40 protein-coding genes and 1 tRNA gene are annotated in these 47,431 nt (G+C 70.2%); 22 read left to right on the top strand and 19 right to left on the bottom strand.

What is annotated here, in order from left to right; all coding sequences use genetic code 11:
- Positions 1-279: 279 nt before the first annotated feature.
- Positions 280-1,182 (bottom strand): hypothetical protein, encoded by a 903-nt coding sequence (locus E3O32_RS13235; RefSeq protein ID WP_134510261.1) that lies wholly within the window; start codon positions 1,180-1,182, stop codon positions 280-282.
- Positions 1,183-1,598: 416 nt separating this feature from the next.
- Between E3O32_RS13235 and E3O32_RS13230 the strand changes: the two genes are divergently transcribed.
- Together E3O32_RS13230 and E3O32_RS13225 are read left to right on the top strand one after the other, a co-directional pair.
- A complete protein-coding gene (locus tag E3O32_RS13230; protein ID WP_241974945.1) occupies positions 1,599-5,528 on the top strand; it encodes a Pls/PosA family non-ribosomal peptide synthetase in 3,930 nt (1,309 codons plus the stop codon).
- Between the two features lie 8 nt (positions 5,529-5,536).
- The gene (locus tag E3O32_RS13225; protein ID WP_134510259.1) at positions 5,537-6,868 is read left to right on the top strand and encodes a M1 family metallopeptidase; all 1,332 of its coding nucleotides are present in this window, start codon (positions 5,537-5,539) and stop codon (positions 6,866-6,868) included.
- 31 nt (positions 6,869-6,899) lie between these two features.
- On the opposite strand, the gene E3O32_RS13220 is transcribed toward E3O32_RS13225, so the two are convergent.
- The gene (locus E3O32_RS13220) at positions 6,900-7,628 is read right to left on the bottom strand and encodes a 4'-phosphopantetheinyl transferase family protein (protein ID WP_134510257.1); all 729 of its coding nucleotides are present in this window, start codon (positions 7,626-7,628) and stop codon (positions 6,900-6,902) included.
- Positions 7,629-7,716: 88 nt separating this feature from the next.
- On the opposite strand from E3O32_RS13220, the gene E3O32_RS13215 reads away from it, so the two are divergent.
- Positions 7,717-8,733 (top strand): magnesium and cobalt transport protein CorA, encoded by a 1,017-nt coding sequence (locus tag E3O32_RS13215; RefSeq protein WP_134510255.1) that lies wholly within the window; start codon positions 7,717-7,719, stop codon positions 8,731-8,733.
- A 14-nt stretch (positions 8,734-8,747) separates the two neighbouring features.
- Here E3O32_RS13215 and E3O32_RS13210 read toward each other — a convergent pair whose 3' ends face one another.
- Positions 8,748-9,740: an adenosine deaminase gene (locus E3O32_RS13210; protein WP_134510253.1), complete on the bottom strand. Its 993-nt coding sequence runs from the start codon at positions 9,738-9,740 to the stop codon at positions 8,748-8,750.
- 139 nt (positions 9,741-9,879) lie between these two features.
- On the opposite strand from E3O32_RS13210, the gene E3O32_RS13205 reads away from it, so the two are divergent.
- Both E3O32_RS13205 and E3O32_RS13200 read left to right on the top strand, forming a co-directional pair.
- Positions 9,880-13,608 (top strand): AAA family ATPase, encoded by a 3,729-nt coding sequence (locus E3O32_RS13205; protein ID WP_420898112.1) that lies wholly within the window; start codon positions 9,880-9,882, stop codon positions 13,606-13,608.
- Positions 13,605-13,838 carry a hypothetical protein gene (locus E3O32_RS13200; RefSeq protein WP_134510251.1) on the top strand — a complete coding sequence of 78 codons (234 nt, stop codon included), beginning with the start codon at positions 13,605-13,607 and terminating at the stop codon, positions 13,836-13,838. Before E3O32_RS13205 ends, E3O32_RS13200 begins: the two co-directional genes overlap by 4 nt.
- A gap of 122 nt (positions 13,839-13,960) precedes the next feature.
- Here E3O32_RS13200 and mscL read toward each other — a convergent pair whose 3' ends face one another.
- The 3 genes from mscL to E3O32_RS13185 form a co-directional block, all read right to left on the bottom strand.
- The gene (gene mscL, locus E3O32_RS13195) at positions 13,961-14,380 is read right to left on the bottom strand and encodes a large conductance mechanosensitive channel protein MscL (RefSeq protein ID WP_134510249.1); all 420 of its coding nucleotides are present in this window, start codon (positions 14,378-14,380) and stop codon (positions 13,961-13,963) included.
- Positions 14,381-14,392: 12 nt separating this feature from the next.
- Positions 14,393-14,719 (bottom strand): FmdB family zinc ribbon protein, encoded by a 327-nt coding sequence (locus tag E3O32_RS13190; RefSeq protein WP_134510248.1) that lies wholly within the window; start codon positions 14,717-14,719, stop codon positions 14,393-14,395.
- 70 nt (positions 14,720-14,789) lie between these two features.
- A complete protein-coding gene (locus E3O32_RS13185; RefSeq protein ID WP_134510246.1) occupies positions 14,790-15,368 on the bottom strand; it encodes a 5-formyltetrahydrofolate cyclo-ligase in 579 nt (192 codons plus the stop codon).
- 34 nt (positions 15,369-15,402) lie between these two features.
- Here E3O32_RS13185 and galU point away from each other — a divergent pair, with 34 nt between their 5' ends.
- The 5 genes from galU to E3O32_RS13160 all read left to right on the top strand — a co-directional run bounded on the left by galU (position 15,403) and on the right by E3O32_RS13160 (position 19,251).
- Positions 15,403-16,296: a UTP--glucose-1-phosphate uridylyltransferase GalU gene (galU, locus tag E3O32_RS13180; RefSeq protein WP_134510244.1), complete on the top strand. Its 894-nt coding sequence runs from the start codon at positions 15,403-15,405 to the stop codon at positions 16,294-16,296.
- 82 nt (positions 16,297-16,378) lie between these two features.
- Entirely contained in the window at positions 16,379-17,038 is a 660-nt protein-coding gene (locus E3O32_RS13175) for a GNAT family N-acetyltransferase (RefSeq protein WP_134510242.1), read from the top strand.
- Positions 17,039-17,110: 72 nt separating this feature from the next.
- A complete protein-coding gene (locus tag E3O32_RS13170; RefSeq protein ID WP_134510240.1) occupies positions 17,111-18,127 on the top strand; it encodes a hypothetical protein in 1,017 nt (338 codons plus the stop codon).
- 108 nt (positions 18,128-18,235) lie between these two features.
- A tRNA-Ala gene (locus E3O32_RS13165) sits at positions 18,236-18,308 on the top strand.
- 361 nt (positions 18,309-18,669) lie between these two features.
- Positions 18,670-19,251, top strand: a complete 582-nt coding sequence (locus E3O32_RS13160; RefSeq protein WP_166790854.1) for a TetR/AcrR family transcriptional regulator — start codon at positions 18,670-18,672, stop codon at positions 19,249-19,251.
- 30 nt (positions 19,252-19,281) lie between these two features.
- Here the strand turns inward: E3O32_RS13160 and E3O32_RS13155 are convergent, their stop codons facing one another.
- On the bottom strand, positions 19,282-20,085 hold the full coding sequence (locus tag E3O32_RS13155; protein ID WP_134510236.1) for an IclR family transcriptional regulator: 804 nt from the start codon (positions 20,083-20,085) through the stop codon (positions 19,282-19,284).
- A gap of 177 nt (positions 20,086-20,262) precedes the next feature.
- Here E3O32_RS13155 and E3O32_RS13150 point away from each other — a divergent pair, with 177 nt between their 5' ends.
- From E3O32_RS13150 to E3O32_RS13140, 3 genes are read left to right on the top strand one after another with little or no spacing between them, the layout of a single operon-like run.
- A complete protein-coding gene (locus tag E3O32_RS13150) occupies positions 20,263-20,979 on the top strand; it encodes a CoA transferase subunit A (protein ID WP_134510234.1) in 717 nt (238 codons plus the stop codon).
- A gap of 34 nt (positions 20,980-21,013) precedes the next feature.
- Complete coding sequence (locus tag E3O32_RS13145; protein ID WP_134510232.1) at positions 21,014-21,667, top strand: CoA transferase subunit B; 654 nt, start codon at positions 21,014-21,016, stop codon at positions 21,665-21,667.
- Positions 21,664-22,857: an acetyl-CoA acetyltransferase gene (locus E3O32_RS13140; RefSeq protein ID WP_134510230.1), complete on the top strand. Its 1,194-nt coding sequence runs from the start codon at positions 21,664-21,666 to the stop codon at positions 22,855-22,857. Before E3O32_RS13145 ends, E3O32_RS13140 begins: the two co-directional genes overlap by 4 nt.
- A 195-nt stretch (positions 22,858-23,052) precedes the next feature.
- Here the strand turns inward: E3O32_RS13140 and E3O32_RS13135 are convergent, their stop codons facing one another.
- Positions 23,053-23,922: an alanyl-tRNA editing protein gene (locus E3O32_RS13135; protein WP_134510228.1), complete on the bottom strand. Its 870-nt coding sequence runs from the start codon at positions 23,920-23,922 to the stop codon at positions 23,053-23,055.
- A gap of 111 nt (positions 23,923-24,033) precedes the next feature.
- Positions 24,034-24,156: a hypothetical protein gene (locus E3O32_RS17730; protein WP_255453709.1), complete on the bottom strand. Its 123-nt coding sequence runs from the start codon at positions 24,154-24,156 to the stop codon at positions 24,034-24,036.
- 219 nt (positions 24,157-24,375) lie between these two features.
- On the opposite strand from E3O32_RS17730, the gene E3O32_RS13130 reads away from it, so the two are divergent.
- The gene (locus E3O32_RS13130; protein WP_134510226.1) at positions 24,376-24,618 is read left to right on the top strand and encodes a hypothetical protein; all 243 of its coding nucleotides are present in this window, start codon (positions 24,376-24,378) and stop codon (positions 24,616-24,618) included.
- Here the strand turns inward: E3O32_RS13130 and E3O32_RS13125 are convergent, their stop codons facing one another.
- Genes E3O32_RS13125 through E3O32_RS13115 form a run of 3 tightly spaced genes read right to left on the bottom strand, consistent with a single transcriptional unit; the run spans position 24,619 to position 27,998 of the window.
- On the bottom strand, positions 24,619-25,965 hold the full coding sequence (locus E3O32_RS13125; RefSeq protein WP_134510224.1) for a threonine/serine exporter family protein: 1,347 nt from the start codon (positions 25,963-25,965) through the stop codon (positions 24,619-24,621).
- The gene (locus tag E3O32_RS13120) at positions 25,958-27,124 is read right to left on the bottom strand and encodes an acyl-CoA dehydrogenase family protein (protein ID WP_174776516.1); all 1,167 of its coding nucleotides are present in this window, start codon (positions 27,122-27,124) and stop codon (positions 25,958-25,960) included. Before E3O32_RS13120 ends, E3O32_RS13125 begins: the two co-directional genes overlap by 8 nt.
- A 10-nt stretch (positions 27,125-27,134) precedes the next feature.
- Positions 27,135-27,998, bottom strand: a complete 864-nt coding sequence (locus E3O32_RS13115; protein WP_134510220.1) for a DUF4349 domain-containing protein — start codon at positions 27,996-27,998, stop codon at positions 27,135-27,137.
- Positions 27,999-28,112: 114 nt separating this feature from the next.
- Here E3O32_RS13115 and E3O32_RS13110 point away from each other — a divergent pair, with 114 nt between their 5' ends.
- The 3 genes from E3O32_RS13110 (at position 28,113) to E3O32_RS13100 (ending at position 30,729) form a co-directional block, all read left to right on the top strand.
- On the top strand, positions 28,113-29,006 hold the full coding sequence (locus E3O32_RS13110; RefSeq protein WP_134510218.1) for an alpha/beta fold hydrolase: 894 nt from the start codon (positions 28,113-28,115) through the stop codon (positions 29,004-29,006).
- 35 nt (positions 29,007-29,041) lie between these two features.
- Positions 29,042-30,028: an aldo/keto reductase gene (locus E3O32_RS13105; protein ID WP_134510216.1), complete on the top strand. Its 987-nt coding sequence runs from the start codon at positions 29,042-29,044 to the stop codon at positions 30,026-30,028.
- A gap of 164 nt (positions 30,029-30,192) precedes the next feature.
- Complete coding sequence (locus E3O32_RS13100; RefSeq protein WP_134510215.1) at positions 30,193-30,729, top strand: SRPBCC family protein; 537 nt, start codon at positions 30,193-30,195, stop codon at positions 30,727-30,729.
- A gap of 372 nt (positions 30,730-31,101) precedes the next feature.
- Here the strand turns inward: E3O32_RS13100 and E3O32_RS13095 are convergent, their stop codons facing one another.
- The 4 genes from E3O32_RS13095 to E3O32_RS13080 all read right to left on the bottom strand — a co-directional run bounded on the left by E3O32_RS13095 (position 31,102) and on the right by E3O32_RS13080 (position 38,331).
- The gene (locus tag E3O32_RS13095; RefSeq protein WP_134510213.1) at positions 31,102-33,159 is read right to left on the bottom strand and encodes a DUF222 domain-containing protein; all 2,058 of its coding nucleotides are present in this window, start codon (positions 33,157-33,159) and stop codon (positions 31,102-31,104) included.
- Positions 33,160-33,231: 72 nt separating this feature from the next.
- Positions 33,232-34,872 (bottom strand): GMC family oxidoreductase, encoded by a 1,641-nt coding sequence (locus tag E3O32_RS13090; protein ID WP_134510211.1) that lies wholly within the window; start codon positions 34,870-34,872, stop codon positions 33,232-33,234.
- The gene (locus E3O32_RS13085; RefSeq protein ID WP_134510209.1) at positions 34,869-36,476 is read right to left on the bottom strand and encodes an AMP-binding protein; all 1,608 of its coding nucleotides are present in this window, start codon (positions 36,474-36,476) and stop codon (positions 34,869-34,871) included. Before E3O32_RS13085 ends, E3O32_RS13090 begins: the two co-directional genes overlap by 4 nt.
- Positions 36,477-36,561: 85 nt before the next feature.
- Complete coding sequence (locus tag E3O32_RS13080; protein WP_134510207.1) at positions 36,562-38,331, bottom strand: aldehyde dehydrogenase family protein; 1,770 nt, start codon at positions 38,329-38,331, stop codon at positions 36,562-36,564.
- A 181-nt stretch (positions 38,332-38,512) separates the two neighbouring features.
- Here E3O32_RS13080 and E3O32_RS13075 point away from each other — a divergent pair, with 181 nt between their 5' ends.
- Positions 38,513-39,748 (top strand): PucR family transcriptional regulator, encoded by a 1,236-nt coding sequence (locus E3O32_RS13075; protein ID WP_134510205.1) that lies wholly within the window; start codon positions 38,513-38,515, stop codon positions 39,746-39,748.
- 46 nt (positions 39,749-39,794) lie between these two features.
- On the opposite strand, the gene E3O32_RS13070 is transcribed toward E3O32_RS13075, so the two are convergent.
- A complete protein-coding gene (locus tag E3O32_RS13070; RefSeq protein WP_134510203.1) occupies positions 39,795-40,619 on the bottom strand; it encodes an aldo/keto reductase in 825 nt (274 codons plus the stop codon).
- Between the two features lie 147 nt (positions 40,620-40,766).
- Positions 40,767-41,975: an MFS transporter gene (locus tag E3O32_RS13065; protein WP_134510201.1), complete on the bottom strand. Its 1,209-nt coding sequence runs from the start codon at positions 41,973-41,975 to the stop codon at positions 40,767-40,769.
- Between the two features lie 67 nt (positions 41,976-42,042).
- On the opposite strand from E3O32_RS13065, the gene E3O32_RS13060 reads away from it, so the two are divergent.
- The 4 genes from E3O32_RS13060 to E3O32_RS13045 all read left to right on the top strand — a co-directional run bounded on the left by E3O32_RS13060 (position 42,043) and on the right by E3O32_RS13045 (position 45,929).
- The gene (locus E3O32_RS13060; protein WP_134510199.1) at positions 42,043-42,894 is read left to right on the top strand and encodes a sulfurtransferase; all 852 of its coding nucleotides are present in this window, start codon (positions 42,043-42,045) and stop codon (positions 42,892-42,894) included.
- 330 nt (positions 42,895-43,224) lie between these two features.
- Positions 43,225-44,112, top strand: a complete 888-nt coding sequence (locus E3O32_RS13055) for an ABC transporter substrate-binding protein (RefSeq protein WP_134510198.1) — start codon at positions 43,225-43,227, stop codon at positions 44,110-44,112.
- 3 nt (positions 44,113-44,115) lie between these two features.
- Positions 44,116-45,132: an amino acid ABC transporter permease gene (locus E3O32_RS13050; RefSeq protein ID WP_134510197.1), complete on the top strand. Its 1,017-nt coding sequence runs from the start codon at positions 44,116-44,118 to the stop codon at positions 45,130-45,132.
- Between the two features lie 44 nt (positions 45,133-45,176).
- The gene (locus tag E3O32_RS13045; protein ID WP_134510263.1) at positions 45,177-45,929 is read left to right on the top strand and encodes an amino acid ABC transporter ATP-binding protein; all 753 of its coding nucleotides are present in this window, start codon (positions 45,177-45,179) and stop codon (positions 45,927-45,929) included.
- Between the two features lie 278 nt (positions 45,930-46,207).
- Here E3O32_RS13045 and E3O32_RS13040 read toward each other — a convergent pair whose 3' ends face one another.
- Positions 46,208-47,218: an aldo/keto reductase family protein gene (locus tag E3O32_RS13040; RefSeq protein WP_134510196.1), complete on the bottom strand. Its 1,011-nt coding sequence runs from the start codon at positions 47,216-47,218 to the stop codon at positions 46,208-46,210.
- Between the last annotated feature and the right edge of the window lie 213 nt (positions 47,219-47,431).

Raw genomic sequence — 47,431 nt, 5'->3', positions numbered from 1 at the left:
CCGTATGGTCCGCGGCTCACCCCAGATCAAAGCCCCACCCTGGTACGACCCGAAACAGAACTGGCACCCCGCCAACCAGAACCGCGCCCGCACCGCCACGGCAACCCGGCACTGACCCCGGGTCCCGGGTCCCAGGTCCCGGGTGGGTCTCGGGTGGGTCTCGGGTCTGGGGTCTCGGGTCTGGGGTCTGGGGTCTGGGGTCTGGGGTCTCGGGTCCAGGTCTCGATGCTCGTCCACCGGGACGCACGACCTCGAGCTGAACGCACCGAGGAGTCGGCGTCACGCCGCCGAGACCTGCTCGAGGCGACGACGCCGGACTCCCCGGCCCACGATCAGCCCGAGAACCATGACACCGACCGCGGGGATCAGCAGGCTCGCCGATCCGCCCTGCACGCCGAGAGCGTTCACGAACACCTGAGCGCCATAGTCGACCATCTCGGCCGGGCGGGCCGCGAGCACACGGGATCCTGCTGCGGCGCTGACCGCAGTGAACACGGCCGGACCGATCCAGAGGGCCAGAAAACCGACGACGGCGGCGGCCACACGGCCGATGGTCGTGAGGCCGCACCGGGCCACAGCTAGCCCCACGATGACGGCCGGAACCCACCGGGCCGCGCTCAGTAATGCCATGGCGGTCTCGGTCGCCGTGAAGGTGAACGGGCGCGCAATCAATCCGGCCAGCCACGGGCCCATCGCCACCGCGGCCAGGCTGACGGCGATCACCGCACCGGGAGCAGGCGCCCGGGCAACGAGCAGCAACACCAGCAGGCCGACCAGATTCGCGGCTATCGTTCCGGCAGTCAGACCGTAGAGATAGACGTTTGCCGCCGTATTGTCCACCAGTCCGGTGGCGACCGTGACGGCGGTTTGCACGGTTGCGCCGACCTGCACTATCTGCACGCCGACCACGAGGGCAACGAGCTCGAATCGAGGCTGCCGCGACCGCGTCGCCCGCGCGACGCCGCCCGCGATCGCCGAACCCGTGACCATCACCGCGACCAGCAGAGTGATTGTGTACTGGCTGAACGGCAACAGGGTGAGCGGCATCTCCGCCGCCGATACGTCGACCGCCCAGAGATTCTGCACGGGCAGGCGCATCCCGGTGACCAGCCAGGGCAGTAGTCCGACGATCGCTGAGACAGCCCCCACGAACAGGTACGAAACCGGACTGATTGCATTCATCCGCGTGATCATGTTCACCAGACCCCCCTCTTCTGAAGTCGCAAGGATAGCAGCGGGGCCCGACCGCGCGACGGGTGCCTCGGGGCTCGCACCGGTTCGAGCGTTGCGTCGAGGTTGACGGTGTTGATCGTAGGACGACGTGATGTGGTCGCGCTGGCAGAGGTCAGGCGGCGACCGCCGGGGGAGCCTGTCCGATCCTGCTCTGTTCTCTGTCTGCCGGGAGGGCGCGGGTCGGCCGGGTCGCCGCCTTCGCCACGCAGGCGGGCATTCGCCGGCGGGGCAGGGAGGCGGTGCCATACCGGCCAGGGCAGCGGCCTGGACACCTGCCGACACAGTTTCCCTGCCGGTTACCTGCGGGCTCTAAACTGGGACATCGCGTCGCGGGACTGCCACTCCGCCGCGGACGAGGAGCCTGCGTGACCCAGATCCAGCCCGACCAGAACGTGCTCGCGGCCGGAACGAAAGCCGCGCCGGTGCGCACGCTCGTCGATATCCTCGCCGAGACGGCGTCCGCCCACCCGAGCGCGCTCGCGCTCGAGGACCAGGACGGCGCCATCAGCTACCGCGAGCTCATGCGCCTCGTCTCAGGGCAGGCCGGGCAACTGAGCGCGTCCGGGGTGCGCCGGGGCGACAAGGTCGGCATCCGGATTCCGTCCGGAACCCGCGAACTCTACGTCTCCATCCTCGCCACCCTCGTCGTCGGAGCCGCGTATGTGCCGGTCGACGCCGACGACCCGGAGGAACGTGCCCGGCTCGTCTTCGGCGAGGCCCGGGTCATCGGGGTCGTCGGACGGGGCGGCCGGTTCGCACTGGCCGGCACCGTCGACGAGGCGGCGCTGGCCGAACGACCGCTGCCGCCGGGGGACGACCTGGCGCTGGCCCACACGCCCGGGGTCATCCCCACCCCGGACGACGACGCCTGGGTCATCTTCACCTCCGGGTCGACCGGGGTGCCCAAGGGTGTCGCCGTGACCCACCGGTCGGCGGCGGCCTTCGTCGACGCCGAGGCCGGGCTCTTCCTCCGCTCCGAACCGATCGGCGCCACCGACCGGGTGCTGGCCGGCCTGTCGGTGGCCTTCGACGCCTCCTGCGAGGAGATGTGGCTGGCCTGGCGCCACGGCGCCTGCCTCGTCACCGCCCCCCGCTCACTCGTGCGATCCGGTGCCGACCTCGGGCCGTGGCTGATCGCCCACGGCGTGACGGTGGTGTCGACGGTGCCCACCCTCGCCGCGCTCTGGCCGGACGAAGCCCTCGAACAGGTGCGGCTGCTCATCTTCGGCGGCGAGGCCTGCCCGCCGGAACTCTCCGCCCGTCTCGTCGCCCCCGGACGCGAGGTCTGGAACACCTACGGTCCCACCGAGGCCACCGTCGTGGCCTGCGCCGCGCTGATGGACGGCACCGACCCCGTGCGGATCGGGCTGCCGTTGCACGGCTGGGACCTCGCCGTCGTGGATGCCGCCGGCGACCGGGTGGTGCACGGCGGCACCGGCGAACTCATCATCGGCGGCGTCGGGCTTGCCCGCTACCTCGACCCGGCCAAGGACGCCGAGAAGTACGCCCCGCATGCGGGGCTCGGCTGGGAACGTGCCTACCGGAGCGGCGACCTGGTGCGGTTCGAGCGGGAGGGCCTGGTCTTCGTCGGCCGCGCCGACGACCAGGTGAAGCTCGGCGGCCGGCGGATCGAACTCGGCGAGATCGAGGCGGCCCTGCGTTCCCTGCCCGGCGTGGCCGGCGCGGCCGCGGTCGTGCAGAAGACCCCCGCCGGCAACCAGATCCTCGTCGGCTACCTCGCCCTCGCCGACGGGGCTGCGGCGTTCGACCGGGCGGCAGCCACCGACCGGCTCCGTGGGGCACTCCCGGCCGCGCTCGTTCCGCTGATCGCCCTCGTCGACGAGCTCCCCACCCGCACCTCCGGCAAGGTCGACAGGGCCGCGCTGCCCTGGCCCCTCCCGGCCACCGGCGACGGGGAGACGGCTGCGCTGACCCCCACGGCGGCCTGGCTGGCCGGGCACTGGGCCGCGATCCTCGGCGTTCCCGTCGACGGACCCGACGCCGACTTCTTCGGCCACGGCGGCGGCTCGCTCTCCGCCGCCCAGTTCGTCTCCGCCATCCGGGAGCGCTACCCCGACACGCGCGTCTCCGACGTCTACGACCATCCCCGGATCGGAGCCCTCGCCGAGGAGCTCGACGCCAGGCTGCCCCCGGCGCCGACGATCGTGCGCGAGGTCCTCCCGGTGCCCGCGCGCAGCCGGATCGCCCAGACGCTGCTCGGCATCCCGCTGCACGTGCTCGTCGGCGCGCGCTGGCTCGTCTTCCTCGCCGCGGCGAACAACCTGCTCGCGGCCTGGGGCGGGGCGACGTTCGCGCCGACGATCTCCTGGTGGTGGGTCGCCCTCGGCTTCCTGCTCTTCGTCACCCCGCCCGGGAAGATGGCCATCTCCGTCGTCGCCGCGAGACTGCTGCTGCGCGGGGTCACTCCGGGGGACCACCCGCGGGGCGGATCCGTTCACCTGCGCCTCTGGCTGGCCGAACAGGTCGCCTTGCTCGTCGACGCGGCCAGCCTGGCCGGGGCGCCGTGGATCAGCTACTACGCCCGGGCCCTCGGCGCGGAGGTCGGCGAGGACGTCGACCTCCATGCGCTCCCGCCGGTGACGGGGATGCTGACCATCGGCCCGCGCGCAGCCATCGAACCGGAGACCGACCTGGCCGGCTACTGGCTCGACGGGGACGTGCTCCGGCTGGGACGGGTGGAGATCGGCGCCGAGGCGACCATCGGGGCGCGCAGCACCCTGCTCGGCGGTGCCCGGATCGGCGCCGGCGCCGTCATCGAACCGGGTGCCGCCGTCTCGGGCGAGGTGCCCGACGGCGAACGGTGGGCCGGATCACCCGCCGTCCGGGTCGGTGCGGCCCACGGGTCGTGGCCCGCCGAGCGCCCGCCGCGGGCCCGCCGCTGGCTGATCGCGTTCGCGGCAGGGGCGGTCGGCATGACCGCCATCCCGGCCGTGGCCGCCGGGCTCGGCGTGATCGTGGTGGGCGCCGCCATCGGCGACGCGGCGACCCTGGCCGACGCGCTCTGGCGGGCCGCCTGGGCCACCCCGCTCGCCGTCGTCGTCGCCGGCCTGGTCTACGCGACGCTGGTCGTCGCCGCGGTCCGGCTGGTCGGAGTCGGCCTCCGGGAAGGGTACTACCCGGTGCGCAGCCGGATCGGCTGGCAGGTCTGGATGACCGAACGCATCCTCGACGGCGCACGCACCCTGCTGTTCCCCATCTACGCGAGCCTGCTCACCCCGGTCTGGCTGCGCCTGCTCGGCGCCAGGGTCGGCGCCGGGGTCGAGGCCTCGACCGTGCTGCTGATCCCGTCGCTGACCACCATCGCCCCGGCCGCCTTCCTCGCCGACGACACCATGGTGGCCTGTTACGAGCTCGGCGGCGGCTGGCTGCGCATCGGCCGGGCCAAGGTCGGGCGGCGCGCGTTCCTCGGCAACAGCGGCATCGCCGGCCCGGGCCGCACGGTTCCGCGCAACGGGCTCGTCGCCGTGCTCTCCTCCACGCCCCGCAAGGCCAAGCGCGGCTCGTCCTGGCTGGGCAACCCGCCCGAGCGGCTGCGGCGGACGGTGACGGATGTCGACGAGGCCCGCACGTTCCTGCCGCCGGTCCGCCTGCGCACCGCCCGTGCCCTCTGGGAGGTGTTGCGGATCGTGCCCGTCATCGTCACGGCCCTGATCGGGCTCGGTGTGCTGGCCGCCCTCGACGGGCTGTGGCTCGGCCTCGGCCTCGGTTGGACGGTAGCGCTGTCGGGGATCGTCATGCTCGGCGCCGGCGCCGTCGCCGCCGGGGTCACGACGGCGGCCAAGTGGAGCCTGGTCGGCCGGATCGACGCGACCGAGCATCCGCTCTGGTCGTCCTTCATCTGGCGCAACGAGGTCTCGGACTGCTTCGTCGAGATGGTGGCCCGGCCCTGGTTCGCCGCCAAGGCCGCCGGCACCCCGGTGCTCTCGGTCTGGCTGCGCAGCCTCGGCGCCCGGATCGGTCACGGGGTGTGGTGCGAAACCTACTGGCTGCCCGAGGCCGACCTCGTCACCATCGACGACGGGGTGAGCGTCAACCGGGGCTGCGTGGTGCAGACGCACCTGTTCCACGACCGGATCATGCAACTCGACCGGGTGTATCTCGGCGAAGGGTCGACCCTCGGCCCGCACAGCGTCATCCTCCCGGCCGCGGCCGTGGATGAGGGCGCCACCGTCGGGCCTGCCTCGCTGGTGATGCGCGGCGAACGCGTGCCGGCCGGGTCGCTCTGGGCCGGGAACCCCATTTCGCCGTGGCACCAGCCGCCGTGGCAGACTTGATCCCCACCATGCCTCAAACCCCGCTCCAGACCACCATCGGTTCGGCGTCCGCCGGCGACGCCTACCTCCCCGCGAACGGGAACGGCGGCTACCGTGCCGTGCACTACGACGTCGACCTCGACTACCGGGTGGCCACCAACCAGCTTCGGGCGACCGCGACCGTCACCGCCGTGGCGTCGATGCGGCTCGACCGGTTCAGCCTCGATTTCGACGGGCTCAGCGTCGACCGGGTCACCGTCGACGGGGTCAGGCCGCGGAAGGTCTCCCAGTCGGCGCGGAAGCTCACGATCACCGCGGCGACCACGATCGAGGCCGGCCAGCGGTTCGAGGTGACCGTGCGGTACCGGGGGGCGCCGCATCCGCTGCGCACCATCTGGGGTGAGGTCGGCTGGGAGGAGCTGGACGACGGCGTGCTCGTGGCCGGCCAGCCCACCGGCGCGGCCTCCTGGTTCCCCTGCAACGACCACCCGGGCAACAAGGCCTCCTTCCGGATCCGGGTGACCTGCGAGGACCCGTACACGGTCGTCGCCAACGGGAAGCTGGTCTCCCGGTCGTCCCGCTCGGGGCGCACCTCGTGGACCTTCGTGGTGGCCGAGCCGATGGCCACCTACCTGGCCACCGTGCTGATCGGCCGGTACCGCCGCACCGACGTGGCCGCGGCCCCGGTCGCTCAACGGATCTTCTTCCCGGCCAACCTCGCCCACGAGACCGGCATCGACTTCGGCCGGCTGGGCGAGATGATCTCCCTGTTCAGCGGTCTGTTCGGGCCGTACCCGTTCGACGCGTACTCGGTCGTCGTCACCGACGACGAACTCGAGATCCCGCTCGAAGCCCACGGGCTGGCCGTCTTCGGCCGCAACCACGTGGACGGGCTGCACGGCAGCGACCGGCTGATCGCGCACGAACTCGCCCACCAGTGGTTCGGCAACAGCCTCACCGTCGGGCTGTGGAAGGACATCTGGCTGCACGAGGGGTTCGCCTGCTACGCCGAATGGCTGTGGGCGGAGGCCAGCGGCGGCCGCACGGCCGACGAGAGCGCCGCCTGGCACCGGGCCAAGGTCGACACGTTGCCGCGAGACATCATCGCCGGCGACCCGGGCCCGCACGACATGTTCGACGACCGGGTCTACAAGCGCGGCGCCCTGGCACTGCACGCCTTGCGGCGTTCGCTCGGCAACGACGCCTTCTTCGGGGCGGTGCGGGCGTACACCAGGGAACGGCGGCACGGCACGGTGTCGACCGGCGACTTCGTCGAGTTCTTCACCGTGCACACGGGCAGCGGTGAGGTCCACCACATCGTCGACCGCTGGCTGTTCCGCACAGCACTGCCCAAGCTCTGACCGGGTCAGGGCCGCCGGTCAGTGCGGCAGGTCAGTGTCCCCAGCCCGGGGCAGTGGCAGGCCACGGATGCGCCCCGCCGGGAGCACCCGCACGGCTGGGGAGCACCCGCACGGCCGGCTGCGCCGCGGTGAACACGGCGACTGTGCCCGCCAGGCCGGGCCCGGCGTCGAAGGCGGCGAGACGGGGGAGGACGCGGGGGAGCCCGTCGCCGGGCTCGGCGCTGAGATGAGGGTGTGCCTCCTCGCCCGGCCGAGGGAGGCGCACGGTCAGCGTTCGGGGGTCGACTCTCAGGCCGACCCCGACTGCCTTGAGGGCGGCCTCCTTGGCGGTCCAGGTCTCCGCGCGGGTCCGGTCGGCGTGACCGGCCGGCAGCTCGGACAGCGCGGCGAGCTCGACCGGGCTGAAGGCCACGTCGTCGAAACCGGCACGGCCGACCGCGGCGACGCTCTCGATGTCGATCCCCACGGGGCCGGCGAACGAGAGAGCGACCGCGACGGTGGCTCCCGCCCGGCTGAGGCTGACGTCGAGCCGGCGTCCGGCGCCCGTCTCGGGGCCGACCGCGCCATCGGCGCCGCGAACGGCCGGCCGACCGTGGTCGGCGCCGCCGCAGACCGGGCAGCGCCGGTCGAGCGACAGCGCGCCGGGGGCGGAACCGAGGACCCAGCCGGCGGCGGCCAGCAGGAAGGCGCGGTCGGCGGCATCCGTCTCGCCGCGCGGCCCCAAGAGGACGAAGACATCGGGCGTTCGCTCGTCAGTCACGCCCCCACGCTAGCGCCCGGACGGGCCGTGTCCTGCACTTCCCCGTTCGCCCCGGTGCGACACTGGAACCTGCACACGAGGAGAACCGATGGCACTGATCGACAACGCGATCTACGTGAACGGCCGCCGGGCCGCGACCCCGAAGACGCTGGACGAGACCTACGAGGTCATGAAGGCGAACAACGGCTTCGCCTGGATCGGCATGTACCGGCCCTCGGAGCGGGAAGTACGCTCCGTCGCCGCAGAGTTCAGCCTGCACCACCTGGCCGTCGAAGACGCCCTCAAGGGGCACCAGCGCGCCAAGCTCGAGCGCTTCGACGACATCCTGTTCGTGGTGCTGCGCCCGGCCCGCTACATCGACGACGAGGAACGGGTCGAATTCGGCGAACTGCACGTGTTCGTCGGACCGGACTTCGTCGTCACGATCCGTCACGCCGAATCCCCGAACCTGGCCAGGGTGCGCGAACGGATGGAGTCGACCCCCGAACTGCTGGCGTTCGGCCCTGAGGCGGTGCTCTACGCCATCCTCGACCAGATCGTCGACGAGTACGGTCCCGTCGTCGCGGGCCTCGAAAACGACATCGACGAGATCGAGGACCAGCTCTTCGACGGGGACCAGGAGGTCTCCCGGCGCATCTACGCGCTCTCCCGCGAGGTGATCGAGTTCCAGCGGGCCACCCAGCCGCTGGTTGGCATGCTCGAGGCACTCCAGCGCGGCTTCGACAAGTACAGCGTCGACGTCGAACTGCACCATCATCTCCGGGACGTGCTCGACCACACCCTGCGCGTCGCCGAGCGCGGCGACGCGTTCCGGCAGCTCCTCGACAACGCCCTGATCGTGCACAGCACCCTCGTCACCCAGCGTCAGAACGACGAGACCCGGCGACTGTCCGAGACCAGCCTGGCCCAGAGCGAGGAGGTCAAGAAGATCTCCAGCTGGGCGGCCATCCTCTTTGCGCCCACCCTCGTCGGCACGATCTACGGCATGAACTTCACCCATATGCCCGAGCTGAAATGGGTCTTCGGTTACCCGTTCGCGCTCGGGCTGATGGTGGCGATGGGGTTCGGCCTCTACGGGGTTTTCAAGAAGAACGGCTGGCTCTAGGCCTAGGTCCAGGTCTAGGCCTGCGCTGCTCGCCAGGCGTCGACCTCGGCGCCCAGCGCCGCCTTCCCGGCGGCGTCCAGGAACGACGCCTCGATCCCGTTCCGGGCGAGCAGGGCCAGCCGGTCGGGGCCGAGTCCGAACTCGCGGTCGAGCGCGGCCAAGTTGTCGTCGATGTAGCCGCCGAAGTAGGCAGGGTCGTCTGAGTTGATGCAGGCGAGCAGCCCGCGGTCGAGCATCCGCACGATCGGGTGGTCGGCGAGGGTGTCGATCACCCGCAGGCGCACGTTGGAGAACGGGCAGACGGTCAGCGGAATCCGCTCCCGCACCAGCCGTTCCAGGAGCGTCTCGTCCTCCAGGCTGCGGATGCCGTGGTCGACCCGTTCCACGCCGAGCAGGTCGAGGGCCTGCCAGACGTACGCGGGCGGGCCCTCCTCGCCGGCGTGCGCCACGAGGTGCAGCCCGTTCGCCCGGGCGAGTTCGAACACCTCGGTGAAAAGCTCGGGCGGGTAGCCGACCTCGGCGGAGTCGAGTCCGATCCCGTCGATCCGGAAGTCGCCGGCCAGGATCTCCCCGAGCATGGCCAGCGCTTCGGCGGCCGGCCGGTCCCGCAGGAAGGTCACGATCAGCTTCGTGCTGATGCCCCAGTCCGCCTCCGATGTGTCGAGGGCCTCGCGCACCCCGCCGAGGGCGGTGAGCAGCGGGATGCCCCGGCTGGTGTGGGCCTGCGGGTCGAAGAAGATCTCCGCATGGCGCACCCCGGCCGTGCGCGCCCGCTCGAGGTAGGCGCGGGTCAGGTCACCGAAGTCGACCCGCTCACGCAGCACGTCGAGGTTGCGGTAGTACAGGTTCAGGAAGGACTGCAGATCGTCGAACTCGTACTGCGCTCGCAGTTCGGGCAGGGACGCCCAGGGCAGGGTGACGCCGTTGCGTGCGGCCAGGTCGAAAATAAGCTCGGGTTCGAGGGTGCCCTCGATGTGCAGGTGGAGTTCGACCAGGGGGATTTTCATTGCCCCATTCTCGCAAGCGGATGAGCCGGCTGCCGCCCACCCGCCGCCAGGGGCATTCCCGGGCCGATTTTTGCGCGGAATCCGGCGAAACCCGGGCCGCCTCACCGGGAAACGGGCGAGTCTGACTTAGGGTGTCGATGTGTGGCGACCCGATAGAAAAGTAGATGATGACGGCATCCTGTCGGAAATTCAGGATGCTTCCCCCGCCGACCCGCACAATCTTGCCTCGGCGCATGCGGTCAGCCTCGGCGACCCGGCCCTCTCGGTGGGCAACGTGGCGGACCCGGCCTGGCAGCGCTGGCGTGACGAACTCGCCGACGTCGGCGGCCGTTCGCCGCTGCTGCACTTCAGCGACGGGCCCCGCACCCGGATCGAGCTCAGCGCCACCCACCCGGGTGGTCTCCCGCAGTTCATCACCGGCAAGACCACCCTGCTCTCCAACCTGATCCGCGACGAACTCGCGCTGCGCAACGCGCGACTCGCGGCCGGGGAGATCACCCAGAAGGGGATCGAGCTGCGCTCGATGCGCGGCATCGAGTCGGTCCACCTCGCGATCGGCCTGGCCGAATGGCGCCACGGCGATGTCGACTACACCGCCCCCGTCCTGCTGCGTCCGCTCGCAATCCGCCGCTACGGCCGCGACTTCGAGCTCAAGCTCAAGGGGGCGCCGTTCCTCAACCCCGAGCTGGCCCGCGCCCTGGCCGACCAGTTCCAGATCACCCTCGATGCTGACGCGTTCGTCGCGCTCGCGGTCACCAACGGCGCCTTCAAACCGCAACCCGTGATCGACCGACTGCGCGGACTCACCTCCCACCTGCCCTGGTTCAACGTGGTCCCGCGCCTCGTTGCCTCGTCGTTCGCCGACGTCGGGCGCGCGCTGGCCGCCGACGCGGCCCGGCTGGAGCATCCGCTGCTCGACGCCGTCGCCGGCAACCAGAACGCGCGGCGCGCCATCGAGACCGCCTACAACCCGGTTGTGCCGATCGGCCAGGATGCCCGCCCGCCGGCCACCGACACGCTCCTCCTCGACGCGGACTCCGAGCAGGAGAACGTCGTCGCCCAGATCGCGGCCGGCAACTCCCTGGTCGTGAAGACCCTGCCGGGCACCGGCGGCACGCAGACCATCGTCAACGCGATCGGCTCGCTCATCTCCCAGCACAAGCGCGTGCTCGTGGTCAGCGCCAGGCGGTCCAGCCTCGACGGCATCGCCCACCGCCTGGTGCAGGTGGGGCTGCCCGGCGTCGCCGTCACCCCGCGCACCCTGCGCCGTGACCTGATCCAGTCGATCACCCGCAACGAGAAGGCCACCCAGCCGATGGTCGGCGACGTGGACGACGCCCTGGTGCGCCTGCGCAAGGTGCTGCTCGACTACCGCTCGGCCCTCACCCGCCGGGACAGCGCCCTCGGCGTCTCGGTGCTCGACACCCTCGGCGAGCTCGCGCGTCTCGCCCAGCTTCCCTCGCCCCCCTCGACGACCGCCCGGCTTGACCGGTGCGCCCTCGAACGCCTGGCCCAGGGTCGCGCGGCCGCCGCCGCGACGTTGATCAAGGCCGCCGCACTCGGAGAGTTCCGGTACGGGCCCGGCGATTCGCCCTGGTACGGCGCCTCGTTCACCTCGACCGCGGACGCGTCCGCGGCGCATCAGCTGGCCAAACGGGTCAATCAGGTCGAGCTGCCGCGCCTGCTCGAGCGCGCGGCCGGACTCGTCGGCCAGACCCGGCTGCGTCCGTTCGAGACGATCGCCGAACTCGGGATCTACCTGCGGCTGCTCCTGGACATCCGGGAGACCCTCGACAAGTTCCAGCCTGCCGTTTTCGACCGGCCGCTGACCGAGCTGATCGCCGCGACCGGGTCACGTCGGGAGTCCGCGGAGATGCCCTCGGCGAGCCGCCGCCGGCTGCGCCGGCTCGCCGAGGAGTACCTGCGCCCCGGCGTGCACGTCAGCGATATGAACGAGAGCCTGCGGCGCATCCAGCAGCAGCGCACCCTGTGGCAGCGCTACGTCGTCGCCGGGGTCACACCCGAGGTGCCGGTCGGGATCTCGGATGTCCACGTCGCCTTCCAGCGCGTGTCCGAGGATCTGGCGAGCCTCGACATCCCGCTCGGCACCGCCGGCACCACCCGCCAGCTGTCCGCCCGGCCGATCAAGGAACTCATCTACACGATCTCCGGGCTCGCCGCCGAGAGCGAGGTGCTCGCCAACCTGCACGAACGCACCGCGCTGCTCGCGACCCTGCGCGAACACAACCTCGACCCCCTGATGACCGACCTGGCCCAGCGCCACGTCTCCGAGAAGGACGTCGCCGGCGAACTCGAGCTCGCCTGGTGGCAGTCCGTGCTCGAGACCATGCTCAGCGGCGACAAGGCCCTCCTGAACGCGAACACCCAGGTGCTCGACCGTCTCGAGGCCGACTTCAAGCTCGTCGACGAGGCGCACGCCTCCAGCACCGGCCAGTTGCTGGCCTGGCTGCTCGCCGAGACCTGGAAGATCGGCGTCGTCGACTGGCCCGAGGAAGCCGACAACCTCCGCCGTCTGCTCCGCGCCGACCGGGCGACGCCCAACCGGCTGCACAAGGCGGCGCCGCATCTGGGCCGCGTCCTCGCGCCGGTCTGGCTCGCCTCGCCGTACGAGGTGGCCGGCCTTGACGATGTGATGGGCTTCGACACCGTGCTGCTCGTGGACGCGGGGGCGACCGCCTTCGCCGAGAACGTCGGCGCCATCCGCCGCGGCAAGCAGATCGTGGCCTTCGGTGACCCGGTGACCCAGACCCCGTCCGCGTTCGAGACCGGGATCAGCGAGTCAGGCGACGACAGGTCCGGCCAGGACACCAACGTCGACGCCCTCCACGCCGACTCCGCCCTCGCCCGCCTCGGCGAACTGCTCCCCACCCTCACGCTCACCCGCAGTTACCGGGCCGGCGGCGAGGACCTCGCCGAGCTCGTCAACCACCGCTTCTACGGCGGCCGGATCGACTCCCTGCCCTGGGCCGGCAGTTTCCTCGGCCACGGCAGCCTCACCCTCAACTACGTCGCGGGCGGGCACGGCATGCCGGACGCCGACAGTGGGGCCGTCGAGAGCGTCGACGCCGAGGTGGCCAAGGTCGTCGAACTCGTCATGGAGCACGCCGTCAAGCGCCCGCGGGAATCGCTCATGGTGATCACGGCCAGCGCCCGCCACTCGGTGCGGGTGCACCAGGCGGTGCTCTCCGCATTCTCCAAGCGCACCGACCTGTCCGACTTCATCCTGAAGGACCGGGCCGAGCCGTTCACCGTGCTCACCCTCGAACAGGCCGTGGCGCAGAGCCGCGACCGGGTCATCTTCTCCATCGGCTACGGCCGCACCCCGCACGGGCGCCTGCTCACCAACTTCGGTTCGCTCGGTGAACCGGGCGGCGAGCGGCTGCTCGCGATCGGGATGACCAGGGCGAGGCGGGCGATGGACATCGTCTCCTGCTTCCGTCCGGCCGACATCGACGAGGACCGCCAACGCCACGGCATCCTCGCCCTCTCCCAGGTGCTCAGCGAAACGGAGGCGCGCCGCAACGAGGCGCAGGTGCCCGACGCGAGCGAGGCCATGCTCGTCGACCTCGCCCGCCGGCTCGAACGCCTCGGCCTGACCGTCTCGCTCGGCCATCGCGGCAAGCTGGCCCTGGCCGGCTCCCACGCCGGCCGCGCCGTCGTCGTCGAGACGGATGCCGTGGTCGGCCGGTCGAGCCTCCGCGAGTCGCTGAGGCTCCGGCCCGAGGTGCTGCGGCGCCTGGGCTGGCACTACCTGCGCGTGCACAGCTTCGAACTGTTCAGCAACCCCGATGCGGTCGCCGCTCGGGTGGCCGCCCTGGCCGGGGTCAAGCGATCCCCGACCGAATGAGCGGGGATGCCCCGGCCGGTTCGGACTCAGGCAAGCCGAGGCAGGCGGTCGTCAAAGAGCCGGGGCGGTCACGCCGCGCGAAGCTGATGCCCGCGCCGGACACCGACCCCGACCCGCATCCGCCGGTGCTCCGCGAAGAGGGCGGTGTCGCACCGGCGAGCGTGGACGCCAGGGCGGCCCGCAGCGAGAACGATGCCCGGCTCCGTCAGGACCGTCCGCCGCACTGGTAGAGCCCCGGAGCATCCGCGCCCGCGTCGGCAGGACGCGACGGCCGGGGCGGTAGCGGGGTGCGGAACCGGGCGCGGCGACAGGATCGGCGTCGACGCGGTTCTGCCGCGCCGACGCCGTTCGGCTACGGCGCCTTGGGTGCTTCGGTGGCGAGCAGATCGCGGATCTCCGCGAGCAGGTCGAGCTCGGTGAGCGGAGCCGCCGTCGCGGCGCCGGCGGGGGCCAGGGCGGCGCGACGGCGCTCCTGGGCTTCCTTCATGCGGTTGATCGGCAGCACGAAGACGAAGTACACCACGGCGGCGATCAACAGGAAGTTGATGATGGCCGAGAGCACGAGGCCGAAGGCCAGGTTTCCGCCACCCGGCAGGCCGACCAGGAGCGCGGTCTTCAGACTGTCCGCGTTGAAGATGGCGCCGATCAGCGGGGTGAAGAGTCCCTCCACGATGGCGGTCACGACCGCGGTGAACGCCGCGCCGATGACGACGGCGACTGCCAGGTCGATGACGTTGCCGCGCATGACGAATTCTTTGAAACCGTTGATCATGGTCGAAGCTCCTCAGTTGGCGGCCGGAGTCGGCGCGCTCTTGATGGTGGTGGGTGAGGCAGCGGCCGGGGACTTCGTCTCCGCTTTCGCGGGCGCGGTGTGGCTTTTCTCGGTTGGGGTGGAGGACGGTTTCGACTTGGCCTGCTGAGCCGACTTCGCGTCGGACCGGGCGTCGTTCTGGTAGAAGCCGGACCCCGTGAAGCTCACGCCGATCGATGAGAACACCTTGCGGAGCTTACCGCCGCAGTTGGGGCACTCGGTCAACGTGTCATCGGTGAAGGCCTGCTGGATATCGAAGGCGGTGTCGCACTCGGTGCAACGGTAGGAATAGGTAGGCACTGGAACTCCGGCTGTGGGACCCGTGCCGCATGCGGAACGTGGGTCTCCGATTGTGAGAATGGTTCGGGGGTTAGAAAGCGATGATTCGGGTGGGGGTGACCAGGCCGTCGACGGGCTGGTCGTGTACTTCGCGGGGCACCTCGTCGAGGTACTCGCCGTCGAAGACGACGGCGTAGACCGGGGGGCACTTCTCCATCGACCCGAGGGTCTTGTCGTAGTAGCCGCGGCCCCAGCCCATCCGCAGGCCGCTGCGGTCGACAGCCGCCGCCGGCACGATGATCAGGTCGACGTCGTTGATTGCGATCGGACCCAGCAACTCGCCGGCCGGCTCCGGAACGCCGGCGAGACCCTCGACCTCGGTTTGGTCCTCCCCGACGGTCCAGTCGAGCAGACCGTCGTCACGGGAGACGGGGAACAGCACCTTGATGCCCTGGGCCTCGGCCCAGTTCACGAACGGGCGGGTGTTCGGCTCGTTGCGGGCGGACAAGTAGCAGGAAATGGACCGGGCGGAGAGGTCCAGGACGGTGTTCTGGAGGTTCTCGGTGAACCCGGCGGTGGCGGCATCCCGTTCCGCAGACGTCATGTTCTGGCGGCGCTCCCGCAACTCGGCGCGGAGCGCCCGCTTTCGGTGAGCGATGTCGGAGTCCATACAAGTCATCCTAGATGCCGATAGCGTTAGGGGCATGGGTACTCGAATCACTAAAGCTGTCATTCCCGCCGCGGGCCTGGGCACCCGGTTCCTGCCTGCCACCAAGGCGATGCCCAAGGAGATGCTCCCCGTGGTCGACAAGCCGGCGATCCAGTACGTCGTCGAGGAATCGGTGGCCGCCGGCCTCCACGATGTGCTGATGATCACCGGGCGCAACAAGAACGCCCTCGAAAACCACTTCGACCGGATGACCGAACTCGAGGCGATCCTGGAGAAGAAGGGCGACCAGAGCCGCCTTGAGAAGGTCAACCACGCCACCAAGCTCGCCGACATCCACTACGTGCGCCAGGGTGACCCGCTGGGCCTGGGCCATGCGGTGCTCCGGGCGAAGATGCACGTCGGCGACCAGCCGTTCGCGGTGCTGCTCGGTGACGACATCATCGACGCCCGCGACCCGCTGCTGGCGAAGATGCTCACCGAACAGGGCAACCGCAATGCGAGCATCGTCGCGCTGATGGAGGTGGACCCGTCGCAGATCCACCTCTACGGTGCGGCCGCGGTCGAGCCGACCGACGACCCCGACGTGGTGCGAGTGACCGGCCTGGTCGAGAAGCCCAGCGCGGCGGATGCCCCGTCGAACCTGGCCATCATCGGCCGGTACGTGCTCCGCCCCGAGGTGTTCGACGTGCTCGAGCACACCCAGCCGGGCAAGGGCAACGAGATCCAGCTCACCGACGCCCTGCAGGAGATGGCCGCCACCCCCGAGACCACGGGCGGCGTCTACGGCGTCATCTTCCGGGGCCGCCGGTACGACACCGGCGACCGCCTCGACTACATCAAGGCCATCGTGCAGCTCGCCGTGGACCGCGACGACCTCGGTCCCGACCTCCGCCCCTGGTTGCACGACTTCGTCGCCACCCTCGACTGAGCCGCGAGAACGGAGGCGCGGCGGCCGCGGCGGGTCGGCTACATTTGTGACACACCATCGGGCATGAGGAGACGGACAGGCAGTGGCGATCGCGATTCCGACGCTTCACGAGGGTGAAGTGACGTTGCGCCCCGTGCGGCTGCGCGACGACAAGACGCTCGAGCAGGCGTTGATGGAGAACCGCGGCTGGCTGCGAAAGTGGGAGGCGACCAGCCCGTACGCGCCGATGTCCTTCGACACGAGGTCCAGCATCCGAAGCCTGCTCTCGCACTCGCGCAGCGGGCACGGCCTGCCGTTCCTGATCGAGTACGAGGGCGAGCTCGCCGGCCAGCTGAACGTGTCTTCGATCACCTGGGGTTCGCTGTCGTCGGCGACCATCGGTTATTGGGTCGGAGAACGGTTTGCCGGCAAGGCGATCACGCCGATCGCCGTCGCCCTGGCCACGGACTACTGTTTCGGGCAGCTCGGCCTGCACCGGATGGAGATCTGTATTCGCCCGGAGAACGCCCCGTCGCTGCGGGTGGTCGAGAAGCTCGGTTTCCGCTACGAGGGCCTGCGCCGCCGGTACATCCACATCAACGGCGACTGGCGCGACCACTATTGCTTCGCCCTCGTGGCCGAAGAGGTTCGGCAGGGCGTGCTGCGCCGCTGGCGTGAGGGCGCGGTCTCCCCGGAGGCCGCAATGGTGAGCGTGCTGGACCGGGCCGCGGCGGCGCATCCGCTGCCGATCAGCGACCGATGAATTCGGCCGATCTCGGTGACACACCCTCGGTAATCAGCTCCGGAGGGGCGCTGCGCTCCTAGCGTAGACAGCATGAGTAGCGAGGTCCTGGGTGGGGGAGTGATGGTGGCGGTCGCCGCTGCCCTCTGGGTGGCCTATCTCATGCCGACCTGGGCGCGCCGGCATCAATATGTGACCACCGAGCGGAACGCCGTTCGGCTGCAGCAGACGCTGCGCATCCTCGCGGAGACCTCGGAAGTGCCCCAACAGGTCCGCCTCGAAGCGAACGCTCGCACCGTGGTCTCCCAGCGCAAGCTGCTGGCCCAGGCCGAAGACGACGCCAGGGCAGAGGCGCGCGCCGTGGCAGGCGCCGCGACGGCCGAGCGACGTGCGGTGGCGGATGCCGCGGCCGCCGAGCGTCGCGACACGGCGGCGCGGGCCGCAGTCAATCGTTCGGAAAGGCGAGGACCTCCCATTTCAGCTCACCTCCTGCGCTCCCGGCGGCTTCGTCGCGGTCGGGCGCTCTCCACCCTTGTCCTGCTCGTCGGTGTCGTGCTCCTGGTCAGTGGCGTGCCGTCCGCCGTGGCAGGCGGCCCCTGGACGCTGGCTGCCGTCGGCGCGGCTGCGGCTGCCCTCGCCTTCGGGGCCCTGTCGCGACTGGCTCGCACAACCCGGCGCGCGTCCCGGCTCCGCGTCAGCGGCTCCGGTGGCGAATACGAGGAAGTGCCGGCCAGGGCCGGCCAGCGGTTCGAACCGGTGCAGTTCGACGAGGTCCCGGTGGCCACGCCGACCTGGACGCCCCAGCCGCTCCCGCTTCCCCTCCACCTCGCCCCTGGCACGATCGCCCAGACGGCCATGGCGTCGGCGGATGCCGCGGCCGGACTCCGGAAGGCGGCCGCGGAGGCCGAGGTGGCCAGACGCGCCGCCCAGCTCGCGGTAGCCGTCACGCCGCTCAAGCGCGGGGTGGCCGCGCCCACAACCGCTCCCGCCGCCTCGTCCGCCGTCACTGCCGCATCGAACCGATTCGCGTCGATGGGCGTGGTCGGCGAGACCGCACCGGGAATGACCGACCTCGACGCCGTGCTGCGCCGCCGCCGCGCCGTCGGCTGACGCTCCGCGCTGCCGGACTTTTCGGCCCAGGGACTGCTCCGATTCGCGACGCGACGGCAGGTCTGCTCCAACGCGGTCCCCACGCGTGATATTCTGCATAAGCGGTAAGGGGCTATGGCGCAGTTGGTAGCGCGTCTCGTTCGCAATGAGAAGGTCAGGAGTTCGAATCTCCTTAGCTCCACCGAGCACGATGAGAAAGCCCCCGGGAGACCGGGGGCTTTCTTCGTGCCGCGAATGCGGGCCCGGCGGCATCCGTGGTCGCCGTTCCCTCGCCCGCAGCCCGAGGTTGAACCGGAGATTTGTGCGACACGCCGGAATGCGCGCCCGCCCAGCCGGCGCGTCGAGAGATTCTCCGCCGTGGCCGACCGCCGCGCTCGGCGAGGGGGAGCGCTGCCCCAGCCAGGCCTTGAGCCTGGCCGGGGCGGCTTCGTCCCGGGCCCCTGAATCCCCCACGGTCATTCGAGTATCGAATCTCACCACGGAACTAGTACGATCGTACAACATGTGGGGAGGTTCTGGTGGTTCGCAGTGATGCTCGCTCCGTGGAGACTCGCGAGCGCATACTCGCCGCCGCCGCGATCGAGCTCGCCGACCGCGGGTACGCCGGCACGTCGATTGCCCTCATCGCCGAGAAGTCGGCCACCGGGAAGGGCCTGGTTCAGTACCATTTCAAGGCGAAATCGGACATTGCCCTGGTGATTGTGCGCTCCGCGTTCTCCCAGGCGCCATTCGCCAATGTGCTCGGAGTCGACACCGTTCACGGGCTCGAAGCCGTGGTCGCGTCGATCCGCAGCGTCGCAGGAGCGTTCCGCGACGACGTGCAGGTTCGGGCCGCGGTTCGGCTGATGCGGGAGTACCACCTGATTCCCGTCACGCTGCCGACGCCCTACGTGGGGTGGATCGCGCGCATCGGGGCGCTGCTGCGGGAGGCCGAGGCTGCCGGCGATGTTCGCCAGGGGCTCGATGCCGACCGGGAGGCCTGGCACCTCGTCGGCTACTTCTACGGCGTCCAGGAGATCTCCAATCGCCTTTCCGCGCGTGAAGACCTCCCCGAGCGGATCGAGGAGATGCTTGCCCGTGCGCTCGTGACCTTGGGGACCGTCGCCCCGGAACGATATCTCTGACGACTCGACCGCGGGCGCGGTGCGTTCGTCTCAGCCGGGATCGCCGGGGAGGCCCGGTTTCTGCAGGAGCCGGGTGATCCGGTTGGCCTCCTCGAGCAAAAGCTGCCCGAGCACCTGCTGCCGCTCGGGCCGGAATCTCGGCTCGATCCCGGTGAGGGAGAGCGCCCAGGTCGGCCGGTTGGCGCGGTCGAAGATCGCGGCGCCCATGCCCCAGCTGCCCTCGAAGATGAGCCCGGGGTTCACCGAATACCCGGTCACCCTGGTGCGGCTGAGGTTGGCGCGGATGGCGTCGGGCGAATGCTGCTCTCCCCACCGGGCGACGAAGGCCTCATCCTGCACGAGCAGCTGCTCGGCCTCCGCCTCGGGGAGGAACGCCAGGATGGCGATCCCGGCCGAAGCGACACCGAGCGGGAAGCGCACGCCCTCGTGCAGCACGAAGGAGCGGATCGGGAAGCTGCCCTCCTCCCGCAGGAGGCAGACGGTCTCAGTGCCGCGCCGGATGGACAGGAACGCGCTCTCCCCGGTCTCCTCGGCCAGGCGCTGCAGGCTGGGCCGGGCCAGCTCCTCGATCGGATAGCGCTGGGCCGCGACAGCTCCCATCACGAAGATCTCCGGCCCGTAATGCCAGGTGTGGCTGATCGGGTCGTGGTCCAGGATGCCTTCGGCCGCCAGCGAGCTGAGCAGGCGGTGCACGGTGGGTCTGGTCAGGCCCGAATCGCGCACGATCTCGGCCAGGGGGGTGCCGGCCGGGTTGCGCCCCACCAGTCGGAGCAGCAGGGCGATGCGCCCGACGACCTGCGCGCCCTGCACGGGGCTGCCCTGGTTGACGCTCATAATTTCTCCCATACGTCCATAATGTGGATATCAATGAGCCTACTGTTCACGGAGTGGATGATCGCAATTCTCGCGAATCTGAGGCGATTGACAGCGGTCCAATTCGCCGCCTAGCATTGCCGACAGACGTCATGTCCACAAAGTGGATACGCAGAATTGCTCGATGAGGAGAATTCCATGTCCAAGGTTTCAGGCAGCGCCGCCGACGCGCTCAGTGATGTGTTGCGCGACGGGATGGTGCTGGCCGTCGGCGGATTCGGGCTCAGCGGGATCCCGGCCGACCTGATCGACGCGGTGCGGGCATCCGGGGTGACCGGACTGACCATCGTCTCCAACAACATGGGCGTCGACGGACTGGGACTGGGCCGCCTGCTCGACGCGGGACAGGTGCGGAAGGTGATCGCCTCCTACGTGGGCGAGAACAAGCTCTTTGCCGAGCAGCTGCTCGCCGGGCGGCTCGAGGTGGAGTTCAGCCCCCAGGGAACGCTCGCTGAGCGCCTGCGGGCCGGCGGCGCCGGCATCCCCGCGTTCTACACGAAAACCGGGGTCGGCACCCTGATCGCCGAGGGCAAGCCACTCGCCGAGTTCGACGGCGTCACCTATCTGCAGGAACGCGCGATCATCGCGGACGTCGCGCTCGTGCACGCGCATCTCGCCGACACAGAGGGCAACCTCGTCTACCGCTACACGGCCCGCAACTTCAACCCGATCGTGGCGACGGCCGGCCGCATCACCGTCGCCGAGGCCGAGCACATCGTTGCGCCGGGGGACATCGACCCGAACCACGTCGTGACCCCCGGGGTCTACGTGCAGCGGCTGGTGCAGGCGACCCGGCGCACCAAGAACATCGAGCAGCGCACCGTGCGGTCCCGGCCCGCCGCAGTGTCCGCCTGACCCGGCCTGAGATTTTCGACCAAGGAGCATGAGAATGACCTGGACCAGAGACGAAATGGCCGCGATCGCGGCCGAAGAACTGAGCGACGGCGACTACGTCAACCTGGGCATCGGCATCCCGACCCTTGTCGCCAACAACCTGCCGGCCGGCATCCGCGTCACGCTGCAGAGCGAGAACGGCCTGCTCGGCATGGGGCCGTTCCCGTGGGAAGGGGAGGAGGACGCCGACCTGATCAATGCGGGCAAGCAGACCGTGACGCTGCTGCCCGGGGCGTCGATCTTCGACTCCGCAACCTCGTTCGGGATGATCCGCGGCGGGCACGTGAAAGTCGCCATCCTCGGGGCCATGCAGGTCTCCGGCACCGGCGACCTCGCCAACTGGACCATTCCCGGGAAGATGGTCAAGGGAATGGGCGGCGCGATGGACCTGGTTGCCGGGACACCTCGGGTCGTCGTGCTGACCGAGCATGTGGCCAGGGACGGCTCCCCGAAGATCGTCGAGACCTGCACCCTGCCGCTGACCGGCGTCGCGGTGGTCGACCGGATCATCTCCGACCTGGCCGTGTTCGACGTCACCGACGCCGGCCTCGTGCTCCGCCGGCTGGCGCCCGGCGTGAGCGTCGAAGAGATCCGCAACAAGACCGAGTCGGCGTTCAGCGTCGCGATACTGGGAGTGGTGGGCGAATGAGTCTCAAGGAACAATTCGGCACGGACGTGCTCCTGACCGGCTGGGGCCACAGCCGGTTCGGCAAGCTCACCGAGGACACCCTCGAGTCGCTGATCGTGCGAGTGGCCGCCGAGGCGATCGAGAACTCCGGCGTCGACGCCGCCCAGATCGACGAGATCTACCTGGGCCAGTTCAATTCCGGCCTGGTCCCGCTGGGTTTCCCATCGTCGCTGGCGCTGCAGACCGACCCGGCGCTCGCCAATGTGCCGGCCACCCGGGTCGAGAACGCCTGCGCGTCCGGCTCGGCCGCGTTCCAGCAGGGCGTCAAGGCGATCCTCGCCGGAACCGCCCGCACCGTGCTCGTGATCGGCGCGGAGAAAATGACGGATGCGTCGCCGGAACTGGTCGGTTCGGCCCTCCTCGGCGCGGACTACGACCTGGCCGGGCAAGAGTCCACGTCGGGCTTCGCGGGGCTCTTCGCCGTCGTGGCCGGCGCCTACGAGGACCGGTACGGCGCCATCGGCGACGTGCTCGGCTCGATCGCCGCGAAGAACCACCGGAACGGGGTCGACAACCCGTTCGCCCAGTTGCGGCGTGACCTCGGTGAGGACTTTTGCCGGACCGTCTCGGACAAGAACCCGATCGTGGCCGGAACCCTTCGCCGCACCGACTGTTCCCCGGTCTCCGACGGGGCCGCGGCCCTCGTGCTCACGACCAGCACGGCCCGCTCCGCCGGCGCCGCCACCGACCCGGTGCGTCTGGCCGGCTTCGGCCACGCCAACGACTTCCTGCCGGCGGCGCGCCGTGACCCGACGGAGTTCGCGGCCACCCGGGTCTCCTTCGAACGTGCCCTGCGGATGGCGGGGGTCGGGCTCGACGACCTCGACTTCGCCGAGGTGCACGACTGTTTCACCATCGCCGAGTTGATCATGTACGAGGTGATGGGGCTGACCGCCCCCGGAGAGGGGCGCCGGGCGGTCGAGGAGGGCTGGGTCTACCGCGACGGGAGGATGCCGGTCAACATCTCCGGCGGGCTCAAGGCCAAGGGCCACCCGGTGGGCGCGACCGGGGTCTCCCAGCACGTCGTCTCCGCCATGCAGCTCACCGGCACGGCCGGCGCCATGCAACTTCCGGCGCCGCGCCGCGCCGTCGTGCAGAACATGGGCGGCGTCGGCGTCGCCAACTACGTCAGCGTGCTCGAGGCCGTCTGACCCTCGAGCTCCGGAGCCGGCCGAGCCACCGTTCACGGTGTCCCGGCCGGTGTGCTCGCTGGAGGGCGCGGCCTCGAAAACGGTGCTGCCGAGGGCGTCGCCCAAGAGGCCTCGCCGGTGTCACAGTGCCAGGTCTCATGCTCGTGGCAGTTCCGATCCGTCAGCCATGACGTGCGCGACCCGCCGGCACGCCGGTCAGCCGACGAACGTGGCCATGGTCAGCACGGTGGTTCCGTCGACGTCGGCGGTCGACAGCTCGACCCGTGCCGAACCCAGTTCTGACAGCGACGACGGATGCGTGCCGCCACACGGAATCCGCACGGTGTGCCCGGGAAGTTCGAGCCCCCAGTACCGGCGGTCGGTGAGGCGGTCACCGTCGCGGTCGATCCGCACGCTCGCCCCCGTGGCCATCCATTCGGCCAGGCTCGCGTTGACCTGGGCCTCCACCGCGGCGAGACCGTCGACGAAGCCGTCGGTGACGAAGCCCTTGCGGCGCAGGGACTTGCCGAGCCGGTAGGTGTCGGTGGACCCGTTCTCGCCGATCAGGGACACGTCGATGGCCACGCCGTCGAAATCGGGGTGGCCGAGGCCGTCCGGCCGGGTGTCCTTCTTCCACCGGTCGGCGAGAGCGCGGTTGAGCGCGAGCGAGGCCAGGTGGCATCCGGTGTGCCCCGAGGATATCCGGCGACGGTGACCGGGATCGACGACGGCCTCGGCCTGGTCGCCCTCGGCGATGACGGCGTCGCCGGCCAGGAGGTGCACGACGACGAACGCCCAGCCTTCGGTGCCTTTGCCGACCGGGATCTCCCGGCCGAGGTGCAGCGTGGCCCCGTCCGTCGCTCCGACGACGCAGTCCAGCACGGGCAGTTCGGCTCCGGCGACGCGGAGCACGGCACGGTCGGCGCCCTGGTCGGGCCAGCCGGCGTCGACCGGGTGCACGCAGCTGCGCTCCAGCAGCACCGCGAGGCGACCGTCGGGGAGGCGTTCGCAGTGCAGGACGGTGGTGGAGTTCTCGGTCTCGCCGGAGGGGTACCCGACCAGGGTGTCCTCGAAGGGCAGCGTCACGATCGGATCCTTTCGAAGGCGGCGCCCACCGCGCGGACGTGCGGGGCGGACACAGGAAAGGTGCCGCCGCGTACACACGTGGCGGCACCCTCGGTAATGATGGAGGAGGCGCTAGGCCTTGCGGGCCTTCTCAGCCGTTTCGTTGGACTTGGCGTGCTTGTCGGCGCGCTTTTCCTTCAAGGACTTTCCGGCAACCTTCTTGGTCGCGTCTTTTTTGGGCGATTTGTCAGCCATGTGTACTCCTTCGATCCGAGCCCCAGCGGCACCGTGCCTTCGACCATACGCGGATTCGCCGGATTCGGCATCTTCCGGCTCCGCCCTGTGCAATAGTGCGTCTCCGTCGTAGTCTGTCTGCAGCGAGCCGCCGACCCGCGGCCGGCGATCCTGAAGCGGCACACCCTGACCCACACACCCCGACCGGCACACACCCTGACCGACACAGATTGGGAGATCATGAACGAGAAGACCACCTACCGAGCAATCTTCTACGGCGCCAACCCGATCGCGGCCGGCACGGAGCGGGAGTTGGAATACGTCGACGGCGGCTACCAGCAGACCGTCACTCTCGAGGTCACCGAGGACGGCGCCACTATTCGCCGCGTATTCAAGCTCGGGCATGTGACCGAGGAACCGATCTCCTACCGCTACGTCGAAGATCTGCACGATACCGCGGGCGAAGCGGACGTGCCCAACTAGCTAGATCCGCTTGCCCGGACTGCGGCTGAGCCGCACGGGCAGGGCCATCAGCGGGCCGACGAACCGACGCTGCAGGCGCCTGGCCGGACCCCAGACGAACTGAACGACGTATTGGGAGAGGATGGCACCCGCGGCCAGGGCGACCGCGACCGCGCCGGCCGTCAGCAGGCTCAGCAGCCCGTTGATGTCGCCGTCGGAGAGCTGCAGCAGGCCGCGGAACAGGATCAGGCCGGGCACGAGCGGCACGAGCGAGGTGACGACGATGACCAGCGGGGGTGTGCGCACGATCCGGGCGGCGACCGCCGCGGCCAGGCCGACGCCGATGGCGCTGGCACCGGACGACCAGACCAGCCCGAAACCGGCGGAGGCGGCCGCCAGGTAGAGGAACTCGGCGACGGCGCCGAGCACGCAGACCACCCAGAACGCGCGCCAGGGAACCTGCACGGCCAGGCCGAAACCGATCACGATGACCATGGATGCCACGAGCAGCACCGGCAGGTCGGCCAGGGTCGGCGTCAGGTTGGCGTCCACCCTCAGCTGGAGGCCGAACCGCGCGAGCAGCAGTGACGCGCCGGCGACGCCGGTGACCAGCCCTCCGGTGATCAGGAGCGCCTCCATCAGCCGCGCCGTGCCGGTCAGGTAGAACCCGGAGAGGGTGTCGTGCACCGCGCCGAAGGTGGTCACCCCGGCGAGGAGCATGATGATGGTCGCGATGACGACGAGGGACGGGTTCGCCGTCGGGTCGATCAACGCCACGATCGCGGCCACGATCGGGCCGATCGCGCCGCCGACGACGTTCTGGTAGAACAGCGGAGCCTGGCGCCGGTCGAGGGCGGTCGTGATCATGTCGATGAAGAAGGTGGCGACGAACGCCGCCGCGAGCACGATCGGCCCGCCGCCGATGAGCACGGCGGCCCCGGCGCCGACGAGGCTCCAGCCCAGGCGCCGGTAGAGCGCCGGGACCTGCGGCCTGGAGCTGACAATGGTGGCCAGGGCCTTGCGGGCGTCCGAGACCTCCATCGGCTGGTCGAGCAGGTCCACGATCAGCTCGGAGGTGGCGGTGAGCTTGCCGTAGTTGAGCGAACGGTACTTCACGTTGCGGCTGCGGGTGATCGACTCGTGGGTGCCCGGGTCTTCGTGGGTGAGCGTGATGATGGTGTGGGTGATGTTGGCCTCGGTGCCCTTCAGCCCGTAGGCGCGGGTGATGGCCTCCATCGCGGCCGTCGCGTCCTCGGCGCCGGCGCCGGCGGCGAAGATGACCTCGGCCAGGCGCATCGTGAGGTCCAGAACCGAACGGGTGTAGGCGGCGTTGTCGAAGACGCCGATGCTGGTCGTCGGATCAGACATCGATCGGTCCCAGCCAGGCCGCCGCGACCGTGGAGTGCGCGGATTCGGCGTCGGAGGGGTGGAACAGGCCGGCGAGCACGTCCCGGTAGAGCCGACCGAGCTCGTTGCCCGCGTAGTAGCTGCTGCCGCCGGTCACGCGGATGGCCTGGTCGACGGTCAGCCTCGCAGTCTCGGTGGCACGGTGCTTGAGCCCGGAGAGCAGGGCGAACCACTGGGAGCCGTGGTCGACGAGGGTGTCCACATCGGCGGCGAGCGCGTCGATCTGCGGGTAGATGCCGTCCATCAGGATGGCGGCCTCCGCGACGCGCCAGCGGATGTCCGGATCCTGGGCCAGGCTGCGCCCGTCGTGCCGCAGGGAGGTGCGTCGCTCGGCCGCTTCGACGGCGAGTTCGACCGCGCGCCGGCCGATGCCGGTGTACACGGCGGCGAGGAGGATCTCGAAGTTGGCGAAGATCGCGAAGATGAGCGGGTCGCGGCTGGGCCCGGGATCGAGCCGGCGGAACACCCGGTCGGGCCGGGCGAGGGCGCCGTCGAGCACGGTGGTCTGGCTCTGGCTGGCGCGCATGCCGAGCGTGTCCCAGTCGTCCTTGCGGGTGATGCCGGGGTCGCTGCGGTCGAGGAACGTCCAGACGATCTTCGGTGCGTCCGGGGAGGTCGTGTCCAGCCCCATGGTGCCGAGCCGGGTCCAGGCGGGGGAGAGGGTGGTGAAGATCTTGGTGCCGGTGAACCGGTAGCCGCCGCCGTGCTGCGGGCGGGCGTCCGTGATCGAACCGGTCAGGACCAGGTCGTTGCCTGGCTCGCTCACGCCGAAACCGAAGATCTCCCCGGTGCCGGCCTCGTGCAGGAGGAACGAGAGCGAGGTGTCGCCGCGGTCGTGCAGGGTGCGGGCGACGCCGGTCCAGACCAGGTGCATGTTGACGGCGAGGGCCGTCGCCGGGGCGTGGGCGGCGAGGCGCACCTGGTCGCGGGCGACGTCGCGGAGGCTCCGGCCAAGGCCGCCGAACTCGATCGGAACGAGGGCGCGGAGGTAGCCGCAGGCGGCGAGCTCGGCGAGGTCCTCCGTGGGGAAGGTGTTGGCCTGGTCGTGGCCGGGGGCCCGGGAACGGATCCGTTCGAGGAGGTCGTCGCCGAGCGGGGAGAGGCTGTCGGACGTCGTCACAGACTCCAGCCTAGGCAGCCTTGCGCTTCCTCGTCGACAGCCAGACGATCAGCAGCACGATTGCGGCGACCGCGCCGAGCGCGAGCAGCCAGGGCAGGACGAAGCCGATTCCGATCAGGGCGCCGCCCAGAGCCGCGACGAGGGCGTTCCAGCCGGCGACGATTCCGGTCCAGAAGCTGTCGGGGGAGCCGGGAGCGACCGTGCCCGTGGAGTAGAGGTCGAGGCTGATGGTTGAAAAATCAACCTGATCGGAGAGGTAATCACGCTGGGACTGGAGCCCTTCGAGCTCGCTCTGTCGGGCGGACAGGGCGCTTTCGATGGCGATCAGGTCGGTGGTGCTGGTTGCCTGCTGCATCAGGGTGAGCAGCCGGTCGACCGAGGTCTTCAGCGACGTGATCCGGGCGTCGAGATCGGTGGTCTGCTGGGTGATATCCGATGCGTTGAGTGAGACGAAATTGACGGTGCCGAGCTTCTTCAGCTCGGCGAGCGTGCGGTCGAGCTCGTCAGAGGGGATGCGCAGGGTCAGAGTGGCGCTCGCCGGCTGGTTCGGGGTGGCCGGGTTCTCGGTGCGGCTGTCGATGCGTCCGCCCGCCTGTTCGGTGATCATCACGGCATCCTGGGCGGACTTGATCGGATCGTCGACGGTGATCGACACCGAACCCGTCGTGATCACGTCGCGGTTGGAGGACTTGATCTCACCCGTTGTGCCGTCCTTGACGGCTGAGTCGGGCGAGACGGGCTGGGGGGCTCCGACGACGCCGCCGGATGAGTCGGAACTGGACGGGCCCGACCCCGAGGTCGACGCACCCTGCGCGGAACAACCGGCCAGCAGCAGGACGGCGATAGCCAATGCGACAACGGAGATGCGCTTCATGGCCCCACTGTAGGGTCAGGGTGGATGCCACTGTCTGAATGCTCTCTGGGAGTCGAATCACAATCGGATCTCGGCCGCCTGAACGGAACCGGCACGGGCGAGGATACTGGAACCATGACGTGGTGGAAGGCTCTGATCGAACGGCTTCGCCGGCGACGCCCACCGCTCCTGCACATCGCCACTGACGAGGGCTCCGGGCCGGTCGTGATCCTGGTCCACGGCATCGCGTCGTCGTCGGTGACCTTCCGGGAGGTCGTGCCCTTGCTCGTACCCGGGCACCGGGTGATCGCCGTCGACATCCTCGGTTTCGGCGAGTCACCGGCCCCCGAGGGCTGCGAATACCGGCTCGAAGACCACGTCGAAGCGCTCGACGCCACGGTCCGGTCCCTGAATCTGCGGGAGCCGATCATCCTCGTCGGCCACTCGCTCGGCAGCCTGATCGTGGCCCGGTACGCGTCGTTGGCGCGCACCCGGATGTCCCGGCGCAGCCAGGTCTCCCGGGTGGTGCTGGTCGGGCCGCCGGTCTACATCTCGCCCTCCGACATCGGCGACCGCTGGGTGCGGGCGCGGGTGAGCGCCTACCTGCGTGCCTACGATTTCCTGCGCCTGAACAAGGACTTCACGATCAGCAACGCGGCCATCATCTCCCGGCTGCTGCCGAAGGGGATCTTCGAGATCTCCGAGCGCAACTGGACCCCGTTCGTGAAGTCCCTCGAGCACTGCATCGAGTCCCAGACGGTGGTCAGTGACATCGCCAGCCTCACGGTGCCGGTCGACGTGGTCTACGGCACCCTGGACGCCTTCATCGCGCTGGGCAGCATGACGGTGATCGAACGGATGCGCCACGTCACCATGCATCGGGTCGAGGCCAACGACCACCTGATCCGGCCGAGACTGGCGAGGGCGCTCGTGGCCGTGATCGACGCGGGTGGCGCGGTCGAGACGATGGCGTCGCCGGTCACGGAACCGGCCGGTGAACCGAGCGGGGAGCCGGCCGCGGACCGCTGACCGGTCGGCGGTCCTGCGGTGGTTAGGCTGGAAGCATGGACACTCGAACCCTGGGCAAGACCGGCCGAACCGTTTCCGTGATCGGCCTCGGCACCTGGCAGCTCGGCGCGGACTGGGGTGATGTGTCGGAGGCCGAGGCGACGACAGTGCTCGCGGCATCCGTCGAGGCCGGAGTCACCTTCTTCGACACCGCCGACGTCTACGGTGATGGCCGGAGCGAGCAGATCATCGGCCGGTTCCTCGCCGGCAGCCCGGCCGGCGCCGGCATCACCGTGGCGACGAAGATGGGCCGCCGGGTCGACCAGCTCGCCGAGAACTACGTGCTCGCGAACTTCCGGGCCTGGACCGACCGGTCGCGCGCCAACCTCGGCATGGACACCCTGCACCTCGTGCAGCTGCACTGCCCGCCGAGCGCCGTGGTCGAGTCGGACGAGGTCTACGACGCGCTCGACACCCTCGTGGCCGAGGGCGCGATCGCCAACTACGGCGTCAGTGTGGAGACCTGCGACCAGGCCCTCGCTGCCATCACCCGGCCCGGCCTGGCCACCGTGCAGATCATCCTCAACGCGTTCCGGCTCAAGCCGCTCGAAGAGGTCGTGCCGTCCGCGCGCGCCGCGGGCGTCGGCATCATTGCCCGGGTTCCGCTGGCGAGCGGGCTGCTGACCGGCAAGTACACCCGCGACACGGCCTTCGCGACGAACGACCACCGCAACTACAACCGTGACGGCAGCGCCTTCGACGTGGGGGAGACCTTCTCCGGAGTCGACTATGAGACCGGCCTCAAGGCCGCGGCCGAGTTCGCGGCGATCGTGCCCGACGGCCTCACTCCGGCGCAGGCGGCGCTGGCCTGGGTCGCGCAGATCGACGGCGTGAGCTCGGTCATCCCCGGCGCCCGGTCGGTGGCCCAGGCCGAGGGCAACGCGGCAGCCGGCTCCATCCCACAGCTCAGCCTCGAGTTCAATGAAGGCGTGCAGGACATCTACGACCGGATGCTGCGCGACCAGATCCACCCGCGCTGGTAGCGGATCCGTCACCGGTCGGGCCCGCGGCCCGGCCGCCGGGCCGGCCCGGCCCGTGGACGAGCGTGCCCCGGTGATTGAGCCTGGCCCAGGCGATTGAGCCTGCCGGAATCCGAGGCCATACTGGTGCGCAACAACGGATGCGACAGGTCCGCGAGGAGGCCGCCATGGGCGACGACTACAGCTTCCACACCGAGTGGCGGGTCGCCGGAACGACGGCCGAAGTGGCCCGGGTTCTGAGCGACGCGCGGAGCCTCCCCCTCTGGTGGCCCTCGGTCTACCTGGCGGCGCGCATCCTGGCTCCGGGTGCGGCCGATGGCCGTGGCGCAGTCACCGAACTGCACACCAAAGGCTGGCTCCCGTACACGCTGCGGTGGACCTTGACGGTGAGCGAGCCGGTCACCGAGGCCGGCTTCGCGGTGACGGCGACCGGCGACCTGATCGGCACGGGCCGCTGGAGCTTCGCCCAGAACGGCCCCGAGGTCGAGATCGGCTATGACTGGCAGGTCAGCGCGGCCAAGCCTCTGCTCCGCCGGCTGACCTGGCTGCTGCGGCCCGCGTTCTCGGCGAACCATCGTTGGGCGATGAGGCGTGGCGAGGAGAGCCTCCGGCTGGAACTACGCCGGCGCCGAGCGCCAACAGCCCAGGATGCGAAGCGAATCCCGCCACCGCCTGGCCCCACCTTCCGCCGCCGCGCAGTGTGATCCATCGGCCACCCGGCTTCGCGCCCCTGCGGCGCGCCGAATCTCCGCCGCAGATCCTGGTAGATCAGACCCGGATGGTCGCGTCGGCACCGGCCTATGGGCGAACCCCTAGAGACCCCGCCCCGCCTCGGTGGTCGAACTCGTCGAGACCTGGGAGGGCGCGCTGGCTCCGATGGTTGAGCGCGTCGCCACCAGGCGCCATGATTTCGGCGAGCGCAATCACGCGTGGTCGAGTCCGTCGAGGCCCCGGGAACCTCCGCTGGTCGCGCCCGTCGAGGCCGTGGTGCCCCGATTTCGCCGACCTCACTCGTGGGGGTCACTGCCGGTCTGGCCCCGGTGAACCGGCAGGTCTGGCCCGGCTGAACCTGCCGGTCAGTCCGTGTCCCGGTCCCGGGTTGGCGTGCCCTGGTCGAGTTGGCGGTGGGTCTTGCTGGGGAGGGGGATGAGCGCTTGTGCCGGGTCGACTGTGACCGGTGGCTTTAGCCAGTAGTGGTCGCCGCCCCGGAGGATGGTCCAGCCCGTGTTGTGGAGGAGCAGGTGGTGGGGGTGGCAGAGGCAGACTCCGTCGGCGAGGTCGGTGTAGCCGTGTTCGAGGAGCCACTCTTTGAGGTGGTGGGCTTCGGTCCAGGCGGGTGGCCGGTCGCAGTCGGGCCAGACGCAGCCGCCGTCGCGGGCGCCCAGGGCGGTGCGTTGGGCGGGGGTGAAGAGGCGTTGTTCTCTGCCGACGTCGGTGGGTTGGCCCGTGTTGTCGAAGAGGATTCCGAGGTAGCCGGTGTCGCAGAGTTGTCGTTCGACGGTGGCGAGGGAGATCGGAGCGGGGCTGCCCTCAATGGACCCGTGCCCGGCCGCGAGAATCACGGCCGTCCCCGGTTGTCCCGGCTGGCCGGGTTCGCCGGGCTGGCTGGGTTCGCCGGGCTGGCTGGGCTGGCCGGGTTTGCCGGGTTCGCCGGACAAGTCGGGTTCGCCGGGTTCGCCGGACAAGTCGGGTTCGCCGGGTTGGCCGGACAAGTCGGGCTGGCCGGGTTGGCCGGACAGGTCGGGTTGGCCGGGTTGGTCGGACAGGTCGGGTTGGCCGGGTTCGCGGGACGGGTCGGGTTGGTCGGGCTGGCCGGACAGGTCGGACAGGTCGGGTTGGCTGGGTTGACCGGGTTGAGTGGAGGGGGCGGCTGTGTCAGGTCTGACCGTCGGCAGGGGCCGGGGGCCTGCTGGCGTCTCGGATGCTCCCGGTGCTTCAGATGCCCCGGTGAGGTGGGGTGTTGATGGTGTTGAGGGAGATGTGCCGGCCGGTGCCTGGGTTGCGCTCCCGCTCCAGGTGCTGGTGTCGGCACCGCCGGCGACGGCGCGGGTGCCGGTGTTGGTGCGGGCGTTGGTGTGGGTGGCGTCGGTGAGGTCTTTGTGGGTGACGATGATGCGCACGGCGGGGCGGCGGCCGCCGAGCATCTGGCCGGGGTCGACTTCGCCGGCGATCTTGAGTAGTTGCACGAACGAGTCCGCGGCGATCTGCGCGGTGCTGCGGGGGTCGTCCTGGATGGCCTTGGCCCAGGCTTTGCGCTTCGGGTCGACGAAGCGCACGCCGCCGCGTCGGGGGCTGGTGATCGAGTCGTAGGTGGAGAGCACGAACTCGCCGTCTTCGGGGGCGAAGAGCCCGTGCAGGCGGACCTTGCCGTCGGCGAGGCGGTAGACCTTGAGGAACCGGTCGTCGTAGGCCTGCTTCTCCCTCGCGGCGATGCCGGCCTGGTCGAGGTCGTCGCGCATCCTTCGGGCGCGGGTGAAGCATTGGTCCGCGTTCAACTGACCGGCTTCGGCGAGGAGCCGGGTGAGGGCGGTGGCGAGTTTGTCGGCGGTGACGGCGGTATCGATATCGCCCAGGCCCTTACGGATCGATTCGGCGGCGTCGACGGAGAGGGTTCCAGCGGTCACGGCGCGAGCGATCGGCCCCTGCCACGACCCCGCACCGGCCGGATCGGGTGGGAAACTACCCGGGCCGCCCGAGCCGCCGCCCGCACCACCATCAGCGCCGGTCCCGTCAGCGCCGGTCCCGCCCGCGCCCGTCCCGTCAACACCGGGCGACCCGAGCGCGTCTGCGGCCTGCCGGTCGGCGGCCTCGGCCCGGGCGAGCATCGTGCCGACGGCGACGAGCTTGAATGCTTCGTTCTTGCTTGCGCCGGTGACCTTCTGGATCATCGCCTCCGGGGAGAGGAACCCCTGCTGCGCGGCCAGGCCGGAGTGGCCCAGCTCCGGGCGGGAGCGGTCGGCGATGGTCGCAGCCATCCACGCGGCCCGGGTCTCCAGCAACCGGCGTGCGGTGGCGATGTCTTTTTGACCGGCCAGCGCCGCAGCATCCGTCAGGGCCTCGTAGTCGGCGCTGGAGCAGCCCAGGCGGGCGACGGCATCCGCTGCCTGTCTGAGTTGCTCTGCCGGTGAGTCCATGCCACGAAGATACCAAAACACGAACACAAATATGAGGGTTTGTCACTACTTGTGGATAACTTATTCGAAGTTTCATTCCCGGGTGTCGACAGCCTCGACCGCAAGGCCCCTGGCCGCGAGCAGCAGGTCTGCGGCCTTCTCTCCGATGACGATTGTGGGCGCGTTCGTGTGGCCGCGGATGATCATCGGCATGATCGATGCATCCGCAACCCGGAGCCCATCGACGCCGCGCACCCGCAACTCCGGGTCGACGACCGAGTCGGGGTCGGAGCCCATCCGTGCGGTGCCGACCGGGTGGTAGAGCGTGTGTGCATGGTCGGTGACCGCCCGGGCCAGGCGCTCCGCGCTGCTCATGGCGGCGCTGTCGGGCGGCATGATCAGCCGGCCCGTGGTGTCCCCGCGCATCGTCGGGGTCTGGAGGAGGCGTTCGCACCAGGCCAGCCCGGCGAGCAGGGTCGCGAGGTCCGCACCGTCGGGGTCGCTCAGGTACCGAGGATCGACGACCGCCTTGGCGAACGGGTCCGGCGAGGCGAGGCTGACCCTCCCGGTGCTGCGGGGCTGCAGCAGGATCGCCCCGACCGTCAGCCCGTGCTCCGGCGTGGGCACCAGACCCTCCCCGACGTAGGCGACCGGCGCGAAGATGATCTCGATGTCCGCGAGGGCCAGCTCGGGGTTCGTGCGGATGAATCCGTAGGCCTCGGCGACGTTCGAGGTGAGCATGCCGCGTCGGCGGAGCAGATAGTCGGCGATCTGGCGGGGCTTCTGCGCGTCGAACAGCGTGTCGCCGGCGGTCTCGGCGACGAGTCCGGAGAGCAGATGGTCGCGCAGGTTCGCTCCGACCTCCGGCGAGTGGGCCAGGACCGGGATGCCGTGCCGTCGCAGTTCGCCGGAGTCGCCGATGCCCGACAGCATCAGCAGCTGCGGGGTGTTCACGGCGCCGCCGCACAGGATCGTCTCTCGCCGCGCGACCACCCGGTGTCGGCTGCCGCCCTGCAGGTATTCGACCCCGTTGGCGCGGCGGCCCTCGAAGAGAACCCGGGTGGCCTGGGCGCCTGTGCGCACGGTGAGGTTGCGGCGTCGCCTGGCCGGCTTCAGATAGGCGTCCGCCGTGCTGACCCGTGCGCCCCGATGCTGGGTGACCATGGTCTGGCTGAACCCCTCCGGCTGGGCGGCGTTCGGAGACTCGACCCTCAGGCCGAGCTCGGAGACCGCGGCCAGGAACGCCTTCGTGTGGCGACTGGGGCTTCTCTGGGGTTCGACGCTGACCGCTCCGTCACGGCCGTGCGAGGCATCCGTGCTGCCGGCGACGCGTTCGACCCGGCGGAAATAGGGCAGCAGCGCCGCCCAGGACCACTCCGGTCCGGCCTGGTCGGCCCAGCCGTCGTAGTCGGCCGCGAACCCGCGCACCCACATCATGGCGTTCATCGAGGAGGAGCCGCCGAGAACCCTCCCGCGCGGCCAGTAGACGCTGCGGCCGCCGAGGGGAGCCTGCGGGGTGGTGTCGTAGTTCCAGTCCAGGCCGGAGCGGAACAGCTGCGCGAACGCCGCCGGAATGTGGATCTCCGTCTTCTTATCGGCTGGCCCTGCTTCGAGGAGCAGCACCGAAGAGTCCGGGTCGGCGCTCAGCCGGGCCGCGAGGGCCGAGCCGGCCGACCCTGCCCCCACGATGACGTAGTCGAAGGACTCCTGAGTGCCCGGCACCTGCGCGGTCATCGCGCTGCCGCCGCAACCTGCAGCGCCTCGGCGGCGCGCAGGTCCTTCCGCAGGATCTTGCCCGACGCCGACTTGGGGATGCGGTCGACGAATTCCACCTTCCGCACCTTCTTATGCGGGGCAACCTGCCCGGCGACGAACGCGATCACGGCCTCCGCGGTGAGCTCGACGCCCGGCTGGAGCACGACGAACGCCTTCGGCACCTCCTCGCCGTGTTCGTCCGGCACGCCGATGACGGCCGCGTCGTAGATCGACGGATGCCCGAGCAGCAGCGCCTCCAGCTCGGCCGGCGCCACCTGGTAGCCCTTGTACTTGATCAGCTCCTTGAGCCGGTCGACGATCGTGACGTAGCCCTCCGAGCTGACCGTGGCGATGTCGCCGGTGTGCAGGAACCCGTCCGCGTCAAGTGTTTCGCCGGTGGCCTCTTCGTTGCCGAGGTAACCGAGCATGATGTTCGGGCCTCGGCAGAGCAGCTCGCCGGCCTCGCTGGTGCCCTCGGCCGGCTGGTGGATCTCCTCGCCGGTGTTCGGGTCGATCAGCTTGCACTCGATGTTCGGCAGGGTCAGCCCCACCGAATCGAGCGGGATGTCGTCGCGATCGAGGGGGATGGCGTGCGACACCGGGCTCATCTCGCTCATCCCGTAGCCCTGCCGCACCCGGCAGTCCAGCCTGGCGGCCACGGCGGCGCCGAGCGTGTGGTTGAGCGAGGCGGCGCCGGAGAAAATGGTGTGCACGCTGGACAGGTCGTAGTCGTCGACGAGCGGATGCTTCGCCAGGGCCACCGCGATCGGCGGCGCGATGAAGACATAGGTGGCCGCGTAGCCCTGGATGAAACGCAGGAAGTCGGTCAGGTCGAAGCGGGGCATGGTCACCAGCCCGGCCCGACCGGCGAGGGCGATGTTCAGCAGCACCGTCATCCCGTAGATGTGGAAGAACGGCAGCACGGCCAGCACCCGGTCGTCGGGTTTCGCGCCGAGCAGCGGCAGGGACTGGGCGACATTCGCGACCAGATTTCGGTGGGTGAGCATGACGCCCTTGGGGTGCCCGGTCGTGCCGGAGGAGAACGGCAGCACGGCCAGGTGCGTGGCCGGGTCGATGCTCACCGTGGGGGCAGGATGTCCCGCCGCCAGGAGGTCGCGGAGTGACGCGTGCCCGGGAGAGCCGTCCAGCACGATGATCTGGTCGGCGCCGAGACCCGCGAGGTCGGCGGCCGCAACCGCCTGTTCGAGCAACGGCGACACCGTGAACAGCAGCCGCGCCCCCGAGCCGCGCAACTGGCCGGCGATCTCCTCCGCGGTGTACAGCGCATTGACCGTCGTCGCGGTGGCGCCAGCCCGCAGGATGCCGTGGAACACCGCGGCGAAGGCCGGCACGTTGGGCGAGTGCAGTGCCACGACCTCGCCGGGGGAGATCCCGCGGGCGGCGAGCGCCCCCGCGATCGCGCCGATCTGGCCGATCAGAGCCCGGTAGCTGGTTTCCGCCCCGGACGGCCCGTCGATCAGGGCGACCCGGTCGAGGTCGTGTTCGGCGATCCCGCCGAACAGGTAGTCGTAGACGCTGAGGTCGGGGATGACGACGTCGGGAAGAGGACTGGTGAATACCACGGCGAACTCCAGTGTTCGGGGAAAGTGCTGTTCGGGAAGAGGATACTGCGCGGTGCGGCCCGGGCGGGCTCGCCCGGGCCGATGTTCAGGCGCGGAAGGCCGCTGCGAAGACCCGGGGCATCCGCAGCCAGGACGGCCGGGCGGCGAACCCCGCGAGCAGGCGCCCGGTGGTGGCGGCGCTGCGTGCCGAGACGAACCAGGGCGGTTTCGGGAAGAGCGCGAACTCGCCGTGGGCGACCGATCGGGGGAACGGGCGGAACGGCCCGCTGACAACGGTGCGTTCCGGCGAATCGATCAGCAGGGCGTTGTGCACGACGCCTATTCCGCTCTGCACGTCGCCCAGGGTGTGCCCGGGGTAGGCACCCCAGGGAGCCGCGGCGGTGAGGAACCCGAGGCCGGTCCAGGTGTTGATCGCGATGGTGCCGTAGCGCAGCCGGGCGAGGGCGTCCCGGAAACCGTGGCCGAGCGCCCGGATCGTGCGCGGCTCGGCAATGACGTTCGCGCCGAGGGTGCCGAGGAAATCCCGGTTGACGGTGTCAATGGCGGCGTCGAGGAAGGATGCCCCGGTGCCAGGCAGCTCGACCACGCCGAGCACGGGCGAGAACGTCTCGGTCGACCTGATCGGCTCAGGGTCGTCGCCGTCGCCGACAACGACGAGGAGCCGACCGCCGTCGCCGAGGCGCTCGGCGAACGGATAAGCGGCGGCGGCTGCCGCCACCCTCCCCTCGCTGCCCGGATACCAGGCCGGGCGGGCCGGGGCGCGGCCGATCGCGTCCCGCAGCTCCGCCAGGAACGCGTCCTTCTGCGGCCAGTCGCGACTGAGCACGACCACCTGCCCGGCGATGCAGTTGTAGCCGCCGTTGTGCAGCCGCTGCGTCGCCACATGCTCGGCCTGGTAGCGCAGGTCGCGGCGGGTCCAGCGGCCGGGAAGCAGGATGATCGGGGCCACTCCGCCCAGTTCGCTGGTGATCGGCTTGGCCAGGACGGGGGAGCCGGCCGCCTTGCGCGCGGTGCCGGCCGCGCCCCGGCCGAAGACGACGGTGTCATGGGTGGCCGCGCTGCCGGTGATGTGAACGTGGGAGATGCCGGCGTGATGGGCCAGGTATCCGCCGACGTCGCCGTCGCCCGTCACGATGCGCAGCACGCCGTGCCGCACCAGGGGGGCGAGCGCGGCCTGGTAGACCGGCAGCATCCGTGCGAGCACCGGATTCAGCTTGAGCAGCACGACCCTGTTGTTCGCGATGAGTTCGTAGAGCACGTCAAGCGGCGGGATCGAGGTGATGTTGCCGGCGCCGAGCACGAGGCCCACACCCCGCGTCTGGGCGGGGTGGAGTTCGGCCAGGCCGGCCTGCGCCCTGACCGTGTCGGCGGTGACGCCGGGCGGCATCCACACCTCCGCACGGAAGCCGTGCAGCAGGACCGACTCGTGCGCGCTGTGCGGCAGCACCTGCACCGTCACCCGGTTGCCGGGGGCGGTGCCGAACCGGGACCCGGCCAGCGGGCTCTCACCCCGGCTGATCCGGGCCACGCTGCCGGCCAGGGTCGATGTCGCGGTCAGCACCGGGTACGGGCCGGAGATCCATTCCTCGCCGACCAGGGACGATGCGGCGTCGAGGCCCTTGACCTCGCTGGCGGTGCGGACCCAATTCTCGGCCTGCTCCGCGACGGCGGCGTGCACGGCGCGCAGCAGGCCGACGCGCTCGGGCAGCGGGGTGCGGGCCCAGCGCTGCTCGCCGGCGGCGAGTTCGGCGATCAGGGCGTCGAGTTCGGCCTGCCCGGCCGCGGTGTCCGGGGCGAGGCCGGCGCCGGAGGGCGAGGCGCTGGTTGGGTCGAAGGACGGCTCGGTGACGGTCATCAATCTCCTGTGATCGTTGACGGGTGCGCGCCGCCTGTTCGGGTGCACAACTCGGCTCGCTGGTAGTGCTCCACTCTCTCGTCGCATCCCGGCTCGCGCCATGGGCGGTCGCCGCCGGATCCGACGGCATCTTTGTGCCGTCGCACAAACTAATTGGTCGGGGGCGTCGTAGCATGGCGTCATGGCGGATCAATGGGGAACCCTGGAGCGCGGCGACGGCAATGGCACGACCGGGGTGGGCGCCACCGCGGCGGGCGCCACCAGGCGAATCGCGATCGAACTCTTCACCGGGCTGATCGACTCCGCCGACGTACTGACGGATGCCGTGTGCGCCCAGATCGTCGCCGGGGAGCAGGCCTACGGAGCCAGGAGCCTGCTGCCCTACGAGGTGCTGCACGGGATCGTCGGCGAGAACATCGCAGCCCTTGCGCGGGCCCTCGTCGACGGCACCGCGACCCTCGACGCACCGCGGCGGGCCGGGCAGGTCAAGGCGGAACACGGCATCCCGATGGCAAGCCTGCTGCACGCCTATCGCCTGGCCGGTCTCCAGATCTGGGAGGTGCTGGTCACCCGGTCGGTCGCCGGCCAGAGTTTCGAGGCGCTGCTGCTCGTCTCCGGCGAGGTCTGGGGCATGATCGACACCTTCTCGAACGCTGCCGCAGAGGCGTACCGGGCGGTCGTCGACGCGCAGGACCGCCGCAACCAGCAGGCCAGGAGCCTGCTGCTGCTCAGCGTCCTCGACGGCAGCGCCACCGCGGTCGACGCCGGACGCGCCCTGAGGGCGCTCGGGCTTCCCGAGCACGGCACCTTCCTGCTCGTCGCCGCCGAGCTGAGCGCCACGGGGGCGGATTCGCTGCCAGGCCTCTCGCAGACGCTGCGTGCCGCCGGGATCGCCTCGGCCTGGACCACCCTGCAGGGCGACCAGATCGGCCTGCTCGGTCTCGCCGCGGCGGGCGGGATGGCCATCGTCCAGTCGACCCTCGCGTCAGCGGCGACGACCCGGGTCGGGGTCAGCCGCCCCTTCACCGTCGTCGGCGAGGCACCGGATGCGCTCCGCCAGGCCCGGATGGCGGTCGGCTGCGTCCTGCCGGGGGGAGCCGGGGCGCACTCATACGGCACCGCGCCGCTCGACCTGCTGCTGGTCGCGCAGCCGGGCTACGCCGCCGAGTTGCAGGAGGCGGTGCTCGGCGGTCTCCTCGCGGCGCCGGACCGCGACGTGTTGCTCCAGACCCTCGAGGAATGGTTCGCCGCCGACGGGTCGACCGCGCTGACGGGCCGCCGCCTGCATTGCCACCGCAACACCGTGTTGTACCGGCTGGCCCGGATCACGGAGCTCACCGGGCGGATGCCGTCGCGCCCGGCCGAAGCCGCCGAACTGCACGCGGCGCTGCGAGCCACCCGGCTGGCCGGGCGCTGAGGCGCCGGTCGGTCCGGGTTGCACCGGTCGGTCCGGGTCGCGCCGGTCAGTCCAGGTCGTCGGGGTCCTTGCCGGTGCGCTCGCCGGAGTCGAGGCCGCCGATCGCGGCCAGGTCCGCCTCGTCGAGGGTGAAATCGAACACGTCGAGGTTCTCGCGGATGCGCACCGGGGTCACCGACTTCGGGATCACCGCGTTGCCGAGTTGGAGGTGCCAGCGGATGACCACCTGGGCGGCCGATTTGCCGTGCCGTGCCCCGATCCGGTCCAGGGTCCTGTTCCCGATCGCACGGCCGCGGGCCAGCGGCGACCACGCCTCGGTCAGGATGCCGTGGGCCGCGTCGTACTCGCGCAGGGCGGCCTGTTGCAGCCAGGGGTGCAGCTCGACCTGGTTGATCACGGGGGCCAGGGCGCTCTCCGCGAGCAGGCGGTCAAGGTGGTGGGTGTGGAAGTTGGACACCCCGATCGAGCGGGCCCGTCCCTCCGCGCGCAGGACCTCGAGGGCGCGCCAGGTCTCGAGGTACCGGTCCTGGCGCGGCGCGGGCCAGTGGATCAGGTACAGGTCGACGTAGTCCAGGCCGAGCTTGCCGAGGCTCTCGTCGAAGGCGCGCAGGGTCTCGTCGAAGCCGTGGCGGTCGTTCCACACCTTCGTGGTCACGAACAGCTCGTCCCTGGGCAGTCCCGACCGCGCGATGCCGTGGCCGACTCCCGTCTCGTTGTCGTAGAGCGCGGCCGTGTCGATGTGACGGTAGCCGGCCTCGAGCGCGACCTGCACGGTCTCGGCGGCCGTGGCATCCGGAACCTTGTAGACACCCAGGCCGAGCTGCGGGATGCTGTGTCCGTCGGTGAACCGAAGCGAGGGGGAAAGGGTCATCCCCCTATTAAACCGGCCTCGGGTCGTCCTCGCCGAACTGAGAGAAAGGCACCTTCCCGGCAAACCGGGCCGAACTCACAGTTCGGCGAAGAGCTTCGGCGCGTTGAGGTGGGCCGGGGCGAGCGTGACCGGACGGGCCGAGCGGGGCTAGGAGACCTGAACCTGGATCGGGGCGGTGTCGGGGATCGGGCTGGCGTCGCGGCCGCGCAGGTCGGGGTGCCAGCGCCGGCCGATCGCGGGGATCAGCGTGCCGAGCGCCGCGAAGCCGGCCGCGACCATGATCGCCGCGCCTGCCCCGCTGTGGTCGATCATGAAGCCGGCGATCGCAGACCCCATTGCGGCACCCATCAGTTGGCCGGTGCCGACCCAGCCGTAGGCCTCGGCGGTGTCGCTGAACTTGACGCTCGCGGAGACGATGCCGAAGAGCACGGCGAACGCGGGCGCGATGCCGATGCCGGCGAAGAGGAGGGTGCCGGCGAGCCACCAGAAGTTGAGGCCGAGGGTGGCGAGGCCGAGGCCGACGGTGACGATGAGCATCCGGCTGGCGAGCGCCCACGGCCCGATCGGCGCATGCCCGAGGGCGAGGCCGCCGACGAGCGACCCGGCCGCAAAGATGCCGAGCACCCAGCCGGAGTCCGAGCTGCCGTGGCCGAAGGCGGCGACGACGCCCGCCTCGACCGCGGCGCAGGCGGCCACGAGCATGAAGCCGACGATGGTGCTCAGCATCACCGGCGGGCGCTTGAGCACGGCGCCGAGCTTGCGCCGGCTGCGGGGGATGCGCACCCGGCCGACCTCCGGCAGGGCCACGAACCAGATTCCGCCGCCGACCAGGAACGCGGCGGCGAGCAGGATGCCGGCGACGGAGCTGACCTGGATGGCCACGAAGGTGGCGATCACCGGGCCGAGCACCCAGATGATCTCCTGGGCGGAGGCGTCCAGGGAGAACAGCGGGGTGAGCTGGCGGGAGTTGACGATCTTCGGATAGATGGTGCGCACGGCCGGCTGGATCGGCGGCGTGGACAGGCCCGCGACCAGGCCGATGGCCATCAGCCCGGAGATCGGCAGGGTCACCAGGGCCATCACGATGATCGAGCCGGCGCAGACCACGAGGGTGCCGACGATGACCGGGCGCATGCCCCAGCGGCCCATCAGCCGGCTGGTGAGCGGCCCGGCGATGGCCTGGCCGATGCTCATCGCGCCGAGCACGAGGCCCGCCGAGCCGTAGGAGTCGTAGACCTGCTCGATGTGGATCAGGAACGCCAGCGAGAGCATCCCGAACGGGAAGCGTGCGGTGAGCTGTGCGGCGATGACGCGAGCAACGCCCGGGGTTTTCAGAAGGGTCCAGTAGCTGCTCACAATTACTCAAGTCTATGGCCGCGGATGCCCGCGCCCCCAGCTGAGGGGCACGGACTAGCGTTGACACGTGCAAACTCTGATTTCGGCCGATGACCTCTCCCGCCGGCTTGCCGGGCGGGACGATATCCGCGTGCTCGACGTGCGCTGGCAGCTCGGCGGCCCGCCCGGCCTCGGCGAGTACCGCTCCGGCCACATCCCCGGCGCCGTCTACGTCGACCTCGACACCGAGCTCGCCGGGCACGGCGGCCCGGAGGACGGCCGGCATCCGTTGCCTGGCAGCGCCGATCTGCAGGCCGCGGCCCGGCGCTGGGGGCTGCACGACGGCGACACCGTCGTGGTCTACGACGACCTCGGCTCCCAGTCGGCGGCCCGGGCCTGGTGGCTGCTGCGGCACGCCGGGATGCGCGACGTGCTGCTGCTCGACGGCGCGCTGGCCGCGTGGCGCTCGGCCGGCCTTCCCCTCGCCGTGGGCGACGAGAAGCCGCCCGTCGCCGGTACCGTGCACCTGGCCTACGGCGCTCTCGCGACCATCGACGCGGACACCGCCGCGGCGGTCGCGCGCACCGGGGTGCTGCTCGACGCGCGCGCCGGCGCCCGCTACCGCGGCGAGACGGAGCCGATCGACCCCAGGGCCGGGCACATCCCCGGCGCGGTGAGCGCGCCGACGAGCGACAACCTCACGCCAGACGGGCGCTTCCGCCCGGCCGAGGAACTCCGGGAGCGCTTCGAGGCGCTGGGTGTGAGCGCGATGCGGCCGGTCGGCGTCTACTGCGGGTCGGGGATCACGGCCGCGCACGAGGCGGCGGCACTGGCCATCGCCGGCTTCGTGCCCTACCTCTATCCGGGCTCGTGGTCGCAGTGGTCCAACCTGCCGGATCGCCCGGTCGAGACCGGCGACGCCCCGTCCGCCGCGGAATAACGGATCCCGGGGTAGCCTGCGCCGGCACAGGGCGTCACGTTCGAGATGGAGTCTCTGCCGACACGCCGCGGGAACGGTCGTGCGGCGCGGCGCGTCGCGAGAAAGTCCACCCTGAACGGTCGCTCCGGGGGAGGGGCGTAATCCGCGTGAAACACAAGGGTGGCCATACTGGTCACGGGCGGGTCCGACGCTCAGGATGGCTGGCTCAAAACGTTATCTACGCACGGAATCCGCGTCATCGAGGTGTTATATGCTCACATTTGTCGCAAACCGTTCACGGACCTCAATGACGAACCCGCAACATCCGACAACCACGAAGAAGGCCTAGCAATGCGCGCTAAATACCTACTCCCGGCCCTCGCCGCCGTCACCGCCCTGATGCTCACCGGCTGTGTCGACAACTCCACCCCCGCCACCGGCGGCTCGACCGCCGGGAGCGTGACCAAGGACGAGAAGGCCGCGGCCCTCCTCCCCGCCGACATCGCCAAGACCGGCACGCTCCGCGTCGGCACCGACCCGACCTACGCCCCCAACGAGTTCAAGGACGAATCCGGTGCGCCGATCGGCTGGGGCATCGAGATCGCCAGCGCCGTTGCGGGCAAGCTGGGCCTGACGGCCGAGTTCCAGGTCGCCAAGTTCGACAACATCATCCCGAGCGTCACCGGCGGCAAGGCCGACATCGGCGAATCATCGTTCACCGACACGGTCGAGCGTGAGAAGCAGGTCGACTTCGTCAACTACTACACGGCCGGCATCCAGTGGGCCTCCGCCAAGGGCAAGGAGGTCGACCCCGACAACGCCTGCGGCCTCAAGGTCGCCGTGCAGGCCACCACGTTCGAGGACACCGACGAGGTTCCGGCCAAGAGCGACGCCTGCGTCGCCGCCGGCAAGCCGCCGATCGACAAGCTCAAGTTCGACACCCAGGATGCCGCGACCAATGCGGTCGTGCTCGGCCAGGCCGACGCCCTCAGCGCCGACTCGCCCGTCACGCTCTACGCGATCGAGCAGACCAAGGGCAAGCTCCAGCCCGCGGGCAAGACCTTTGACGTGGCGCCGTACGGCATCGTCGTCAAGAAGGGCTCAGACCTGACCAAGGCCGTGCAGGCCGCCCTCCAGTCGATGGTCGACGACGGCTCCTACGGCAAGATCCTCGACAAGTGGGGTGTGGCCGACGGCGGCATCGACAAGATCACGATCAACGCAGCCGCGAACGGTTAACCCATGAGCACCACAGAACGCAGTGGCGCGCCGGCGGGGAAGACCCCGTCGACGCCCGAACCGGCCTCCGTGCCGATCAAGGCGATCAGGCTGCGGCATCCGTGGCGGATGGTCTTCGCGGCAGTGATCGTCGTAGTCTTCGCACTCGTGATGATCGATGCGGCGTTCCGCCCGGCCTACGACTGGCCATCGGTGGGGAAGTACCTCTTCGACCGGCGGATCTCGCAGGCCGCCGTCGTCACGATCGAGCTGACGGTCTTCTCGATGGTGATCGCCATCGTCCTCGGGGTGATCCTGGCCGTGATGCGGCTCTCGCCGAACCCGGTGGTGAAGAGCGTGGCCTGGTTCTATCTCTGGGTCTTCCGCGGAACGCCGGTCTACGTGCAGCTGACGATCTGGGGTCTGATCTCGCTGATTTACTCGAGGATCGACCTCGGAATCCCGTTTACCGAGCCGTGGCTGTCGTTCCAGACGGGCGATCTGCTGAGCCTGTTCACCATCGCCGTGATCGGCTTGTCGCTCAACGAGGCGGCCTATATGGCAGAGATCGTGCGTGCCGGGCTGCTCGCGGTCGACCGCGGCCAGGAGGAAGCGGCCACTGCGCTCGGCATGAGCTGGGCGCAGACTATGACCCGGGTGATCCTGCCGCAGTCGATGCGGGTGATCATCCCGCCGACCGGGAATGAGGTCATCAGCATGCTGAAGACCACGTCGCTGGTCACCGCGGTGCCGCTCAGTACGGAGCTTTTCACCCGATCCAGGGACATTTCCGCGGAAACGTTCAATCCGATCCCACTGCTCATCGTTGCGTCGCTCTGGTACCTGCTCTTCACCTCGATTCTGATGGTGGGTCAGTACTTCCTCGAGAAGAGATTCGCGCGCGGGGTCGGCGACCGCCAGACGGAGAAGAAAGACCCAGGCACGGCAACGGGCGCGTTCACGGGAGTGATGCCCGTCGTCGGTTCGGACCCGCCCGCAGTGATCGTTCCACCGAAGAACGCCCCAGGAGGTACGCGATGAGCGCTACGAACGTGCCGTTGGCGCAATCCCACCCGGACGTGCCGATGGTGCTGGCGGAGCAGGTCTCCAAGAGCTTCGGCTCGAACGAGGTGCTCAAGGGCATCTCGCTCGAGGTGAAGCGCGGCGAGGTGATGTGCCTGGTCGGCCCGAGCGGGTCGGGCAAGTCCACCTTCCTGCGCTGCATCAACCACCTCGAGGTGCTCTCTGCGGGCCGGTTGAGCGTTGACGGCGAACTGATCGGCTACCGCGAGGCGAACGGCAAACTGTACGAGATGGCCCCGAAGGAAGCGGCCAGGCAGCGCCGGGACATCGGCATGGTGTTCCAGCGCTTCAACCTGTTCCCGCACATGACGGCGCTGCAGAACGTGATGGAGGCGCCGATCCGGGTGAAGGGCCTGCCCAAGGCCCAGGTCGAGCAGACCGCGCGTGACCTGCTCGCCCGGGTGGGGCTGGCCGAACGCGCCGACTACTACCCGGCGCACCTGTCCGGCGGCCAGCAGCAGCGGGTCGCCATCGCCAGGGCGCTCGCGATGGAGCCCAAGCTGATGCTCTTCGACGAGCCGACCAGCGCGCTCGACCCCGAGCTCGTCGGTGAGGTCCTCGACGTGATGAAGGGCCTGGCGAAGTCGGGCATGACCATGATCGTGGTCACCCACGAGATGGGCTTCGCCCGGGAAGTGGCCGACTCGCTCGTGTTCATGGACGGCGGTGTGGTCGTCGAAGCCGGCGACCCCGACCAGGTCCTGACCAACCCGCAGCACCGTCGCACCCAGGCGTTCCTGTCCAAGGTGCTCTAGCTGGTGCCGCAGGCGGCATCCGCGCAACGGATGCCGCCACCAACCCGGGTTCCGCCGAGACTTCCCGCTGAGCGGGCTTCTCGGGGGGACCCGGGCGCACCGCGAAACGGACGGGCGGGCGATCCGGTCGCGTCGAGTTCTTCCCTTCCGGTCGAGACCGAGTCGCGCGCCTGACGGGTGCGACCGAAAAGGTCGATCTCGGCGGGAGAGATGCGCGAGCCAGGGGCGAGGTGCTCGGCTCCTGCGTCACAGCGCGCCGAACGGCGGCTCTCGTTGCGTTATGCCGGGCGGCTCTGCGGCGCGGTGGCCGAGGTCATCGCGGAGTCGTGCTCGACGACGTCGCCGAGCACCTCGTCGATCTGCCTCATGCTCTCGGCCGGGATCCTCACGCCCGCGGCCTTGACGTTCTCGCGCACCTGCTCGGGCCGGGAGGCTCCGACGAGGGCGGCCGAGACGTTGTCGTTCTGCAGCACCCAGGCCACGGCCAGCTGCGCCATCGACAGGTCGAGGTCGGCCGCGATCGGCTCGAGCTTCTGCACCCGGGTGAGCACGTCGTCGTTCATGAAGCGGCTGATCATGTCGGCGCCGCCCTTGAGGTCGGTGGCCCGCGAGCCGGCCGGCGGGGCCTGGCCCGGCTTGTACTTGCCGGTGAGCACACCCTGGGCCACGGGAGACCAGACGATCTGGCCGATGCCGAGCTCGCGGGAGGTCGGTACGACCTCGTCCTCGATCACGCGCCACAGCATGGAGTACTGCGGCTGGCTCGAGATCAGTCTGAAGCCCAGCTCCTTCGAGAGAGCGTGTCCGGCGCGCAGTTGCGCGGGGGTCCACTCGCTGACGCCGATGTACAGCGCCTTGCCCTGCCGAACGATGTCGGCGAAGGCCTGCATCGTCTCTTCCAGGGGAGTCTCGGTGTCGAAGCGGTGGGCCTGGTAGAGGTCGACGTAGTCGGTCTGCAGGCGGGTCAGCGAGCCGTCGATCGACTCCATGATGTGCTTGCGGGACAGTCCGACGTCGTTGTGCCCCTTGGGGCCGGTCGGCCAGTAGACCTTGGTGAAGATCTCGAGGCTTTGGCGGCGCTGGCCTGTGAGGGCGGCGCCCAGCACGGACTCGGCCTGCGTGTTGGCGTAGGCGTCGGCGGTGTCGAAGCTGGTGATCCCCACGTCGAGCGCGGCATGCACGCACTGCGTCGCGATGTCGTTCTCGACCTGCGAACCGTGCGTGAGCCAGTTGCCGTAGGTGATTTCGGAGATTTTCAGGCCTGATGAACCGAGATAGCGAAATTCCATGCCCATAGCTTAGAGGAGGAGGGCCCGCGTGCGGCGGGTCGCGCCCGGCCGCATCCAGCGCTCGTCGCGGCACCTCGCGGCACCTCGCGGCGCATGCTGTGGCAGCAGGCGCATGTTCTAGAGCCTGTTGATTATTGGAGGCTGGCGATCCGAGGCCAGCGCTCAGTCCCATGTCGGATGTCGATGGGCTGGTGTCGGCGCGGGCGATCGGGC

The sequence above is a fragment of the Cryobacterium mannosilyticum genome, from assembly GCF_004402705.1.
In the GTDB taxonomy this organism is placed as follows: domain Bacteria; phylum Actinomycetota; class Actinomycetes; order Actinomycetales; family Microbacteriaceae; genus Cryobacterium; species Cryobacterium mannosilyticum.
Note: the sequence above shows the minus strand (reverse complement) of the source record. Positions and strands in the feature narration are given on the sequence as shown.

What these genes read in the sequence shown, in the direction of transcription:
- E3O32_RS13125 (WP_134510224.1), bottom strand. Translation starts at nt 25,965, where the DNA reads ATGTCTGATCCGACGACCAGCATCGGCGTCTTCGACAACGCCGCCTAC.
- E3O32_RS13225 (WP_134510259.1), top strand. Translation starts at nt 5,537, where the DNA reads ATGCCTCAAACCCCGCTCCAGACCACCATCGGTTCGGCGTCCGCCGGC.
- E3O32_RS13130 (WP_134510226.1), top strand. Translation starts at nt 24,376, where the DNA reads ATGAACGAGAAGACCACCTACCGAGCAATCTTCTACGGCGCCAACCCG.
- E3O32_RS17730 (WP_255453709.1), bottom strand. Translation starts at nt 24,156, where the DNA reads ATGGCTGACAAATCGCCCAAAAAAGACGCGACCAAGAAGGTTGCCGGA.
- mscL (WP_134510249.1), bottom strand. Translation starts at nt 14,380, where the DNA reads ATGATCAACGGTTTCAAAGAATTCGTCATGCGCGGCAACGTCATCGAC.
- E3O32_RS13200 (WP_134510251.1), top strand. Translation starts at nt 13,605, where the DNA reads ATGAGCGGGGATGCCCCGGCCGGTTCGGACTCAGGCAAGCCGAGGCAG.
- E3O32_RS13095 (WP_134510213.1), bottom strand. Translation starts at nt 33,159, where the DNA reads ATGGACTCACCGGCAGAGCAACTCAGACAGGCAGCGGATGCCGTCGCC.
- E3O32_RS13235 (WP_134510261.1), bottom strand. Translation starts at nt 1,182, where the DNA reads ATGAATGCAATCAGTCCGGTTTCGTACCTGTTCGTGGGGGCTGTCTCA.
- E3O32_RS13115 (WP_134510220.1), bottom strand. Translation starts at nt 27,998, where the DNA reads ATGAAGCGCATCTCCGTTGTCGCATTGGCTATCGCCGTCCTGCTGCTG.
- E3O32_RS13215 (WP_134510255.1), top strand. Translation starts at nt 7,717, where the DNA reads ATGGCACTGATCGACAACGCGATCTACGTGAACGGCCGCCGGGCCGCG.
- E3O32_RS13070 (WP_134510203.1), bottom strand. Translation starts at nt 40,619, where the DNA reads ATGACCCTTTCCCCCTCGCTTCGGTTCACCGACGGACACAGCATCCCG.
- E3O32_RS13050 (WP_134510197.1), top strand. Translation starts at nt 44,116, where the DNA reads ATGAGCACCACAGAACGCAGTGGCGCGCCGGCGGGGAAGACCCCGTCG.
- E3O32_RS13075 (WP_134510205.1), top strand. Translation starts at nt 38,513, where the DNA reads ATGGCGGATCAATGGGGAACCCTGGAGCGCGGCGACGGCAATGGCACG.
- E3O32_RS13140 (WP_134510230.1), top strand. Translation starts at nt 21,664, where the DNA reads ATGAGTCTCAAGGAACAATTCGGCACGGACGTGCTCCTGACCGGCTGG.
- E3O32_RS13170 (WP_134510240.1), top strand. Translation starts at nt 17,111, where the DNA reads ATGAGTAGCGAGGTCCTGGGTGGGGGAGTGATGGTGGCGGTCGCCGCT.
- galU (WP_134510244.1), top strand. Translation starts at nt 15,403, where the DNA reads ATGGGTACTCGAATCACTAAAGCTGTCATTCCCGCCGCGGGCCTGGGC.
- E3O32_RS13045 (WP_134510263.1), top strand. Translation starts at nt 45,177, where the DNA reads ATGGTGCTGGCGGAGCAGGTCTCCAAGAGCTTCGGCTCGAACGAGGTG.
- E3O32_RS13100 (WP_134510215.1), top strand. Translation starts at nt 30,193, where the DNA reads ATGGGCGACGACTACAGCTTCCACACCGAGTGGCGGGTCGCCGGAACG.
- E3O32_RS13150 (WP_134510234.1), top strand. Translation starts at nt 20,263, where the DNA reads ATGTCCAAGGTTTCAGGCAGCGCCGCCGACGCGCTCAGTGATGTGTTG.
- E3O32_RS13040 (WP_134510196.1), bottom strand. Translation starts at nt 47,218, where the DNA reads ATGGAATTTCGCTATCTCGGTTCATCAGGCCTGAAAATCTCCGAAATC.
- E3O32_RS13185 (WP_134510246.1), bottom strand. Translation starts at nt 15,368, where the DNA reads ATGGACTCCGACATCGCTCACCGAAAGCGGGCGCTCCGCGCCGAGTTG.
- E3O32_RS13055 (WP_134510198.1), top strand. Translation starts at nt 43,225, where the DNA reads ATGCGCGCTAAATACCTACTCCCGGCCCTCGCCGCCGTCACCGCCCTG.
- E3O32_RS13090 (WP_134510211.1), bottom strand. Translation starts at nt 34,872, where the DNA reads ATGACCGCGCAGGTGCCGGGCACTCAGGAGTCCTTCGACTACGTCATC.
- E3O32_RS13110 (WP_134510218.1), top strand. Translation starts at nt 28,113, where the DNA reads ATGACGTGGTGGAAGGCTCTGATCGAACGGCTTCGCCGGCGACGCCCA.
- E3O32_RS13145 (WP_134510232.1), top strand. Translation starts at nt 21,014, where the DNA reads ATGACCTGGACCAGAGACGAAATGGCCGCGATCGCGGCCGAAGAACTG.
- E3O32_RS13105 (WP_134510216.1), top strand. Translation starts at nt 29,042, where the DNA reads ATGGACACTCGAACCCTGGGCAAGACCGGCCGAACCGTTTCCGTGATC.
- E3O32_RS13210 (WP_134510253.1), bottom strand. Translation starts at nt 9,740, where the DNA reads ATGAAAATCCCCCTGGTCGAACTCCACCTGCACATCGAGGGCACCCTC.
- E3O32_RS13155 (WP_134510236.1), bottom strand. Translation starts at nt 20,085, where the DNA reads ATGAGCGTCAACCAGGGCAGCCCCGTGCAGGGCGCGCAGGTCGTCGGG.
- E3O32_RS13080 (WP_134510207.1), bottom strand. Translation starts at nt 38,331, where the DNA reads ATGACCGTCACCGAGCCGTCCTTCGACCCAACCAGCGCCTCGCCCTCC.